Genomic DNA, 57,671 nt, shown 5'->3' with positions numbered 1-57,671 from the left:
TCATGCGAGCTTCCTCCTCGATGGAATTTCCGTTCTGGGCCGCGTTAATCCGTAACTGATCCATGAGCGGACCATCAATATTTCGAATTGTGATGCTGGCCATGATGACTCCTGCTATCAACTAAAAATCATTGATCGAGACTAACATCCATCCGCCCAAGAACAGCCAGCGCAATCACTTACCGCGTCCCACGCTGCCGCAACGCCGACGGCATAAAGTACGCATCCTCCGGCACCGGCTGCGCGAAATCCACCGTCTCCGCTTCTTCGTTATCAAGGTTCTGCACGTAGTAACGACGCGCCTGCAAATCGTGGAAAACATCCAGCGCACTCCACGTCGTCGGCAGGTCATAGAAGTTTTTCAGGTAGGCCATCGATACGCGCCACAACTCGCCTCGTCCATCGTACTGATCAACCAGCGCGGCGCCCCAGCTGTCTTCATCGAGAAACAGCACACGCTTGGAGTAGATGTGCCGCGAGCCCGGTTTCAGGTTGCCTTCCACCACCCACACGCGGTGCAGTTCATAGCGGGTGTATTGCGGGTTGAGGTGGCCCGGGGTGAGCAGTTGCGCGTATTTCACGTCGGGGCTGGCGACTTTGTAGTTGTTGTAGGGGATGTAGATTTCCTGTTTGCCCTTGAGCTTCCACTCGTAGCGATCAGGCGAGCCGTTGAACAGATCGGTGTCGTCGGCGGTGCGCAGGCCATCGGAGGATGCGATCGGCGTGTCGTAGGCGAGGTTCGGTGCGCGGCGCACGCGGCGTTGGCCGGCGTCGTAGATCCAGGCTTGGCGTGCGTCTTTGAGTTGGTCGAGGGTTTCGTGCACGAGGGCGGCGCCACCGGCCAGTCGCGCCGGGCTTTTCACGAAGGCGAGGTAATAGAACAGGATGTTCTTCAGGTCGGCGAACTGGCCGTTCGGGCGGTAATAGTTGAACAGCGCTTCCTGCTGCGAGGTCACCAGCGCGAAGCTGCCGTTGCGCTGGACCGGTGCTTCGGAGGCGCGGCGCACGACGTAGATGCCGCGATAACGGGTGATGTGGTTCCACAGCACTTCAACGCCATCCTTGGGCACCGGGAATGGCACGCCGCCGTAAGCATCGGAGAAGCCGCTGCCGCCTTCGAGCAGCTTGGCCGAGGTGGCGTTTTTCAGGGTGTTGTCGTACAGCCATTGCGGCGCTGAACCGGAGCGGCGGGACGGGTAGATCGGCATCTGGAAGGTGTCGGGGTAGCTGTTGAACAGGGCGATCTGGCCGGGGCTGAGGTGGGCTTTGTATTGGTCGAGATTGGCTTTGGTGATGGTGAACAGCGGTTTGTCTGCCGCGTAGGGATCGGGGTGGTGCTGGCCGGGTTTGTAGCCGGCCGGGGCTTGGGTGATGCCGCCGGTCCACGCGGGGATGGTGCCGGCGGCGTTGCCGGCACGCTCGGCGCCCATGGGGGTCAGGGTGGTTTTCAGTTGTTCGGCTTGTTGTGGGGTGATGGCGGCTAGAGCGGTGCTGGCAGCCAGGCTCAGAAACAGCGCTAGCGATGTTTTTGTCAGTCTTGAAGTGTGAATCATGACTTTCTCCAGAATGCGAAACCTGTGGGAGCGAGCTTGCTCGCGAAAGCGGTGGCTCAGTCGACATTGATGTTGAATGTGCCGGCCTCTTCGCGAGCAAGCTCGCTCCCACAGGGGCTGTGTGTAGCCTTTAAAGGAAATACTTGAGGTTGAACCCGACGTTATCGCGGTCGCGGATGCCGTTGTTCTGCCCGCCGCCGTAGAACTCGGTGTACTGCAACTCGGCTTCAAGCTTGTTCTGGTAATTGGCTTTTATCCCCAGCGTGTAAGCCTTGCGCCCTTCGATGGTGTTGCCGGCCTGATAGCTGTTGCCCTCGAAATCGTCCTTGTAGACGATGTACGGCGAGACGTTGACCCCGGCGTATACGTCGTTCCAGGTGCCGTTGAGCATCGCCGTGTAGCTGTAGGAATTGCGATTGACCTGATCGTCGCGATCACCGCCCGACACATAGGAATAGTTGCCCGTGCCGGCGTAGTAACGACGACTGCCGTCGTAAGCGGTGTATTGCAGACTGCTGCCGCGCAGGTGCTCGGAGGCCAGTTCGAAGATGCCGAACAGCGAGTCGAACGATGCCGTCGGGCCGAAGTTGTAGATGGTCCCCAGCGAGGTGTTGAACGCTTCCACACGCTCGGCATTATTGATCTGGCTGTCGAGGGTGACCATCTGCCCGCCGACGTTGATCGACTTGCCCGTCACTGCCGCCGCCGCGCCGTTGGCCAGATCACCGATCAGATCGTTAGTGGCCGCAACGCCAATCGGCAAGTTCGGCCGATAAGCAATTTCACCAAACACCGACGCCTCGCCCAATGTGGTGTTGAAACTGAAGCCGTACATGCGGATGTCTTCGGCATAACGCCGATGCGCCCGGATATTGCCCATCACGTCGGCAGTCGCCAACCCATTGGCCAGCGCCCCGGCCTGACTGCCCGCAACGCCGGACAACAGGTTGGTCAGCGCATCCATGTCGATGCCTTTGTAGCCGCCCAGATCCGCCGCGATGGTCGGCTCCTTGGCGTGGTAGTTGACCATGTACAAACCGAACTCGGTGCTGTTGAGTTGTTCAGCGATATAGCGAAAGGCAAAACCAAACTGGCCATCGTTGCGTGCGTTGTAGTCCTTGCCGACGCTTGCCACTTTCAGTGTGTTGCCGTAGGCCGGAGTGACGCCGTTGGCATACAGACCAGTGGTTTGCAGGGCGGAGTTGAGCAACGGGTTGTTGCCCAGCGCGCTGTACAAACCGATGACGTTGCCAAACCCCGGAACCGGCGTGTCGAGCGCCGTGCCGCTGAAGTTGTTGTAACCGGTGTTGCCGCCGTCGGCGAACAGGTCGGTCTGCGAGTAGAAGGTGCCGACCGGATCGATGCGGGTTTCCTTCCAGTTGGTCTGGTAGAAACTCTCCATGGTCAGCGAATCGGTCAGGCCGATGTTGAAACTCAGTGCCTCGACCGGCACCAGCACTTCCTTGACTTCGGCGCCGGGCAAGCGGTACTTGGCGGCGTCCACCGGGTTGGTGGTGTTGATCCCGCCGCGATAGAAAATCCCCTCACCCCAGTTGAACACCTGCCGACCGACGCGCGCTGTCACCGGCATCTGCGCGACGTCCCAGCTGCCGTGCACATAGGCGTCGAGCATCTCGATGCGGCTGCCGGCGATGTCGCGGGTCTGGCTGGTGAAATGGTTGTCCTGCGGGTAGCTCTGGCTCGGTTGCGAGGGGCTGTTGTTGTCGTAGTAGTCGTTGCGCTTGTCCATCAGTTGCGTGTCGTAGAACGCGGTACCGCGCACGAACACGCCGTAGTTCTGATAGTTGGCTTCAAGCTCGGAGGTGATCTTGTACACCTCGGAAACCAGCCCGGTATCGAAGTTGCGATTGCCGTCGTTGGTGTTGACGTCATCGTTAGTCTTGTCGCGGCCCTGCACCCGCCACAAACGGCCGTAAGACAAGGTCGTGTCGAGGGAGCCAGTGACCTGTTTGTCCATGAAGCTGAACTCCACCGCGTGCGCCGCATCGACTGCGCACAACTGCAGCAGCCCTGCCAGGCCGACACCGGGGAGCGCGGCGCCCGTCAGGCGCAATCGAGTGTTGATCATGTGTTCCTCCTTCCCTGTTTTTATTGTTGTGGTGTGCGTTGCTGCGTTACGGCGCCAATCCCGCGCTGACATAAATCCGGCTGTGAGCGCCGAAATGCCCCAGCAACTTCAATAGCTGCTGGTTGAGTGCCGGGTGGTCGAAGTCTTCGCGATGCAGCTGGTTGCCGCTGCTGAAATCACTGCTGACCGGCGCCGTTGCAAGCCACTGGCCGATGGCCTCGTCGAAGGCTGCGGAGTCGTTGACGGCTTCGGCGCTGACCACTTCGCGCAGGTAGTCGACCGAGTACGGCGGGTAGCTTTTGTCCTGAGCCACATCGGCGTAAGCCGCGAGCATCGGATGCGGCTGACCGGCACGCAACACGCGGCGCAGCCAGGTCGACTGATATTTCTCGACTTCCATGTGCCGTGTGGCGACGCGCTCGATGGAGGCTTGTTTGTCGGCGGCGAAACCGGCCAGCGCCTTGCCTTCCAGCAGCAGAAGACTGGCGAGGTCGACGCCCGGCAATGGCTTGGCGTGATACGGCTGGGTCAGGTCCTGAATGTGGTGCAGGCCCCAGCCGAGAAAGCGATACCCCCAATACCGATGACCGCTGGCAAACGCCAGTCGCGCCAGGCCCATGTACTGATACGCGCGCCAGTCCGGCCAACTGCGTTCAAGGAAACCGGCAGCGGCATACACCACCGCGCTTTCATGGAAGAAGCCCATGTGGAACGGCGCCTGTGAGCTGTACTGGAAACGAGCATCGCCGAACGGTTGCGGGCCGAAACCGTAGATCGCGCCGACGTTGCCGGGGTTGTCGCTGAACAGATTGATGTCGTGACCGTAATCCGGCTCATCAGCAGCGCTGGCGAGCACGGCCAGGGCTGCGACTTTTTCATGATCGGTGACCACGATGAAACGCTGGCGATTCCACGGTGACAGGGTTTGTTCGACCATGACCTGGTTAGCTTGCAGATGCTCGCGCTCGGGCAGGTCTTTGCCGGGTAATGGCTGGATGACCATTGCCAAGTGAATCTCGGGGTTGATGCGCAACGCGGTGAAGAAATCGTGGCGCAGATTGTCACTCGGCACCGCCGGCAATTTCAGGGTATCGGGGCGTGGCGGGTATTGACTGAAGTGTTCGCGGGCGAAGCTTTCCTGTTGTTCCAACAATGCCAGCACGGCCGGATATTGCTCGGTGAGAAACTGCTCCAGTGGCTCGACTGCAACCGCTGGCGCGTCGCGCAACGCTGGCAGGTCCTGCAACGCCAGATAGCTGCCGACCGTATGGTTCGACCAGCCCCAGGCGCTCGGGGCGGTTGCACAAAGCAGCAACAGGAGGAAGGTCAGCTTCATTGCTTTTCGTTCTTATTGGCGGTGCCGTGGGGGATGAGCCTAACAACCGACCCCGCCGCTGACACTGTCCGATCTCACCAGAAAAACTCTCCGATGGCGCCACATAAGAGGATCTGATTCCACCGCATAACCTTGTGGGAGCGAGCTTGCTCGCGAAAGCGGTGGGTCAGACAAGACAATAGTGACTGACACTCCGCATTCGCGAGCAAGCTCGCTCCCACAGGGATTGGCGGCGTTCTTTCAGGCGGGGTAACCGGTGATTTTGCGGATGCTCTGATACAGCGGTTTGAGTTGGCGATACATGCGCAGGTAGACCTCTTTGTACAGTTGCTCGTAGATTTTTTGCGCATCGGGTTGTGGGGTGAAGACAGCCCCTACTCTGGTCATTGAAGCGATCGCCGTAGGGAAATCCGCATGCAGCCCCAACCCCACCGCACAACAAATCGCCGCGCCCAGACCGGACGCCTCATACACATGCGGACGCTCCGCCGGCAGGCCGAAAATATTCGCCGTGAGCTGCATCGCCGCATCACTCTGCGAGCCGCCACCGGCCACGCGCAACCGCTTGACCGAGACCTTCGAACGCCGCTCGATATTCTCCATGCCCTGACGCAACGCATACGCCAGTCCCTCAAGAATCGCCCGATAAATATGCGCACGGGTGTGCACATCGCCGAAGCCGATCATCGCGCCTTTCGCCTCGACACCCGGCTCACGAATCCCCGGCGACCAATACGGTTGCAGCATCAGGCCCATCGAGCCCGGCGGCACCGCATCAACCAGTGCATCGAACAACTGCTCAGGCTCGATACCCTGCTCTTTGGCCTGCTGCATCTCGCGCAAACCGAACTCGTTCTTGAACCAGCTGACCATCCAGTAACCGCGATAAATCATCACCTCGCAGTTGTACTGATCCGGCACCGCCGATGGATATGGCGGGATCAACGGGACGATTTCCAGATAGCGCGAGCGGGTGCTGGTGATCGTCGCCGTGGTGCCGTAGGACAAGCACACCGTACTCGCATCGACCACGCCGGCACCGACCACTTCGCAAGCCTTGTCAGCCCCCGCAGCAATCAGCGGCAAGCCTTCGGGAATACCCGTATGGCGAGCGGCCTCGGCGCTAATGTGGCCGAGGGTTTCACCGGGTTTGTGCAGGGTCGGCAATTGCTCGGGGCGCACCGCCAGCGCCTGCCATTTCCAGTCACTCGGTGCGGCCCATTTCAGGCGTTTGAAGTCGAACGGCAGGTAGCCGACGCAGCAACCCACAGAGTCGACAAAACGCCCGCACAGGCGATGGGTGAGAAAACCGGACAGCAGCAAAAACTTGTCTGTTGCCGCCCAGACTTCCGGCTGATGCTGAGCGATCCAGTTCGCCTCAGCCTGGGCACGAAAATAATCCACGGTGGCCTGGGCGCCGACCAGTTTGAACAGCCAGCCCCACGGCCCTTTAATCCCGCCTTCGACTTCGCTCTGGCGTTGATCGAGCCACAGAATCGCCGGGCGCAATGGCTTGCCCTCGACATCGACGTTAATCACCGTGCCGCGCTGCGTGGTCAGGGAAACGCCGGCAATCTGCGCGCGATCAATCCCCGTTTGCTGCCAGACCTGCTGACACGCCTCACCGAGTTTCGCCCAGTAATACTCAGGATCCTGCTCGGCCCAGCCCGGTTGCGTCGAGTAATACGCCTGCAACTCGACCTTGCCTTTGCCAAGCAGATTGCCCTGCAAATCGAAGAGCAGCGCGCGCACGCTCTGGGTGCCGTTGTCGATGGCCAGCAGGTAACGCTTGTTCGGGTGGTTATCCATGGAGCTCTCTTCTGGGGGTATCAAGGCGTGGCATCCGGCAAACCGTGATGGCGTTGCCACAACGCCCGATAACGCTGTTCTTCCTGCTGCCAGTGTTCGTCGCTCCAGCCCAGTCGAGGCTGGCAGAGTTGGCGGATGGCGGCGAAATACTCTTCGCCACCGCGCGGCAACAGCAGGCCCAGACGCGTGCGGCGCAGGAGCAGATCGTCGAGGTGCAAGACCATTTCCGCTTCGCTGGCGAAGGCCAGTTCTGCCCACAACGTGTCCGTAGCACCGACCGTTTCGTGGCTGACTTCTTTGATCAGTTGCGCCAGCCTCGGCAGGTCGCGGCCATGCCGTCCGGCCAGGCGTCGCCACTGATGGTTGCTCAATTCAGGAATCGCCAGCGCAGGCACAGCGGCAAACACTGGCGCGGCGTCGTCAATGAAAGGACGCTCGAGCATCGCCGCGCAGGCCTTAAGCACTTCGATGGCTTGCGGGCGAAACGTGGTCAGTTTGCCGCCAGCCAGGGTCACGCAACCGGGCTCCTGCCACAGCACATGCTCGCGGGTTTCGTTCGACGGTTTGTCTTGATGATTGCCCGCCGCACTGCCGACTACCGGACGTACGCCCGACCATGTCGACAGCACGTCCGAAGCGTTCACTTGCGCTCCGGGAAACTGTTGCGTGCAAGCCGCCAGCAGATAGTCGAGTTCTTCGCCGCTGATGCTCGCGCTCTGATCCAGATCCTCGCGATGATCGAGGTCCGTGGTGCCGACCACCGTCGCGCCTTCCCACGGGAAAACGAACACCGGACGCCGGTCGCGCTCATGCATGAAAGTGAACGCCTGTGCGACCGGCAAACGCCAACCTGGCAGTAACAGATGACTACCGCGCAACGGCCGCAATTGCCGTGGCGCCTCTGCCGGGCGCAGGCGTTCAGCCCAGGCGCCAGTAGCCACCGCGAGCACGTCGCAGCGCAATCGCAGTGACGAACCGGATTCGCAATCCTCGACCTGAACGCCACACACTCGGCCGTTTTCCCGCAGCAGATGTTCGACGCGCACGCCATTGACCACGACCGCACCCTCGGCCCGCGCCTCGCTCAACACACGCATCACCAGCCGCGCATCATCGGTCAGCGCATCGACAAAACAGGTGCCACCGAGCAAGTCGTTTTCCCTCACGCCCGGCGCCAGATAACGCAGTTGTTGTGCATCATGAAAGCGATGGCTGCGCCGTCCCGCCAAGGCGTCGTACACGCTCAGCAAACCGCCCAGTACACGAGGCCCGGGAAAGCCGCCGCGATAGTGCGGCATCAGGAAACTCATCGGCTCGACCAGCCCCGGCGCTTCGTCGAGCAAGCGCTGACGTTCGCGTACCGAATCACGGGTCAGGCGCCATTGCCCTTTGGCGATGTAACGCAAACCGCCATGAACCATTTTCGAAGATCGACTGGACGTGCCCCAGGCGAAATCGCGCTGTTCCAGCAGCAGACAGCGCCAGCCTCGACGCGCCGCTTCACGCAGGATGCCGGCGCCGCTGATACCGCCGCCGATGACGATCAGATCCCAGCTTTCCTCGGCCAGCGTCGGCAGAATCTGCTGGCGCCACGCAGCGTTCCAGTCCTGACTCATGGCCGTCACTCCGGCAGCAGCGTGCCGGGGTTGAGGCGCCCGGCCGGATCGAAGTGTTTGCTCAGCGCCTGCAAGGTGTCCATCGCCAATGCGCCCTTCTCGCGCAGCAGGTACGGCGCGTGATCCTTGCCGACACCGTGCTGGTGGCTGATGGTGCCGTGGTTGTCGACGATGGCCTGGCTTGCCGCGTGTTTCAGCGCCTTCCAGCGTGCCAGCGTCGCGGGGTAATCCGCTGCTGGGCGAAACACGTAGGTGGTGTAGATGCTCGAACCTTCGCCGTAGACGTGGGACAGGTGGGTGAACACGTGCACGCGCTCGCCTTCGGCGGCCAAGGCCTCGCGCAGGCTGTTTTCAACGAGGTTGAGCAGGTGGTCGACATTGCTCCAGTCGGTGGCGGTTTCGAGCGTGTCGACCACGTAACCGGCGTTCCACAGGTTCTCGCGCAGATAGGGGAAACGGAAGCGGTTCTGCGCCCATTTCTTGCCGAGCAAGGTGCCGGTGAACACGCCGCCGAAGGCCTTGAGGTGTTGTCGCGCCTGTTTCAGCGACAGCGCGTTTTGTCGACGATTGCCGGTCACGCCGAAGGTCAGCAAGCACTTGCCCGCACCGGCGCCGCGCAGTTTCAGATACTTTTCCAGCCAGGCGATTTGTTGCGGATGACCGGCCAGCGCCAGTTGCGTTTCGGTTTCCACGGCGTTGGACAGGCGCAGCATCGACAGCGGTACGCGCGCTTGAGCCAATTGGCGGATCGCCCTTAGCGCTTGCGGCCAGTCGGGCAGAAATACACCGTAGAAACGCTCATCGGCGGGCAGCGCGCTGACCCGCACTTTAACCTCGGAAATGATCCCGAAACGGCCTTCGCAACCGAGCACCACTTCGCGCAGATCAGGACCGGCGGCAGAGGCCGGGAAGGTTGGAATCTCCAGCGGCCCGGCGAAGGTTTCCAGCGTTCCGCCAGCGAATAACTGCTCGATCCGGCCATAGCGCAGCGACTGCTGACCGCTGGAACGGCTGGCGACCCAACCGCCCAGCGTCGACAGCTCCCAGGACTGCGGAAAATGCCCCAGCGTGTAGCCTTTCGCACGCAACTGACTTTCGACCTGCGGCCCACTCGCGCCGGGGCCGAACGTCGCCAGCAGGCTCTGTTCATCGAGGTCGATCAGGCGGTTCATCCGCGCCAGCGACACCGTCACCACTGGCCGCGCCGAATCCGGTGGATTGATGTGGCCGGCCACCGATGTGCCGCCGCCATACGGGATCAGGCACACGTCTTGTTCATGGGTGAGCGCCAGCAACTGGCGGATGTGCTCAGCGGTCTCGGGAAACGCCACCGCATCGGGATAATGGCCCAGCGCACCTTCGCGCAACGCCAGCCAGTCCGGCAGACTTTGGCCCCGCGCATGCAGCAAACGATCATAGGCATCGACGCTGTACAAAGTGTGCGCCTGCAACCGCGAATTCGGCACACGCGCCAGCGCCGCCTCTAGCGTCGCATCGGGCAGCGCGCGCCCCTCGCCCAGTCGCTCATGAAGAAACTCCGCGCCCTGGGCCGGCAGTTCGACCACCGTGGTTGCATCTCCCCAGCCGTTCCAGCGTCGCATGCGTGTGTCCTTCTTACCGTCAGATCAGTGATATTTCAGGCCTCCATACTAGCCAGCGGCCGCCAAGTGTCACGGTCGCATCCGGCCAGTTCGTGTAGCCAATTGAGTCAAACGTCGCGCAAGCGTCAGCCATTTACTTTAGTCGGGGTTTCAAATTACCTTTCAGGCTATTTCGTCCGCCTCCGCTGCCGTTGATCAAAGGAATGGGATCATGCAATCGCTCGGCTACACCTCGGTTCCGCCCCTGCTCAAATACCTGCGCCACGCCGAACAACTGGGCATGGCCATCGAGCCGGCGTTGGCGGCGGCGGGTTTGCAGGCGCAGCAGTTGAGCGACAACACCCTGCGTTTGCCCGGTGAAGCGCATGAACGCTTGCTGGATTATTTCTGCGAGCACTCGGGCGATCCGTTGTTCGGGCTCAACGCGGCGAATTTCGTCCTGCCCAATTCGTGGAGCGTGCTCGGTTACATCACCATGAACTGCGCGACGTTGGGCGATGCGATGAGCCGGATCATGCCGTTCGAGAAACTGGTCGGCGACATGGGCGTCAGCCGTGCCGAGGTGCAGGACGGCCATGTACATTTGATCTGGACCTGCCGCTATCAGCGTCCAAGGATTCGTCGGCATCTGGTGGAAAACGTGCTCGGTTCGTGGCTGCACTATGCGCGCTGGATCGCCGACACGCAGATGTCGCCGGCCGGAGTTTGGCTCGAACATCCATGCCCGGCCGAGGCCACGCCAGCGCAGTACGAAGCGTTTTTCGATTGCCCGGTGTTGTTCGATCAGCCGTATTCGGCGCTGGTCGTGCCGCTGGCGTATTTGCAGCTGCCGTTGCGTCAAGCCGATGCGCAGTTGCTGCGAACGCTGGAAGAACATGCGCTGGGCTTGATGGCGACGCTGGAGGATGCGTCGCTTGAGCAGCAGGTGAAAAACATCCTGCGGCAGTTGCTCAAGGAGGGGTTGCCGCGCAAGGAACAGGTTGCCGAACAGTTGAGCGTTTCGGTGCGGACGTTGCAGCGGCAGTTGCACCAGGCGGGAACGTCGTATCAGCAGATTCTCGATGATTTGCGTCAGGAGCTGGCTGAGCATTATTTGCTCAATAGCACGCTGCCGATTCAGGACATTGCGCAGTATCTGGGGTTTACCGAACCCCGCTCGTTTCACCGCACGTTCAAGAGTCGGCGCGGGATGCCGCCGGGGGAGTTTCGGCAGATGCATCGCGGGTGATTGTTCGGGCCTCTTCGCGAGCAAGCTCGCTCCCACAGTAGATCTCGGCGGCTCACAAATTCGATGTTCACTGCAGATCCATTGTGGGAGCGAGCTTGCTCGCGAATGCGCCAACTGCAGCACCCAATTCCTACAGGCAAATCCTCGATACTTGAGCGCAATAAACATCCCGCATCACAGGTGTTTAAAGACACTCAGCGTTACGCGAAACAGCCCACAAATCCTTGCGCCGTAACCTACGCCTGCGCCAGAATCCGCCGGCTTGTGCGCCCTGAGCATGCTGCGTAACTTGATTGCGTCACTGATTCCCAGTGATCGGGTTTAGTAGCCCGGCGGTAATTCTGCTGGTCGTACATTCATCACAGGTACTCGCGTACCTGAGCTTGATGGTGGCTGTACGCAGGGCGCTTCGGCGCGCCGGCTTTTAGCTGAGTTCCCCGGTCTACTAACCTGCGTGCAGCTGCCACCCTTTCGTTTAGTAGCCAAAGGGTTGCCGCTTAACAAAGGGAACACAGCTATGTTCAAGATAACGCCAAACCCGCCGGTCACCGACCCGGCCTCCCCCTACGAATCCGCCGATTCAAAGAAATTCCACGAAGCCGCCGAGCGCGCGCTCGACCACTACCTCGGTCCGACGAACGCCGACCTCATGGCAACGCCCTACTCCCCCAACACGCTGTACATGGCCAACCCCGAGGCAGGCACCGAATCCCTGCTGGCCGACGCCAGCGAAACGCTTGGCTCGGCGACCGTCATGCTCAACAACCATGCCGCGCAGGTTGAAGGCACACACCGCAAGACGCTGCAGGGTATTGCGCAAGTGGTGATGGTGGCGGAAATGGCCGTCAATCGCGTGTTGGACAGGTTAGTGCCGACCGAGTAACAAAAAAGCCCGCTGCCCCAACTGTGATGGTTAGGTGGCGGGCTTCTTTTTGCGGTGTGCCATTTTCCCCTCACCCCAGCCCTCTCCCAAAAGGAGAGGGGGCCGACCGAGTTGTCTGGCGCTAGACATCGACCTGAATGACCGAGTCGATTATGGATTCGACCGAGCAGGTTCAGGTCGGTGCATCTCTCAAGCATCCCCGAATCGGTCCCCTCTCCCTCCGGGAGAGGGTTAGGGTGAGGGGCTTTTCAGCTCAGAGACAAATCGCGTTGGTAAACACCAGCCGATTACCAAACGGATCAACGATCGTCATGTCCTGACTCCCCCACGGCATCGCCTGAATGCCCGGATGCGAAAACTTGTAATCCTTGGCCTCCAACTGCTGCTGAAACGCCTCCAGCTCATCCGTCTCGATACGCAGCGCCGAACCCGGCGTCGCATCGCCATGATGTTCAGACAAATGCAACACACACTCGCCCCGCGACACCTGCAGATACAGCGGAAAATTCGCCTCGAAGCGATGCTGCCAGTCGATCTTGAAACCCAGAAAATCGACGTAGAACTCGACAGCTTTGGCTTCATCGAAGATCCGCAGGATCGGGGTGGTTTTGCCGAAGCTCATGGGGTGCTCCCTGACTGATTGGCCCGACAGTGTAGACGGGGTGGATGTCAGCAATTCGGCCTGTTGATGACTTTCTTTAATCTCAGAGTGCCACCATGAGACGTGGCGCCATCAGAATCAATGAAACCCTTGGCGCAAATCACCCTCGCGTGCCAGAAAACGCCCTTCTCTCCTGCCATTCGCCTGTCCATCGCGGTAACTCAACACGCCATTGATCCAAACCCCATCAATCCCCTGCGCAGCCCGCTGCGGATCACTGAAGTCCGCGACATCACGCACGGTCGCCGGATCGAACAGCACCAGATCCGCCCAATAGCCTTCACGAATCTCACCGCGTTCCTTCAAACCAAATCGCGCCGCCGACAATCCGGTCATCTTGTGCACGGCGGTGTGCAGCGGGAAAAGCCCGACGTCACGACTGAAATGTCCGAGCACCCGTGGGAAAGCGCCCCACAGGCGCGGATGCGGGAACGGATCTTCGGGCAGTCCGTCAGAACCCACCATCGACAACGGATGGGCGAGGATTCTTCGTACATCCGCCTCGTCCATGCCGTAATACACCGCGCCGGCCGGTTGCAGGCGTTTGGCGGCATCGAGCAGCGGCAGATTCCATTCGGCGGCGATGTCGATCAGGTCGCGGCCGCTGACTTCCGGGTGCGGCGTCGACCAGGTGATAGTGATGCGGTGGGCGTCGGTGACTTGTTTCAAGTCCAGCGTCGATGAACTCGCCGCATAGGGATAGCAATCGCACCCCACGTGCTGGGTTTTAGCGGCCTCTTCCAATGAGGCGAGCAATTGCGGACTGCGCCCCCAGTTGCCGACGCCGGCGCATTTGAGGTGGGAAATGATCACCGGTGAACGCGAGTGACGGCCAATGCTGAACGCTTCTTCCATCGCCTCCAGCACCGGTTCGAACTCGCTGCGCAGGTGCGTGGTGTACACCGCGCCGAACGCCGTCAGTTCTTCAGTCAGTTGCTTCACTTCATCGGTGGAGGCGTTGTAGGCGCTCGCATACGCCAGGCCTGTGGATAAACCCAACGCACCGTGCTCAAGGCTTTCTCGCAGTTGCTCACGCATCGCGGCGATTTCTTCCGGCGTCGCGGTGCGGAACAAGTCATCCAGATGATTGCTGCGCAGGGCCGTGTGGCCGACCAACGCGGCAACGTTCAACGTGGTATTGGCCGCTTCGACCGCCGCGCGGTAATCGCTGAACCGTGGATAAACGAACGCCGCCGCCGTGCCGAGCAGGTTCATCGGGTCTGGCGGATTGCCTTTGAGACTGACCGGCGAGGCGCTGATCCCGCAGTTGCCGACAATTACTGTGGTCACGCCTTGGCTGAGCTTGGGCAGCATCTCCGGCTGACGGATGACTACGGTGTCGTCGTGGGTGTGTACGTCGATAAAACCCGGTGCCAGCACGCGGCCGGCGGCGTCGATTTCTTCGGTTGCCGTGGCGTCGTGCAAGTCACCGATACGCTCGATGCGGCCCTCACGAATTGCCACGTCGGCGCGGTAACCGGGCATGTTGCTGCCATCGATGATCAGGGCGTTGCGAATCAGCGTGTCGTACAGCATGTCAGTCTCCCAGCGGCAGGTGATCGTCGCCGCCACGGTATTCGTCGAGGGCGAGTTTGATCCGCCGCAGACGTTCTTGATTGTCTTCAGGATTGGCCAGTGCCAGCTCGGTGGCGAGCACGTCGATGGCGAGCAGCATGCCGTAGCGCGCCGCCGTCGGTTTGTAGATGAACGAGGTTTCCGCGCCTTGCAGCGGCAGGACGATGTCGGCCAATTGCGCCAGTGGCGAGTCGGCGCGGGTGATCGCCAGAATGCGTGCGCCGTAGTTGCGCGCCAGTTCGACAGTCTCGAGCAATTCCGGGGTGATGCCAGTCAGCGAACAGACGATGAGTACTTGCTCGGCGTTGAGGCTGGCGGCGGTGACGCGCATCATTACCGCGTCATGGCACACGGCAATCGGGTAGCCGAGGCGCACCAGGCGTACCTGCAATTCGTCGCTGCACAGGGTCGAGCAACCGCCCATGCCGAAGGCGTGAATCATCCGTGCCTGACCGAGCATTTTCACCGCATCGGCAAAGCGCGATTCGTCGAATCCGGCCAGGTGCTGGCGCAGCGTGGATTCAATGTCGCCGACGATCTGCCCGTAAAACGCCGACTGCTCAGGCGTGCCCGCCGGGTCGAGAAAACGGCTGCCGACGCCGCTGGCCTGAGCCAGTTGCAGGCGCAGATCACGCAGGTCGCGGCAGCCCACGGTGCGGGCAAAACGCGACAGCGTGGCGGTGCTGACTTCGGCGCGTTGCGCGAGGTCTTCGAGGCTGGCGCTGGCGGCAAAACCGACGTCGTCGAGCATCAGCCGGGCGATGCGACCTTCGCCGGCGCTGAAGGAATCCTGGCGGGCGCGGATCTGGTAGAGGATGTCCATGGGCGGCGGGCTCCGGTTACAGCAGGTAAGAGAGGCCGACGGTCAGGCCGAACGCGACCAGCGAGATCAACGTCTCGAGCACGGTCCAGGTCTTGAACGTCTGCGCGACCGTCATGTTGAAGTATTCCTTGATCAACCAGAAGCCGCCGTCGTTGACGTGGGAAAAGATAACCGAGCCAGCGCCGGTCGCCAGCACCAACAGTTCAGGGTGTGGATAACCCAGACCAATGGCCACTGGCGCGACCACGCCGGACGCGGTGGTCATGGCCACGGTCGCGGAACCGGTGGCGACACGCATCAACGCCGCGAACAACCAGCCCATGATCAGCGGCGACAAGTGGAATTCGTGGGCGAGACCGACAATCTGATCGGTGACGCCAGCCTCCACCAGAATGCGGTTCAAGCCACCGCCAGCACCGACCAGCAGGGTGATACTGGCGGTAGGTGCCAGACATTCGTTGGTGAATTTCAGAATCGATTCACGGTTGAAACCCTGGGCGATACCCAGCGTCCAGAAGCTCAACAAAGTCGCCAGCAGCAGCGCAATCACCGAGTTGCCGATGAACAACAGAAACTGATTGAAACCGCTGCCCGGGGTAGAAATCAGGTTGGCCCAGCCGCCGATCAGCATCAGCACCACCGGCAACAGAATGGTCGCCATGGTGATGCCGAAACCCGGCAGTTTGTCGCGCGGTTCGCGGTCGAGAAATTGTTTTTCCAGCGGGTTATCTGCCGGCAGTTGAATGCGCGGCACGATGAATTTGGCGTACAGCGGACCGGCAATGATTGCGGTCGGAATGCCGATGGCAATCGCATACAGCAAGGTCTGCCCGACCGACGCCTGATAGGCCTGCACCGCGAGCATCGCCGCCGGGTGCGGCGGCACCAGCGCATGCACCACCGACAGGCCGGCGACCATCGGCAGGCCGACCATCAGAATCGACACGCCGACGCGCCGTGCCACGGTAAACGCAATCGGCACCAGCAAGACAAAACCGACTTCGAAGAACAGCGGCAGCCCGACCAAAAAGGCGATGCAGACCATCGCCCAGTGCGCGTTCTTCTCGCCAAACTTGTCGATCAGCGTGCGCGCCATCTGCTCGGCGCCACCAGACTCGGCCATCATCTTGCCGAGCATCGTCCCCAGCGCAACCACCAGCGCAATATGCCCCAGCGTCTTGCCCACCCCGGCCTCATACGCCCCCACTACACCCGACGGCGGCATCCCCGCGACCAGCGCAAGACCAATGGAAATCAGGGTGATTACGATGAACGGGTTGAGCCGGTAACGGGCGATCAACACGATCAGCGCAATGATGGCGACGGCGGCATAGACCAGCAGCCAATAGCCGAAGGAAGGCGTCATGCGGTACTCCTCGAAAGGGTCACGTTCGAATGGGTTGCGAAACTCATAAATCATTTCGAGATCGAGATTTCAAACCGCATGAAAGTAATTTTCGTGGAGAGGCAAGGCGTGTCGCTGATGGATATGTCTTGTCGTGATTAATGAAAATTTCGGGGTGGGATTTACATACTTTTACAGCCAACACAGCCCCCTGTAGGAGTGAGCCTGCTCGCGATTGCGTCGTAACAGTCAATATCATCATTGGCTGAATGACCGCTATCGCGAGCAGGCTCACTCCTACAGTTTGATCGCACTCTTCCAGACAGAATGCGCAAAACCTGTGGGACGTAGCGTACGGATCACACCATTTCGTTACGAATCCATTCAACCACCGACGTGCGTTTCGGTGCCCAGCCCAGCAGTTCGCGGGCGTGTTTGCCGCGTACGCGGCTGTTGGAGCCGAGGCCGTAGTTGGCCATTTCGTAGCCCCATTCGGCTTCGGCGTCTTGCAACGGCCAGTCTTGCGGTTGACCCAGGTTCAGGGCTTCGGCCATGGCGGTGGTCATGTCGATGAACGATGCTTCGCCGCTTTCGACGAAGTAGAAAGTACCCGGTACGTTCTTGGTCAGCGCCAGCAGGTACAGGGCGACGACGTCTTCGATGTGCACGTTGGACCAGATGTTCTGGCCAGTGCCAACGTGGCGCACCACACCGCTTTTACGCGCCTGTTTGAGCAGACGCGGCAATTGCACGCTGTCGCGGATAACGCCCAGGCTGTGGCCGTAGATCAGCGTGTTGCAGATCACCGCCGAGTTCACGCCGTCGTTCGCCGCTGCGAGGATCAGGTTATCGATTGCCACGCGCGCTGCTTTGTCGACAGTCGGCTCTGGCAAGTTGTCTTCGTAGTAGATGACATCGCTGGACTTGCCGCCGGATGCATCGCCGACGATGCTCGAACCGCTGGTGTGCAGGAACACTTTGCTGGAACCGCGCAACGCGTCGAGCAATGCTTCGACGGCGCCGCGATGGTCGCTGCTGGCGGCGTTGATTACTGCGTCGGCAGCACGGGCCTGTTCGGCGAGCAATGCTTTGTCGTCGAGGGTGCCGATGACCGGGGTCATGCCCAGCGCCTTGAGCTCAGCCGCTTGTTCAGGGTTGCGCACCAGACCGGTGACTTGATGCCCGGCCTTGACCAGACCGCTAGCGATGGAGCCGCCGATAAAACCGGCAGCGCCGGTGACGAATACGTTCATGGAGAAACTCCCTGCGTGAATAAGTGATGGGTCGAGTATCGGCCTGTCGGTCCGAGGGAAAAACCCGCCCTCGACCAATTCACTCTTGCGCAGAGGTCACGAATCAGCCCTTGAAATCGGCGCTGGCGTAAGCGGCGAGTTTGCTCTGGATAAAGTCGAGGAAACACTGAATGCGCAACGCCAGTTGCGAGTTCCGGTAGTACACGGCGTTGATCGGCTGGCGATAACCGCTGTTGAATTCAGCGAGCAAGACTTTCAGGCGCCCGGCCCGAATGTCATCGATGGTCATGAAGTGCGACAGGCAGGCGATGCCCTGCCCTTCCAGCGCCAGATGGCGCACGGTCTCGCCGCTGGAGGCGCCGATCGCCGGGTTGATCGGCCAGCGGTCACCGTGCACGTAGCGCAGCGGCCATTGGTTGAGGCCTTCGTTCTGAGTGAAGCCGAGCAAGGTGTGTTCGCTCAAGTCCGCGACTTGCTGCGGCGCGCCATGTTTTTTCAGGTAAGCGGGACTGGCGACGATCAGCAGCGGACTGCAACCGAGCGAGCGCGCATGCAGCGTCGAGTCAGCGAGGGTGCCGATACGGATGGCGATGTCGGTGCTTTGTTCCAGCAGGTCAATGATCAGGTCATTGCTGTTGAGTTCGAGCTGGATGTCCGGATAGAGACGGCGGAATTCGTCGATATACGGGACCACTGCGTGGAGCATGAACGGTGACGCGGCGTTGATCCGCAGGCGCCCGGACGGCGTTTGCTGGCGCGAGGACAGGCGTTCTTCAAGTTGATCCATCTGATCGAGAATCAGCTTGGCCTGCTCGAAGAAATACTTGCCCTCCTCGGTCAGGTCCATGCGCCGCGTGGTGCGGTTGATCAGCGTGGTGTCGAGCTTGGCTTCCAGCTTCGACAATGTGCGGCTGACCGCCGACGGCGTTTGCCCGACCTGTTCGGCGGCAGCGGAAATCGAACCGCATTCGATCACGCAGACGAAAATCTGCAACTCATCGGATCTGGCTTTCACGGGTGTCCTCAAATCGATTGGCCTGCTCCGCAGGCTCAGGCCTTCGATAGTAGCCGAGCATCAGCCCTTGAGGCCAAACACCTCGCTCAGATGCTGCTCATAACGCGCCACATCAGCCTCGATATTCGGCCGCTTCATCACGTCCACACAAAGGAACGTCGGCAACCCGGTCATACCGAGAAACTCGTTGGCCTTGTGGAATGGGAAGTACACCGCGTCGACGCCTTTAGCCTCAAAGAAATCCGTCGGGTCATCGAAGGCTTGCTGCGGTGCGTTCCAGGTCAGCGACAGCATGTATTGCTTGCCCTGAATCAGACCGCCGCTGCCGTACTTCTGCGACGCATCGGAACGGGTGCGGCCATCGCTGGCGTAGAGGCTGCCATGGCCCTCGGTGAAGACTTCGTCGAGGTACTTTTTCACCGTCCATGGCGCGCCCATCCACCAGCCCGGCATCTGATAAATGATCACGTCGGCCCAGAGAAATTTCGCCACTTCTTCGGCAATGTCGTAGCCCTCGTCGATGAAGGTGGTTTTCACATCGAAGCCGCCACGATCCAGCACGCTCAACGCGGCTTCATGCAGAGTGGCGTTGTAGCGACCGTCAGAGTGGGCGAATTTTTTACCGCCATTGAGCAACAGCACTTTTTTCATGAGAAAGCCTCGGCGCAGCCATTGGGCTGGATGGAGAAGGGAAACTGGAATGGCGGCAGATTAACGATCCGCCTCGCGCGGAATAAGGCCCGATCGCGCAAAATACATTTGATCAAAAAGCACGAATCCATCGCCGATTGTTGCAATAACATCCGCGGCATTCTGAATGTGAGGAGTCGTTGTGATGAGTGAACGTTTGGGTTTTATCCTGCACGCCAAGACCCGCCCGGAACAATCCGAGGCTTTCGAAGCGCTGTTTCGCGCCTACGTCGAACCGAGCCGCGCCGAGCCAGGTTGCGTCGAGTACCACATGCTGCGTGATAAGGAAGATCCGACGCTGTTTATCTTCTACGAGATCTGGGCGTCGCAGGCGCATCTGGATGTGCACTCGAACCTGCCGCATATGAAGGCTTTCTTTGAGCGGCGCATGGATTATCTGGAACGTGATTTTGATATCCGCCAGATTGAAATGCTCAGCGAAGCTTCGGCTAACCGCTGATCAATAAATGGGCGCCAAGCGCGCCCATACCGATAAAGAACACCCGCTTGAACAGCACGGCGCTGATGCGTTCGCGCAGCCATTGGCCCAGCAACATACCGAGAATGGCCGGGATCAGCGCCAGCAGCGAAGCACTCAGTTCGCCGCCACCGAGGGCGCCACGCCAGAGCAATCCTGCGGCCAATGCCAGCGTCGAAACGGTGAATGACAGGCCCAGTGCCTGCACCAGTTGATCGCGGTTCAAGCCCAGCGCTTGCAGGTACGGCACCGCCGGAATCACGAAGACGCCGGTGGCCGAGGTGATTACGCCAGTGATCAAACCGCACGCCGGACCCAGCCAGCCTTCATGGCGCGGATTGACACTCAGCGTTGGCAGAAACAAACCACTCAACGCATAGAGCAATAACGCCGCGCCCAACCCGCGCACCACCCAATGCCCGCCCGCCATGCCGATCGATAACGTGCCTATTCCGGTGCCGAGGAAAATCATCAGCAGCATCGGCCAGAGGCGTTTGCTCAGTCCTTTCAAGTGCCCGCCGAATGCCAGTTGCCAGACATTGGTCAGGGTTGCCGGGATGATCAGCAAAGCGGCTGCCTGCGACGGTGCCATAGCCAGACCGAGCAAGCCCATGGCAACAGTGGGCAGGCCGAGGCCGATCACGCCTTTGATCAGGCCGGCGAGGATGAACGTCAGGATGACCAGTAAGGACAGGGCCAGACCGAGGTTTTGATAGAAGTCCGCGAGTGTGTTCATGGCGCTACTGTGCGCCAGTCGGGGTTGGCTGAAAATCTGCCATATACTGATGGTGCCTCTCTTTTAGCAAGAGGCTGATTATTCCATTGAGGCTTCTGGCCCATTCGCGAGCAGGCTCGCTCCCACATTGGATGTGTGTCGTACGCAACTCCCTGTGGGAGCGAGCTTGCTCGCGAAGGGGCCAGCCCGAACACCCTAAAACCAGAGGCCACCCTCATGCACTTCGACCTCACCGACCTGCGCCTCTACCTGCACATCCTCGACACCGGCAACATCACCGCTGGCGCCGTCCGCAGCCATTTATCGCTGGCCGCCGCCAGCGCCAGAATCCGCGCAATGGAAGCCTCGCTCGGCATCGATTTCCTCGAACGCGGCCGTCGTGGCGTCACCCCGACGCCGGCCGGTAAAGCGTTGGCCCAGCACGCGCGCATCCTCCTGCAACAGGCCGAACGCCTGCAGCAGGATCTGGCCGACTATGCCCAAGGCGTCAAAGGTCAGGTGCGTTTGCTGTGCAACACCACGGCGATCACCGAATACCTGCCGGAAGTACTCGCGGACTTCCTGCGCGATCATCCCAATCTCGACATCGACTTGCAGGAGTTGCCCAGCGCGCGCATCACCCATGCCTTGCGCCAAGGCGCGGCGGACCTCGGGATCGTCTCCGATGCGGTCGACACCCACGGTCTGCAGACCCGGCCCTTTCGCGACGATCCATTGGTGCTGATCCTGCCCCCTGAGCATGTTTTGGCGAGTCAGGCGTCGCTGACGTTTGGTGAAACCCTGGCGCACGACTACGTAGCGCTTGGCAGCCACAGCGCGTTGGCGATTCACCTGGAGGAACAGGCGCTGCACATCGGCCAGCGCATGTCGATCCGGATCCGTGCCGATGGCTTCGAGGGCGTCATGCGCATGGTGGCGCGAGGTGCGGGGCTGGCTATCGTGCCCAAGGTGGCCATCGAGCGCTGGGCGGCGGTGCACTCGGTAACGTGCCGGCCGCTGGACGAAGTCTGGGCGCATCGCACCTTGCAACTGTGCGCACGGGACTTCGACCACCTGCCCGGTTACGCCCGGGCCTTGTTTGATGCGCTGGTGCCTTGACTCTACCGCTAGGGGCAGACTCTATCCTGTGAGCTTCATTTCAGGAGTACACACAATGAGCAAACGAATGCTCGTGATACTGGGTCACCCCTCCACCGACAGCTTTTGCGGGGCATTGAGTGAGACTTACGTTCAGGCCGCCAAGGACGCCGGGCATGAAGTGCGGCTGCTGCGTCTGGATGCGCTGGAGTTCGACCCGGTCCTGCACGAAGGCTACAACAAGGTGCAACCACTGGAGCCGGACCTGCTGCAAGCCCAGGCCGATATCACCTGGGCTGAACATCTGACATTCGTCTATCCGATCTGGTGGGGCGGGATTCCGGCACTGTTGAAAGGCTTCGTCGACCGGATTTTCCTGCCGGGTTTCGCCTTCAAATACCGCGAAGGCAAAGCCTTCCCCGACAAGCTGCTCAAAGGCCGCACCGCGCATTTGCTGGTGACCATGGACACGCCGTACTGGTACTACAAATGGATTTACGGCATGCCGGGGCTGAATCAGATGCGCAAGACCACGCTGGAATTCTGCGGCATCAAGCCACTGAAGACCCTGACCTTCGGGCCGATCCTTGGCTCCAAGCCAAACCAGCGCGATGCCTGGCTGGAACAGGCGCGCGTGACCGCCGCCGTCTAAGGCTTTCCAGCCGCCTCAACTGACGGCGCACAAGTCGCCGTCAGTGCCTCTTCGGGCTTCCTCCACGAGCCCGTCCGTCGCCTGTGCACGTCATTTACGCGCAGTTGCCATTTTCAGATGGTATTGGACATATAATCGCCGCCGATCCGGCATGACGCCCGATCGCGCTACGCTATGTTTGACCATCGAGACGGACCTTATGTATATCGGCAAAGCCGCCCAGCTGTCGGGCACCACAGTCAAAAGCATTCGCCATTACGAAGAAATCGGCCTGTTGCCCGAGCCCAAGCGTGAAGGCAAATACCGTATCTACAGCCAGCAAAGTGTCGAAGTGTTGACGTTCATCAAGTGCGCCCAGCAACTGGGCTTCAAGCTCAAAGAGCTGCAGGTGATCCTCAACAACTACCGCGGCGACGAATTCCCGTGGGACATGGCGCAACGAGCCATTGCCGAAAAAAAAGCCGAACTGGTGACCCAGATCGGCGATTTGCAGCAATTGCATGATGGCCTTGAGGCGTTTGAACACAACCTCAACGACGCCCGCCAGGAATGTCAGTTCGAGCGCATCGCCCGCTATGGCGAAAAAAACCCGGTCAATACACTGAACTGAAAACCCTGCTGCGCCGCATGAGCAGACTCGCCTGCCGTCTCAGGGCAGGCGCGCACGCACGTTGGCGAATCAGCCCGGCACCGGCTCCCCCTCTGTGCGCAGTGCTGGGGCCGGCGCATGCACCGGCGCAATCGCCGCAAAGAACCACGGCGATACCAGTGTTACCAGGACAATGGTCATGACCCCGCTGGAAAACAGCGCCATCGCCACCAGTGCGCCGAGATCGACAATCGGCTTGAAGTCGGAAAACAGCAGCGCCATGAAGCCTACGGAGAAGATCACCACGTTGATCACCGTCGAGCGGCCAACGCTGTGCATCGCCTGCAAAATAGCCGCGTCGATCTCAATGCCCTGCTGCACCAGCAACTTGATGCGCGACAGCAGGTGCACCGCGTAATCCACCACGCCGACCACCAGGAACGTCACCAGCGTCGTGCCGATGTTCAGCTCAATGCCGAACAGGAACATGAAGCCATAGACCGTCACCGACGTGGTCAGCAAGGTCAGCATGCCGAGCACACCGAGGCGCACCGATTTGAGCCAGTACATCATCATCAGCGTGACGACCAGCAAGGCCAGGGAAAAACTCAGCACCTGGCCCTGAGTGATTTCCTGCAACACCCCGGTCCAGATCAACGGCGTGCCGGCGTGGGTCACTTCCAGGTTGGCCGGTTTATTCACCAGCAACCAGGCATCGAGGCGATCGAGCATGCCCTGATAGTCGCTGGCGACGGACGAGGTCATGGTGTACAGGGTCAAGGCCTTGGAGAAATCGGCGTTGAGCACGTTGTTCAGGTCCGAACCGCCACCGTTTTCGAACAGCATCACGTGCTGTTCGATCAGCGAATTGCCCGGCACTTCAAACTGCTCGACCTGCCCGTCGTCATTGACCGAGGTGACCTTCTCCACGGCATTCGGCACCCGCAGATACTCCGGGTTCATGTCGTTGAGCACCAGGTTCATGCGCTTGACGTACGTGGCCAGCGAGTAGCCGTAACTGACGTTCGGTTGCTGCTTGATGAAGTGGTCGAGCTTGTCGATGAACTGCACCACTTCGGTGGTCAGCACGCCGCGCGGCTCTTTGCTGTCGATCGCGATCCAGCCCGGCGCCGTGCCCGCTACTTTGGCGTGGTTGATGAACTGATCGGACACGCGAATGTGGCTCTCAGGCTTGAAGTAAGCAATGCCGGAGTCTTCGATATCGACGCGGAAGGTGAACACGGTAGCCAGTGCCAGCAGCGGCAGAATGACCATCAGGATCGGTTTGCGAAAGCGGATCATCCAGGCACAGAACGCCACCAGATACCGCGAGATGATCGATTCCTTGTGTACTTCAGCCTTGGCCTGCTGCGGCTGATCCTTGCCCCAGATCGCGATCCACGCCGGAATCAGCAGCAGCGAAATGATTAACGCTGCCGTCAGACCGATCGACATGAACACGCCGAAATTGCGGATGCTGACAATGTTGTTGGTGGTGGAAATCATGAACGTGGCGATGGTCGTCACGGTCGTCAACACCACCGGCACCACCATCAGACGCTGGGTTTCACGGTTGGCCTCACGATTGCTCTTGCCCGCGTTTTTCTGCTCGTAATATTCAGCCATCACGTGGATCGCATCGGAGCAGCAAATGGTGAAGAGGAACACCGGCAGCACACTGGTCAACAGGTCGAACGGCACCCGCAACAGCGCCATCAGGCCCAAGGTCCAGATGGTGCAGAACAGAATGTTGAACAGCGGCAGCAGCACGCCCAGTGGTTTGCGGAAGAAGAAAATCAGCAGCAAGGTAATCAGCAAAAACACGATCGGAAACAGCACGGCCAGGTCATGATCGATGATCTCCTGCTGCGCGGCGATGAAGATCGGCATGCCGGCAATGAAGATTTCGTCCTTGTACTCCGGGTGTTCGGCCTGATATTGCGCGACGATGCCGCGCACGATCTGATAGGCGCGCAATTGCGCCTGAGCGTCGTCCTGCTTGGTGCCAAGTTCGGCCACCAGCATCGCGACTTTCTTGTCCTTGGACACCACCCCGTCGACCATCAATTCGTTGCCCATGATCTGCGACTCGACCAGCGCCGGGTCCATGTCATAGGCATTCAGGGTTTTGTGGATCAACAGCTCGCCGTCGTCGGTCAGGACGATGTTTTCCAGGTCGCCCATCGAGGCCATTTCGCGGATCGGGTTGATCCGCTCGGCGAGAAATGTCAGGAACAGCTGATCATGGGAATCCCAGTTTTGACTCTGGGCATGATCACGCAAGGCCTTGGCGTTAGCGTAATCGTTCTGCGAAAAGCCACCCTCGAGAATGTCCCGGGTCAACAACTGCGCACGGCTGTCGTCTGCATGCCGGGCGACGATCTGTGCCAACTGCTCCTTGTCGGCATCGTTGGCCAGAATCATCTTGCGCACTGATTGCGACATCGAAAACAGTGCGTTGAGCGTCGATTTGTTGAACACCGTTTGCGGGTTGTTCAGCGCCACCATGACCGAGTCGAACGTGCCGGTGAATTCACCCTGCAAATCGATGATGGTCTTGCGCGCCGGGTGGCTTTCCTTGAGCAGATAAGGGTTGGTGTCGGACACCAGCGCGCCCAGCGTATAAGTGAAATACGCCGTAATCGCCACCAGCAGGAAAACAATCGCCCGCGCATAGCGCTCGACGAAATTCAGATATCTTTCCATGATCATGCGGTTCCAGGTCGTCGGGGTCGGCGCTTAGCGGGCAGACACGGCAAATTCCGGCAGGTCACCGGTTTTCAGCCCGCGTTTGATGGCGGTCTGGGTGAAGAGGCGATCTTCCAGAGAAACGTTGTACTGCAACTGGTTGAAGCGCATTTCCGAACGCGTACCGTCGATGAAGTGCTCGGTTTCACTGAGCACGATGCTGTCGATCGAATCGATGGTCGCGACTTTCTGCGTGCGCATCTGCTTGATCAATACACCTTTTACGTCGAAGAAATCCTGACGCATGACCAGGAAATTCTGCTTGTCGATCCACACCTTCAGCTTGTTGTAACCGGTCTTGGCCAGCACTTCGGGGGACGCCGGTTCGCGCTCGATCACGTAGCAGTCGCGGCCCTTGATCTGTTCTTCGCCGACGAGTTTCTGCGAATAGTCTTTGACGCGGATCTTGTCCAGATCGGCGTACGAGTACTCACTGCCCATGAACGAGCCACGCTTGTCGGTGGTGGAGATGCGGCGGGTCTGGCGGCTGACTGGCAGGTACATCCACTGGCTGTCTTCCAGGCCAAGGGTTTCGTGCGGGTTTTCGATGTGGAAGGCCACGTCACGGACGTCAGTCGGCGCGGAAAAGTACATGCTGAACTTGTCGCTGTCCGGGTAATCCTTTTGCAGATAGGTGAACTCGCGAACCCGGGTATTACCTTTCTTGTCATGCAGGATCAGCGAAACCTGGGACATGAAGCTGTTCCCGTCATTGCGATCGCGTACCTGACGGATGATCTCATCGGCATTGCCAGCCTCGGCGGCACTGGCGCAGGCGCTACCGAGGATCAATGCGGCGGTGGTCAGACTTTTCAAAAACGGCAACATAACAACTTCCTTTTCGTTGGATGAGTGCACCTGCGCGAGCGCGGCAGGCGTGATGGGTCAGAACAGATAACCGGCCGACAGCCGCACTTGATCGCGCTTGCTGTACTCGCCAAAAGACCTGTCGGGTTTGCCGAAGAACACATCCACTTCCAGGCCGAGCTTGATGTAGTCCACCGGCTTGTAGGTGAAGATGCCTTGCAGCAATGCGTTGTCCTGAAACGGTGGTGAGGCAGCAGCGACCAGACGACTCTTGAGACGGTCCTGCCAATGGGTGCCTTCGGCCGACAGGGTGAACAGCGGTTCGCGTTTGTCCTGCAACATGCCGTCCTGCCAGTCGAGCAACACCTGCTCCTGCCATTGCGCGGAGATCAGCCAGTCGCGCAACAGGTAGTCGACACCCAGCAGCGACTTGACCATGGGCGTGCTGTCGGCATCGTAGGCACGCGTCGGATTGGTCACGCGCCAGTTGTCGAAGTACGCGACCTCACTGCGCACCACGATGCTGTGCCCGGCGTCGATCGCCAGCCCGGCACCGCCCATGGTGTAACGGGGAAACTGCCGTTCCAGCCGAGTGCGACCGTCGTCGGCGAGGCCTTCGACCGCGTACACCGGGTCCTGCTGACGCGCGCTCAAGGCGACAAAACTGGTGTCCACCGCGCCGATCCGGCCGTTGGCGCTCAGGCCATAGGAATAGCCTTTGTCGCCGTCATAGCCGGGCTTGGAATCGAGCAGGAAATACTGCGGGTCCGGCGCGGCAAACAGTGGTGCGGCAAATTCACTGCCCTCAACCGGCGCCTGGTTTTTCACGAAGTCAGTGATCCACAGCGCCTCCAGTTCCCACTCGCCCACCGGTTGCGCAAAACGAACCATCGGCACAGCGATGCGGCTGTCTTCGAGCAACGGCGTCAGACCGTCGCGATAGTCCAGCGGGTTGATCTGATCGAGCACGCGCAATTCATCCGCGCGGCCCCAGACCACTTGCTGCCAGCCCACCGTCACTTCGCCGTCACCCAGCGAATGACCAACGTAGAGGTGCCGCCAATCGGCGTCGAAACGGTACTTGTCTCGCGCCCGTTCGCTGTACGGATTGTTGCCGTCATAGCGCGCGTCGTAACGCACGCGACCCTTGGCCTTGTAGTAACCGCCCTCCCAGTTGTCTTCCAGGTTGGCTTTGAAATACACGGCTTTTTGCGTGACCTGATCGTCGCCGTGCAGACGCATGGCCGTGGCCACGCCGACTTCTCCGTCGGCGTAATCGGGCTTCAGATCAGCGACGGTAAATTCGGCCATCGCGGCGGGCGCAGCCATGCACGCCCACACCGCACCCACAATGTGACTGTTGTGAAATCGAAGCATCGCTACATTCCCAACCCGACACCGCCATCGATCACCAGACTCTGCGCGGTCACCCCGCCAGCCTCGGGGCTGGCCAGGTAACGCACCATCGCCGCGACTTCTTCGCTCTGGATGAAACGGCGCATCGGCAGTTTCTTCTTCGCGTTACGCACGATCTGCTCCTGGGTCAAACCGGCAATTGCCGCTTGCGTCGCCAGTTCACCCTGCAACATCGGCGTATCGATCCACGCTGGCAGAATCGCGTTGACGGTGATCTGCCGCGAAGCGAGATCCAGCGCCAGCGCCTTGGTCATGCCGACGATGCCGTGTTTGGACGCGCAGTACGCGGTGTTGCGCACCTTGCCGGCACGACCGAGGATCGACGACATGTTGATGATCCGCCCACGGTCGGGCATCAGCGCCAGACACAACGAGGTCACGTAGAACGTGCCATTGAGGTTGACCGAAATCACCTTGTGCCAGTTGTGCAGATCTTCCGGTTCGTTCTCGTTGCAGATGCCGGCGCTGTTGACCAGCACATCGACGTATTCGACTTGCGAACCGAGGGTTTTAAAGAACGCTTGCATGGCCGGCAGGTCGGCAATGTTCGCCGCGTGGGTTTCGACCCGCGCCTTGATTTGCTCCTGTTGCTCATCGACCCAGCGCTGCAGTTCGGCCAGATCGAGATCCAGCAGGATCAGGCGATTGTCGGCGTCGGCGGCAAAGTTCTCGGCAACCGCGCGGCCGATGCCTTTGGCCGCACCGGTGATCAGAATGGTCCGGCTCATGGCATTTTCAACCCGCCGTTGACCGACAGGACCTCCCCGGTCAGGTACAAACCGCGATCGGCGAGGTACAGCACCGCTTCGGCGATTTCTTCCGGTTCGGCGTAGCGTTTGATCAACAGACGCGACTGGATTTCTTCTTCCTGACTGCCGATCAGCGCCGTACTCATCTCGGTCTTGACGATGCCCGGGGCGACCGCGTTGACGCGAATGTTGCGCGGCGCCAGCTCCACCGCCAAGGCACGGGTCAGCGATTCGACCCCGCCCTTGGCGGCGGCATAGTTGCTTTGGCCTTTGCCGGGCTTCTGCGCCGCCACCGAACTGATGTTGACGATGCAACCGCTGCGCTGGCGCAACATGCCCGGCACCACCTGCTGACAGCAGAGCATCGTGCCGATCAGGTTGGTCTGGATCACCTCGACCAGGTCGCGCGCCGACATCGTCGCGAGCAAGCCGTCACGGGTGATGCCGGCGTTGTTGACCAGCAGATCGATACGCTGAAAATGCTGATCGACCCGTTCGAAAAACGCCTTGATGCTGTCGCCGCTGCTGACATCGCACTGCAATGCCAGACAATCGATGCCCAACGCCTGTACCTCATCGCGCAAGGCCATCGCCGCGACTTCATCGCGCACGTAACTGAACGCGATCTGATAACCCGCCCCGGCCAGGGTCTGGACAATCGCCCGACCGATGCCGCGACTGCCACCGGTCACCACTGCTACTTTATTCGGCATGACCGTTCCTTAAAGCGAGTTGTCGGTTTTGAACTGCGCGAGGCTGAAGCCATGAGTCGCCGCCAGTGCACGAATCTGCTGCACTTGCTCGCGGCTGATGTCGCCGTAGGAGTAGTGCTGTTTCATCCCGGACAGGCCCATCAGCACCGACTCGGCCATGCACGCGTACAACTGACCCTGTTTGAGATAGGCGCGAACGTTTTTCACCAGGCCATCGCCCAGCGGCGTCTGCACGATGCCGCCGTGCATGTAGAGCACGTCGGAGCGTTGGCTAGCGAGGTTCTGGTCAACGTTCAGCGGCACGGCGATGTCGCAGATCACGCTGTTTTCGGCGAAGTGTTCGGCAAAGAGAAACGGCTGCGGTGCGTTCGCTGCGCAGAGCACGATGCGTGCCTGTTTCAGCACATCAAGATCGTTGCTGACGGTGATGAAGGCATTCGCGCCCAGGCGTTCTTCGACCAGTTTCGCCACGCGCAGGCCTAGATCGGCACTGCTGCCGTGGGCCTGCAACAGCGCATCGATTCCATCAATTTGCTGCAGGCGACGGGCGAGGCGATCGTGTTCGGCGACACCCTTGAGAATCGCGCGGGCGGCTTCGGCGTAAATCTGTTGCGCGGTTTTTTCCAGACGACGCAGGGAACCGTCGCGGCCGCTACCGATGAGGATCAGGTGCTCGACGCTGGTCGACAGCAGCGAGGCGTAGGTCGAGGCGATGTTGCCGGCGGCACCGACCACTGCAGCGGTCTGCTCGCCCAGCTCAAGGCCTTGCTGCTTGCAGCCCTGTTCGATAGCTTCCAGGCCCATGCCGATGGTCAGCGCGTTGCCGGAAGTCAGCGCCATGTCGGGAATCTGCAGCGCCTGGCAATTGTTGGTGACGATCGAGGTGTACATGCCCAGCCCGGCGACGCTGTAGCCGTCGGCGCGGGCATCCTTGATACGGTTGCCGACTTCTTCGCGGATGGTTTGCAGATCGCCGCTGGCGATGTACGCCGCCATCGCATCGGAATCCATGCACAGCGGGTACAGGGTGAACTCCACGGCGGTGCCGAGTTTCGAGCGAATCTGCACCGGGCCGATTGGCGCGGCACGGCGCTCGGGGGCCATGCGTTTGATGAACTCGCGTTTCTGTTCAGCGCTCAGGGTCGACAGTGAAGGATCGACGTCGCTGAGCATGTCTGAATCAATCAGATGGTTGATGAACGCCACGCGGGCCACCACGCGTACGTTCTCATCAGACTTTGGGCGGGTTTCGGCCTCCTTGAAGCTGACCTCACGCGCCGGTACATCAGCGATGCTGTCGGCACACACCCCGGCGGCCAGCGGGAAGGCATCGCGGCGGCGCAACATGTCGCAGACTTTCTGCAAGGAGCCAATCAAGCCGTCGATTTCTTCGAAGGTGATGCACACCGGCGGTTCCAGACGGATCACATTGGCATTGCTGCCCGACGGCGCCACGCGCAGGGATTCGAATTGCAGCAGGTAGCCGGCGATGATGTAGCCCAGCGCATCGTTGTACTGCGCCGAGGCCTGAACCAGTGAACTGGTGCCGGTCAGGTCGTGCAGTTCGAAGCCCAGCAGCAAGCCGCGCCCACGCACGTCGGCGATGACGTCCGGGTACGCTGCTTTGAGTTCCAGCAGCGAAGCCTTGAGGTACTCGCCCTTCTTGTTCACGTCCTTGAGCATCGCGCTGTCGTTCTCGAACAGACGGCGCAAGGCCGACAGGGCGATATGGCAGGACGCGTCATCTTCGGCAAAGGTCGAACTGTGGATGTAGCTGAAATCGTTTTCGTAGTGGCTGGCGCGAATCACCGTCGCGGCGATTTTCATCAGGCCACCGCCCAGCGCTTTCGACAGGCAGTAGTAATCACCCTGCAAGTTGAAATGGCTGGCGCCAAGCAAGGTGCCGGTGCGGCCGAAACCCGATTGCACTTCGTCGATGATCAGCGGGCATTGCTGCTCGTTGCACAGACGCCGCAGGCCCAGATAAAACTCATTGGCAAACTCGTTGATGCCGCCCTCGCCCTGAATCGGCTCAAGTAATACGGCGGTGATCGCACTGAACGCCTCACGGCGAACCTGCAGGGTTTCGCCGCTCCATTCCAGGCTCAGCCAGTGACGCACGTGGCGGGCCGGCAGCTCTTGCAATTGCTGGGGTTGCTGCGGGTCGATGAACTCGACGTTGAGGCCGAAACGGGCGAACGGCTTGCGGTACTGCTTGCCATAGGTCAACTGAACGGTGTTCACCAGTTTGCCGTGGAAGCTGCCGCGTACAGCGAGGAACACCGGCTCGACATGCAGTTGCGCCAGGTTGTGCTGACGCACCGCTTCGGCCACTTGGCGCACGGTGACGCAGGATAGATTCTGCGGCAGCAGACCGGCGGGCAAATCGAGATCGTCGATGTCCAGTTCGACGTAAGCCTTGTCGCTGGCAACCAGATTGGCGAGGGCGAAATCACGCTCGTCGAATTGCTTCTGCAGGTTTTTCTGACGACGGTATTCGGCGTGCTTGACGGCGATTTCCACCGACTCTGCGCCACTGTTGGAGAAGGTCGAAATGTAGCGTTCGCTGTTGTTCAGCTCACGGTTGAACGCTTCACTGAGCTCTCGCCCTAATTGACCGGCCGCACCGCGCACCGACATCTGCGCATTGAACGGCACATCGGCACGCAGCAGGTCGACGAGTTGATCGACAAATTGCGGATCGTTGTGGCCATACAGCGCGGCGCCGTAACCGCCGAGGAAGTCGGTGACGGTCACTTCATCGCCCTGGCGGTCGCGGTAAAACAGTTTGCTGCCCAGCGCTCTGTGGAACTGGCATTCGAGGCCCAGAGCCTGCATCAATTCAACGAATTTCGGCCGTACGTAATCGCGGTAATCCATGACAGTTCTATCCCTTGAGTAAAAAATCAGCTGCGTTTCGTTGCGTGCCGACGGTCAGTCAGCCGCGTGAAATTCGAGTTGGTAACCGGCGCTAAAACCGTTGTCGTCGCGGTTGATGACCAGGCAATCGTGGAGCACGGCATCGCGCGGCCCGCCGATAACGAACGGCAGATGCGCATCCAGCGGTTGCTCCAGGCCACTGACCGGCGGGATGCTCTGCGCCTGCAAAGCCAGCCGGGCAAAGATCAGGTCAACCAGGCTCGGTGCACCACTGAGCATGCCGGTCAGCGGCGTGCTGCTGGTGATGTGCGCGGCGCCGGTTCGCGCCAGCGTGCGGGCCAGATCGGCATCCTTGTGCGGATCGCCAGTGGCGCTGCTGATCAGCAGATCCACCTGTTTGTCCGGCAAGCTCAGCGAGTCCAGACGCGGATGGGCGAACAGTGCTGTCAGGCAGGTTTGCGGCCCTGCCGGCAGGTCATCGGCGCGGCGCAGTACCAGCGCCGCCGCACCTTCGCCGGCAATGCCGCCACGGCCCCGGCGATCAAAGGCACGCAGGCTTGGCGAACCGTCGGTGCTGATCACCCCCACCTCGGCCAATGCGGCGAGGGCCAGCGGATCCAGTTCACTACCCGCGCCCACCACAATGGCCGCATCGATCCGACCGCTCTGCAACGCCGCGCAGGCTTCGCGCAGCGCCGCCAGATTGCCGGCCACGCCTTGCATGTAGGCGTTGCATTCGCACTCAAGCTTCAAGGCCAGACTGACGACGCCGAGCAAACCGTTGCTCAGGCTCTTGAGCACCAGAAACGGATCGAGCGCGCGCTCCTGCAACACACGTTTGGCCAGACGCTGCATGTCGGCACCGCTCTCGGTCTGACATTCGTGCAGCAGTTCACCGTAAGACGCGAGCGAGGGATGGGTGTAACCGCCCTGGCAGCAATAGAGACCAAAACGCACGTTGTCGCGGCCCGGTTCAAGCCCGGCCTCGGCCAACGCCTGGCGCACCGCACTGACGCCCCAGATCACCGCCGGCGGGCAGTAACGCTGGAGGTTTTGCGCAACGTCCTGACGGCTACGTTGATGATCTCGATCAGCGATGTGCCCGAACGCAGTCACCCGCTCGCTGCGGAACAGCGACGAGTTCAGGGGCGAGATTGCGCTGCGCCCTTCGCGGGCCGCCGCCCAGAAACCCTCAACGCCCCAGCCGGTGGGCAATACACAACCGCTGCCGGCGATCGCGACACGTACAGTGGCGTCAGTCATTTTCCATGCTCCCGATATTTGCCAAGGGCCAGCGAGGTATTGAGGCCACCGAAACCAAAGGAATTGCTCAACGCGTAATCCACTCGGCGGCTGACGGCTTGCCCGGCGCAGTAATCCAGATCGCACTGTTCGTCGGCGTCATGCAGGTTCACCGTTGGCGTGACCAGATCGTTGAGGCAGGCCAACGCGGTGACGATGCATTCAGGGGCGCCAGCGGCCGCGATCAGGTGACCGAACTGTGATTTGTTGGCGCTGACGGCCAGGGTTCGATAATGCTTGTGCTCGGCGAACACGCTTTTGATCGCCAGGGTCTCGGCCACGTCATTGAGCGGTGTCGAAGTGCCGTGGGCGTTGATCAGATCAATCTGCTGCGCGCGCAAACCGGCGTCATCCAGCGCGGCCTGCATCGCCAGTGCCGCACCGCGTCCTTCCGGTTGCGGTGCGGTGACTTTGTAGGCATCCAGACTGCTGCCGAAACCCAACACCTCGGCATACGGCGTGGCGCCACGGGCCAAGGCATGTTCGAGGCTTTCCAGCACGACAAAACCACCGCCCTCGCCGGCAATCAGACCGCTGCGGTCACGATCGAACGGACGGCACAGATCCGCGCCCCAGCGCTGCTCACCCGACGCGGCACCGAGTAAATACAACGCGGCCATGGTGTCGAGGTTGAGCACCGAGTCGGCGCCACCCGCCAGCGCTACGCTGACTTCTCCGCGACGAATCATCTGGAAGGCATTGCCAATGGCTTGTGAAGCACCGGCACAGGCACTGCTGATATTGATCACCGGTCCTTCACAGCCCAGGTCGTCGGCGATTACCCGCGCCAGACGATCGCTGCTCTGGCGCAGTGAGCCATCGGCATTCACTTGCCCGGCCCGCGGCATCAGGTACGACCAACTCGGGATGCCGCCATTCGGGGCTTCAGTCAGCAGCATGTCGGCGAGCATGTGCTGCGGTGCTCCCGAAGCACACAGCACCGCCGCGCCCCGCAACTGTTCTGGCTGCAAGCCGCTGTCACCGACTGCCTGCGTGGCAGCCACCCAGCCAAACCGACTGCGCTTTTCCAGCGGCATCGTCCAGGCCGGATGGCTGTGCAGTTTTTCCGGCAACAGGCGCATGTCGACAGGCGCGGCATAACGCACCGCGAACGACGCCTCTTGCAAGTCGTCCGGCTGCCATGCCCGCACGCAATGTTCGGCGCCGAGCATTTTTTCCCAGAGGGTCTGCCATTCGAAACCGAAACCGGTGACGGCACCCATGCCGGTGATCACAATCCGTGTCGCACTCATGCGTGCTTCTCCATGGTTTCACTGGCCAACAGCAATGCGCCCCAGTGACCGGCGCGAGTGTGGCTGACGAGCAGCGTGTAACCCGGTGCCGCCGCCGTATCACCGCTGAGATGCAAAGTCAGTGCGGCCTCTGTCAGCAAGCCGCTGGCGCCCAGTTCGCCGGTCATGGCGCGAGTGCTGCGAATCTCGCGCGGGAAAGCTTCGAGCAACTTCATCACTTGCCCGTCAGCGCAATTGCCGACGATATGCTCGACGTCGCCGACCCGCAGTTTTTCGACGCTCAGGACCTGATCGATGACGCGCCGACCCACCGCCACAGAGCGTTGCGGATCGTTGCTGTAACCGCGGGCAAATCCGGCAATGCGCACGGCGTGTGCCGCACCCGGCGGCGGTGTCGACGCCAGCAACAGCGCGGCGGCGCCCTCACCGAAAATCGCTTCGTTCGCCTGATCGGGCTCGCGCAGATACAGGGCCGGGGTCAGGTTCGGGCTGCTGCTGACCACCAACACGGCGTCGGCATGTCGCTCGCCAATCTGCTGGCACGCTTCGATCAGCGCATCCAGCCCGGCGTTGTCCTGAGAACAAAATCCACCCATTGGCCCATGGCAATTCAATGCTTCAGCCACATAGGCCATGACGCTGCTGTTGAGCAGGGTCAGCGCATGCAGGGGCGGTGTGTTGGCCAATAACTGCGCCAGGTGTTTTTGCGGCTGTTCGATGATCGCCTGCACCGCATCCCAGCAAGGACTCGGCGCGTCGACTTCAGGAATGGCCGCTGTCAGGGCAATGCGTGACGCGGGCAATTGCAGCGCCGCCAGCGCTGGCGCCAGCCGTGCGGCGCAATGCAACAGGCGCAAGCCCTGCGGTTCGACGCTGCGCTGGATCTTGCGATCAAACAGATCACTGGCCAGTCGCGGCGTCGGCAAGGCAAACGCCTGACGCTGTGCGTCAAAGGCCAGCGGTTGCGCCGCGCAGGGTGTGCCGAGCAAGTCAGCGCATTCACTGCCCGCCACATTCAGCACCGCAGCGGCATTCAGGTAGATGGCTCGGTTCATGTCATGCCCTCCCCAGAACCAGCGAGCTGTTGATGCCGCCAAAGCCGAACGAGTTGGACATCACCACGCTGATCGGCTGTCGCACCGGCTCGCTCAAGAACTTCAGCGAAGGGTATTCGGCACGCTCGGGGTCGTAATTCAGGGTGGGCAACAGCACACCGTCACGCAGGCTCATCAGCGACAGCACCGCTTCGATCGCGCCACTGCCTGCCAGGGAATGCCCGATGGCGGACTTGTTGGCGGTGAAGGTCATGAAGTCCTGGCAGCCGCCGAACAGACGCTGCAGCGCCAACGCTTCACAACTGTCATTGGCCTGCGTGGAGGTCCCGTGGGTGTTGACGTGTTGCACGGCGCTGCGCAGCAGCCCGGCATCTTCGACTGCTGCTTCCATGCATTCCTCGTATTTACTGCCATCGCGGCTGCTGGAGGTCATTTTCTGTGCCTCGCAGACATTCGCGTACCCCAACACCCGGCCCAGTGGCGCAGCCTTGCGCCGTTGGGCGTGTTCAGCGGATTCGAGAATGACCATCGCCGAGCCTTCGCTGAGGACAAAACCGCTACGGTCAGGCATAAACGGGCGGCTTTGTTCGCTCGCCGGCAAGTCGGCCTGACAGAGCGCGCCGAGGCTGTTGAACATGTAATAAGGCAGTTCGTTGGCCATCAGTTCGACGGCGCCGCAGATAGCCAGATCGATCTCTCCGCGCTCGATCGCCCGGTAAGCACTGCCGATGGCCATAGTGCCGGCGGCACAGGCATCGGAATGGGTCGAGATGTGATCGCGGATGCCGAGCCGATCGGCCAGGTGCTGCGTCTGTTGATCGACCCGCCGGGTGAAAGTCGCGCTGGACGGTGCCGGACTGTCCAGCAGACGGTCGAGGTCGACGCGTCCGGCCTCATCCATGCACCGGCTGAGCCGCTGCAGGTCGTGGCTGTCGGCACAGTACTTGTTGGCCCCCAGAAACAGACCGCTGCGACTGTGAGCAAAGTCTGCCGGTGTCAGACCGGCATGCTCCAGCGCCTGCCGGGCAACGTATTCGGTCAGCACACTTTGCCGTGGGTGCAGCGCCGCGTTGCCGCCGAAACCGGCCCCGATGCGCTGCCACTGCGTATCGTCGATAAAACCGGCGGCGCTGTTGTTGAATCCCAGCGCCTTGAACCGAGGATGTTCGCGGACACAGGATTGCTTCCGGCAAATCCGCTCGAACAACGTGGCAGCGTCCAGCGCCATGGGCGCCACCAGACCGAACCCGCTCACATAGACTTCTCGTGCCCGCATGAGAACTCCTACACCACTTCTTTGGTGTGAGTGGTGACAAACTGCTCAACCAATTGACGGGACACTTCATCGCCATCCGCCGGCACCAGACGTGCACTGCACGCGCCGCAGACCACTTGTTGGCGCTCGTTCAGAACCGCTTGGTGAGCGTTGCAATCCGGGCACGCTGCCGGCAGGTAGTTAAAGAGATTGCGGCACTGGTTGGCCCAGTTACGCACGGTGGTCGCAGCGAAGACCTGAGCCGGCTGCATGCCCGCTTTCAGTTGATCCGGGGTGTAGGCGCTGAGGCTTTGCTCAAGCAGGTGCTTGCCACTTTCGGTAATGCGACCGCTGGCGAGAAACTCGCTGGCATCCCCGCAAACCGCCACCGCATGGTCAAGCACGCTGGTTTTCGGCAGTGTGCAGCCATATTGGCGGCCCAGCTGGAAGCTCAGGTCGACGATGTCCAGCGAGTCGGCACCGAGGTCTTCGACGATGCTGCTGTTTTCTTCGATGTCATTCGCATCCATCACCAACAGCTGTGCGAGGATTTCGCGAGTGCTGGCAACGACATGTTCCAAGTCCAATGGATTGTTCATTTCTATCTCCCTATATGTCGTGACTACTTCATGAATTCGACTTATGAAAAGTAACTTTTCCCACAGCAACTTCTCACGCGGCGGGAATCTAAACTCTGCCCTTAAGGGGAGAGTCAACGAACTATTCAAGGTTTTTTTACAACTCGAAAAAAGTCTGCAACCCCCCACTGAAACCGCACCTCCTTGTTGCGGTGAGCGACTTATTTACTTAACAAAGACGGGGTATGGTGGGGCGCCCGCGGTATCAGGCAGGTTGACTATCGAAAGCAACTAAGGACGCAACGGAACAGACGTACTAAAAGTAAAAACCAGACAAGTAAAATAGTTATAACTTCATAGCCTTTGTTTTAGATCAATACTGCCGTTAATTGATTTTGCTGGAAGGTTTACGTCTCCATTCGTAAAACCTGGCAGCGTTTCTGGATATCTGCATGTCGAGCACAGACATCTGGGCCAAGGCACGGCGCTATAGGGTGCAGCTTCCGTTTGATCGCCTTGTCTGGAGCCGACACATGACCGCCCCTATCACCGTTCTACGCGACACTCATCCGCTGCCGGTACTCGATGCCTGCAAATGGGAAAAACTCGAAGGCGACCCGCACACCGTCAACCTCAACGCCTACACCAGCGAAGACGGCAGCAAGATCATGGGTACGTGGATCTGCACACCGGGCAAATGGCGCGTCGATTATGTGAAGTGGGAGTACTGCCATTTCCAGGAAGGCTACTGCGTGATTACTCCGGACGGCATGGCGCCGATTCATCTGCGCGCCGGCGATATTTTCGTGGTTGAGCCGGGGATGAAAGGCACGTGGGAAGTGGTCGAGACCGTGCGTAAATATTTCGTGTTTGCCTGATGCAAAAAAGCCGGGAGATCACCCGACGTGATTTCCCGGCAAACAATGTCTGATATACGCAAATCCCCTGTGGGAGCGAGCCTGCTCGCGAAAGCGGACCGTCAGTCACTTCCTTGTTGAAGCAACCGCCGTCATCGCGAGCAGGCTCGCTCCCGCAGTTTGTTCAGCGCTGCCCTTCAATTGCAGGCTTGCGATAGCTGTTGATGATCGCCGAGAAGTCTTTCCCGCCGTCACCGCGCTGGCTCATCGCCTGATACAACTGCTGCGCCACCGCGCCGAGCACCACCGGTTGGTGCGCCTGACGCGCTGCTTCGGTCGCCAACCCCAGATCCTTGAGCATCAGTTCCGCACCGAACCCACCGGTATAACCACGCGAGGCCGGCGCCGTTTCGACGATGCCCGGCCACGGGTTGTACATCTCCGAACTCCAGCAACGCCCGGTCGAGCTGTTGATGATCCCGGCCAGCACCGAGGTGTCGATGCCCAACGCATCGCCCAGCGCCATCGCTTCGCTGACACCGACCATCGAGATCGCCAGTAGCAGGTTGTTGCAGATCTTGGCGATCTGCCCGGTGCCGACTTCGCCGCAATGCACAATGTTGCGGCCCATTTGCGCCAGCACCGGTTGCAGGGTGGCGAACAGTTGCGGGGTGGCGCCGACCATGAAGGTCAGCGTCCCCGCCGTCGCGCCACCGGTGCCACCGGACACCGGCGCGTCGGCCATGGCCACGCCTTGTTTCGCCGCAGCGGCAGCCACATCGCGAGCGGTCTGCGGATCGATGGTGCTGCAATCCACCGCTGGCACACCTTGGCGGATGCCAGCCAGCACACCGTCCTCACCGAGCCAGACACTGCGCACATGCACCGCCGCCGGCAGCATGGTGATCACCAGTTCGGCATCTTCAGCAGCTTCACGGGCCGAAGCACGAATGCTGCCGCCCAGTTGCTCCAGTTCCGCCAGCACGGTTTTGTTCAGGTCGACCAGACTCAGCGAGTGGCCGGCCTTGATCAGGTTGCGTGCCATTGGCGCGCCCATATTGCCCAGACCGATAAATGCGATTTTCATGGTCGATTCCTCAGCGCAGGTTAATGGTGGTGTTTACGCCGTCGTTGACGCTGTCGTCATCGAACCAGCGCGCCGTGACCGTCTTGGTCTGCGTGTAGAACTGCACCACTTGTTTGCCGTACGGACCGAGGTCGCCGAGTTTCGAACCGCGCGAACCGGTGAAGCTGAAGAACGGTACCGGCACGGGGATAGGGATGTTGATGCCGACCTGGCCGACGTCGATTTCCGTCTGGAATTTACGCGCCGCCGCACCGCTCTGGGTGAACAGGCCAGTGCCATTGCCGAACGGGTTGGCGTTGACCAGCGCAATCGCCTGATCAAGGGTGTCGACTTCCAGCACCACCAGTACCGGGCCGAAGATTTCCTGGGTGTAGATCTGCATGTCGGTGGTCACGCCCGAGAACAGGGTCGGGCCGACAAAGTTGCCTTGCTCGTAGCCCGGCACCTTGATGTCGCGGCCGTCCAGTTCCAGCTTGGCGCCTTCCTTGATGCCGCTTTCGATCAGGTCGAGAATTCGCGCCTTGGCTTTCTTCGAGATCACCGGGCCGACGTCGGTGCCCGGCTCATTGCCGGCGTTGACGGTGAGTTTCTGCGCCAGCGCTTTCAAATCTGGCAGCCATTGTTTCGCCGCGCCGACCAGCACCACTACCGAGGTGGCCATGCAACGTTGCCCGGCGGCACCGAAACCGGCGCCGACCAGTGCATTCAGCGCCTGCTCGCGATTGGCATCGGCCAGCACCACGGCGTGGTTCTTCGCGCCCATCATCGATTGCACGCGTTTGCCGTGCTTGCCGGCCAGGTCATAAACGTGGGTGCCGACGGCCGTCGAACCGACGAAGGACACCGCTTTAATGTCCTTGTGCGTGCACAGGCCATCGACCACATCTTTACCACCATGAACCACGTTCAACACGCCCGCCGGAACGCCGGCCTCAATGGCCAACTCCACCAGCAACATGGTCGACAGCGGATCCTGCTCCGAAGGCTTCAAAACGAAAGTGTTGCCGCAAGCGATGGCCATCGGGAACATCCACAGCGGAATCATTGCCGGGAAGTTGAACGGGGTGATGCCGGCACACACGCCGATTGGCTGACGCAGGGTGTAGGTATCAACGCCGCCGGCGACGTTTTCAGCGAACTCGCCCATTTGCAGGCTGCCGATAGAGCACGCGTGCTCGACCACTTCCAGACCACGGAAAATATCGCCCTCGGCGTCGGCAATGGTTTTGCCCTGCTCGGCACTCAGGACGACGGCGATGCGTTTGGAGTGCTCGCGGATCAGCGCTTGCAGCTTGAGCATGATGCGCATGCGCGCGCCGATCGGAGTCAGTTTCCAGGTCTGGAAAGCACGCTGGGCGGCGCTGACGGCGGCATCGACTTCAGCGGCGGTGGCAAACGGCACTTTGGCCAGCACTTGTTGGGTGGCCGGGTTGACGATGTCGTGCCATTCGGTGGTCTGCGACTCGACCCACTCGCCGTCGATCAGTAGTTTGACCTTCTGCAGCGTGGTGTCGTTGGGCGTAAGCGATGCGTTCATGCTGGTCTCCGAAACTTGTTTTTATCGTAGGAGCCAAGGCGAAGGGTTCGCCTTGAGATGAGGCGTGTGTCACGAATTGGTTGTCGGACTGTTTTTGGAGTATAGATGTGCAAACTTCTAATAAGAACGCACATATAAGCCCGTCCATCATGCAAAAAAACATCACCTCCCTCGGTTCGCTGAACTGGGACGACCTCAAGTTTTTCCTCGAAGTCGCCCGCACCCGCAAGGCCAGCACTGCTGCCAAACGGCTGGCTGTCGACTACACCACGGTGTCGCGGCGGATCAGTTCGCTGGAAGCGGCACTCGGCACGCTGTTGTTTGAAAAGTCGCGGACCAGCGGCTTCGTCCTGACCAGCGAAGGCCAGCGCTTGCTCGGTTATGCCGAGTCGATTGAAAGCACATTGCACATGGCCTGCGAGCAGGTATCCGGCTCTGGCGTGGCACTCTCCGGGCACGTGCGCATGGGTTGTACCGAAGGCTTCGGCAGTTTTTTCATCACCCCGCAGTTGAGCCATTTCGTCGACGCCTACCCGGCGATCTCGGTGGACATCCTGCCACTGCCGCACTTCATCAGCCTGTCCAAGCGCGAGGCCGATATCGTCATTGCCCTGGAACGCCCGGAGCATGGACCGTACGTCTGCTGCAAATTATGCGACTACCGTTTGCAGCTCTACGCAACCCAGGACTATCTGGACAAACACCCACCAATCCGCCGCCCGGCCGATTTGAGCAAGCATCAATTCATCAGTTATGTGGATGACCTGGCGTTCAGCTCGGAGCTGCTGTACCTGGCGAACGTGTTGCCGGGCGCCAGCGCGCATTTGCGCAGCACCAGCGTGATCGCGCAGTTCGTCGCCGCACAGCAGGGGCGTTCTCTGGCGATTCTGCCGTGCTTCCTCGCCGCACAGGATCCGCGCCTGCTACCGGTATTGCCGGAGGACATCGACATCACCCGGCAGTTCTGGATGTACTGCCGGGAGGATCTGCGCAAGTTGAAACGGATCACCCTGTTGTGGGATTACATCCGTGAGGTGACTGAGCGAAATCAGGATCTGTTGATGGGCAAGACGCGCGAAATGCAGTTCGCCGATTAGTCGGCGCTGACCACAATCGAGACCCGGCGGTTTTCCGTACGACCGGCTGCCGTATCGTTGGACGCCACCGGCTCTTTGCTGCCCAGGCCCTGCAGCTGGATGTTCTCGTCCTTCATGCCGACTGTGCGCAGGACGTTGGCGACACTTTTCGCACGGCGCAGGGACAGTTGCTGGTTGTAGGTTTCCTTGCCCGATGCGTCAGTGTGGCCATCGACCCGCACGCGCTCGATACCGACGCCCAGCAATGCCTTGCCGATGCGTTCAACGATCTCGGTGCTTTGCGTGTTCAGGCTTTCGACGTCGCTGCCAAACAGCACTTTGCCGGACAGGCCAAACTCCCAGCCCTCGTCGGTCAGTTCAAAGCCCTGTTGTTTGAGCACGGCGACTTGCGCCGGGGTCAGGCCTTTTTGCGGGGCGGTCTGGCAACCGGTCAGGGCCAGTACGGCCATCAACAGCACAGCGTAAAAAGATCGAATGGTCAGTGTGGACACGAGAGTCAGCTCCTGGTTTGCACGGAATCGACCGGGTGCTCCGCCCCGGCCGTGAATTGGGCGCCGCGCGACAGGCGCTTGGCTTGATACATCGCCGCATCGGCGGCATCGAGCAAGGCCCCCGGCGTAGCACCATGATCGGGAAAAACCGCAATGCCGATACTGAGCGAGGTCACCACACTGGTGTCGCCCGGCAACGCGATGGGCATGTCCATGCTGGCGAGGATCTTGTCGGCAATCCGCTCGGCATCTTCGACCTTGTGCAGCGGCGTGAGCAGCACAGCGAACTCGTCACCGCCCAGCCGCGCCACCAGATCCTCTTCGCGCAATTGCGCACGGACGCGGTTGGCCACGGCCACCAACACCGCATCACCGGCGGCGTGGCCGAAGTTGTCGTTGATGCCTTTGAAACGGTCACTGTCGAGAAACAACACGGCCACGCGCTCATCGTGTTTGCCGGCATTGCGCAACGCGCGGATCAACCGCCCTTCGAAAAAGGCGCGGTTTGGCAAACCGGTCAGGCTGTCGTGACTGGCTTGGTGAGCGAGGGTTTCATTTTCGTTTTGCAGATGGGTTTGCCACGACTCCAGTTCGTCGAGCAAGGCGTTGAAGTCATTGCCGAGGTTGTCGAGTTCGGCGATCTTCGCCGGCGGCACGCGGCGGTCCAGCGCGCGTTCACTGCGTGCGGCGTGGGCGACGGCGGCCAGGCTGCGCAGGGGGCCGGTGATGCCGCGTAACTGGCGCCGCGCCAGGTAGAGCGCGACCCAGGCGCTGATCGCGGTACAGAGGATGATCCCCGCCAGACCACTGAGCAGAAAGCGCATCAGGCTACCGCCATGACCCGTGAGCAATACGCGACCGATTTCACGGTCCTGATGCTCGATCGGCAGGCTGATGGGTTTCTCCAGGACGGCGCGGGTGATCTGCATTTCCAGCTCAGAGAACAAGCCGTTTTCCGGTCGCTGCCAATGCGCGAGCAGTTGTCCCTGGCTGTCCAGCACCTGGGCATCAGCGACCTCTTCGGCGGAAGCAATCAGCGCCAGCGATTCGTTGGCGGCCGTCTTGTCGTTGAACACCACCGCAGCTTCCACGGTGTAGCTGATCGAACGGGCGATCAAGTGCAGGTTATGGTCGGCGTAAACCCGTAACGCCAATACACCGAGCAATGTCAGCGAAACACTGGCCATCGCCACGCCCACCAGCGCAACAATCAAATGCCCTCGGCCGATGACCGACCCCAACGTCGGGCGTTTTTCCGCTCGGAACAGTTTCATGGCGCCGCCGGTTTGCGACGCGACAATTGCAGCACGCTTGGATGAATACGCACGCCGCTGCGGGCAACAGAGTCGAGGTTGACCTCGAAAGACACCTGTTCATCGCCAACGCGTAGACAGAACAGACTGCCGACCGTGCACTGATCGCCGCCTTCGCTGATGCTCAGCACCGGATGACCGATCAGCGAAGCGAACAAGCGAGCGCGTTCATCCACCGTGAGTTTGCCGATGTACACCGCATCGCAGTCGCTGACGATGGCCGGGTTGTCGGCCAGCAGGCGACGTACGGTCACCGGCCGGCCGGTGGCTTGAGTGGTGCCTTTGACCAGATCATCGGTGTATTCGGTGGGGCCGACGATGCACAAGCGCAATTGCGCCGGTTCCACCGGCCAGCGCGCGTAGCTGAGAATGCCAAGAACAACCTGAGTCACAGATTTGGCCCGTTGTTCGGCCATGCCCGTCGGCGCTTGAGACTGTGCGACAGCCGCACCCGTCAACAACCAGAGCAGACCGACAAGCAACGCGTGCTTGCAGACAACTACGCGCTCTGTCGCCCAGACAGACACCTTCATGCAGGGATTCTCTTGGATCGTAGCGAAATGATGCCGCAACGATAGCACAGCACTGGAACGCCAGCGAGACAGCGACCCCTGACCGGTCGGTCAGTAATCGCCGTCAATCGTCTGGATTTTCACCCCCAAGGCACGGCGCCCTCTTCCAGTTCCAGCATCAGCCCACTCAGGCGTTTGACCTTGCGCTGCACTGCCTCCTCGAACACCCCCGGGCGGGATTCGATCAGGGTGAACCAGTGCTTGGCGCGGGTGATGCCGGTGTAGATCAATTCTTTGGTCAGCACCGGGTTCAAGGCATCCGGCAGGATCAGCGCCGTGTGGGCAAACTCCGAGCCCCGGGACTTGTGTACCGTCATGGCGTAGACGGTTTCAACGTCGTTCAGGCGGCTGGGCAGTACAAAGCGCACGCCGCCCTGGCCGTCGTTGCGCGGGAACGCCACGCGCAATACCGGTTTCCCCGCGTCCGGCCCTTCGCGCTCGGGCAGCTTGAGAGCGATCCCGATGTCGCCGTTCATCAAGCCCAGACCGTAATCGTTGCGAGTCATCAGAACCGGACGGCCTTCGTACCATTGCTGATCGTTTTCAATCAGACGTGCTTTGAGCAATGCGGCGGTGATGCGTTGATTCAGGCCTTCGACACCCCATGGCCCTTTGCGCACGGCGCACAGCAACTGGAAAGTGTCGAAAGCTTGCAAGACTTCGCGGGCCCAAACGACCCAGTCCGGATGTTCGAGGGGCCGAGCCGAGGGTGGGCGCTGGTCACGCAGCACACTCAGATAATGGCGGTAACCCTGCGGGCCGTCGCCGTGCCCTTCCAGCAGCAGGCGCTCCAGCTTGTGATCCTGTTCGCCCTTGAGCGGCAACGAATACACGTCGTCATAGTGTCCGGCGGTGAGCAACTGACGCGCTTCATCCGGCAACTGTTGATTGACCCGACGCGCGAGCTGACCGATCCCGCTGCCCTCGCCGAAGCGCCGGGAGTGGCGCAGCATGACCACCTGCTGGGCCAGCGGGTGGGCGCCTTCGACGTCTTCATGCAAGCCGCTGCCCTGCAACGACTCACCGCTGACCGACTCCAGCCACTGTCGGGTCTGCGGGCTGTACCAGCCACCCTCGGCGTCACGGCACAAATCCCCCAGCACAGCGCCCGCCTCCACAGAGGCCAGTTGGTCCTTGTCGCCCAACAGAACCAGGCGTGCATGGGGTGGCAAGGCATCGAGCAGATTGGCCATCATTTCCAGGTCGATCATCGAGGCTTCGTCGACCACCAGCACATCCAGTGGCAAGCGATTGCCGGCGTGGTGGCGGAAATGGCGGGTGCCGGGACGGCTGCCCAGCAGGCGATGCACGGTGGTGACGTCACAAGGAATCTTCGCCCGCACCTCTTCGGTAACTTTCAGCGACTGCACCTGCTGGCTGATGGACTCGGTCAACCGCGCCGCGGCCTTGCCTGTCGGTGCCGCCAGACGAATCCGCAGCGGATGACCGGTAGCGACTGCGGGTGCTTGCAGCAGGGCCAGCAAACGCACGACCGTAGTGGTTTTGCCGGTCCCCGGCCCCCCGGTGACGATGCTGAAGGCACCACGAGTCGCAATGGCGCAGGCGAGTTTCTGCCAGTCGATCACCTCACCCGTTCTCGCTGATCCGAACAGTTCGTTCAAGCGCTGCGGCAGATCGTCCGGTGTTGGTTCGACTTGCTGCAGGCGCTCGCGCAATGCCGTATCAATGCGCCGTTCGTAGGTCCAGTAGCGTCGCAGATACAGACGTTTGCCCGACAAGACCAGCGGGCGTTGCTGTGCGAAATCGCTGGTATCCGCCGCCAGCGCGACCAAAGAGCTGCCGGCCAAAACCTTGCACCAGTGAGCACCGTCGAGCGCCTCAAGCAATTGCGACGGCAGCAACAGCACACCGCCTTGCACGTCGCCTTCGGGGGGCAGCGACAGCGCGAAGTCAGGAGCCTTCAGGGTTTCGTACAGATCAAGACAGACATGACCGTGGCCCAGTTGATGGCTGGTCAGGGCGGCAGCCAGCAGCACCAGCGGATCGGTGTCGCGCTCAAGTTCGTGCAGGAACGCGACGAACGCTTTGTCCAGCGCACGCAGCCAGCCACGCTCGACCCAACGAGTCAGCAATATCAACAGGTCATCGGCGCGAGTCAGCGGCGAAAGCCTCGACAGGCTGTCGGCTGCCAACGGCGTGGGGAGCAAATCGGCAAAGGTGCGGCTCATAGCAGGACTCCCTGTTCCCAGGCGGGTTCGGACTTGGGTTCAGGTTTTCCTTGAAACATACGGTCGAGACGCTCGATCAGTTCACGGGGTGGACGGGCGAAATACACACCACGACTGTCAGCACGCGTGCCACGCAGGAACAGATACAACGCGCCGCCGACATGTCGGTCGTAATCGTAATCAGGCAGCCGCGCCTTGAGCTGGCGATGCAACGCCAGCAGGTACAACACGTATTGCAGGTCATAGCGGTTGTCGAGGATTGACTGTTCCATGGCCTGCTCGGTGTAGGCCTGATCATCCACACCTAGCCAGTTGGATTTGTAGTCCGCCACGTAATAACGGCCATCGTGTTCAAAGGTCAGGTCGATGAAGCCTTTGAACATGCCGTTGAGTTGCACCGGTTCGGCTGCCACGCGGGCCACGCCCCGATGCGTATGCTGACGCACCAGTTCGTCGAGTTTGACTACATCGACTTTATGGCTGGCGAACCAGAACTCCATCTCGACCCGATACTGCTTCAGTTGTTCGAGTACAACCGGTGGCTGCCCGCCGGCAATCGGCAGTGGCGATTTGAGCAAATGCTGCAACCAGTCACTCAAGGTGGTGATCCAACCCTCCCAACCGCGCAGGTTGCAGCGTCGGGCAATCGCATCCTCCAGCGCCTCGCGGGAAACGGCAAAGCCGTCATCTCCGGCCCATTCCAGCAAACCGTGGAGAAACGTTCCGGGATTGGGGCCGCGCGGAAAGCGGTGAATATCGGCACCGCCGGCAATGATTTCCCGTGGAGCATCGGGGTCGAGGCGTTCGTCATCAAACAGCTTTTGCGCTTGCGGGCTGTCCGGTGCTTCATCGCTGCCGCCACTCAACACGTCGCTGATGCGCAGAGCGCTGTAGGAGGCGATCCACCAGTTTTCGCTGGCCTTGCGCTTGGGCAACAGTGTGGCACTCAGCACGGCGTCATTGCGTGGCGGCTGGTAATGCTCGTCAGTGGGTTGGGGCATTTCATCGATATGGATAGCCGGGCAATCCTGTTGCAGATCTTGCAGCCAGCGTTTCAGTTCGCTGGACTCACCAAGCGATGCGCCACCACCAAGCAGATAACCCAGCGCCGAGAGGTGCAGCACCGAGCTGTTGTTATTGCCCCGTTTGAGATCCGTCACGCCCAACCAGCAGGCATGTTGTGCGCGAGTCAACGCAACGTAGAGCAAGCGCAAGTCTTCGGCCAACCGCTCATCGTCCGCTTGCGCTACCAACTCGGCAGTTGATTTCAAACTCATCTGAGCCTTGCCCTCTGCATCGTGGTAATGCAGTGGCAGGCGACTGCCATCCACGGGTTTTGCCGAACAAATGAACGGCAAGAACACCAATGGATATTCCAGGCCTTTGGACTTGTGGATGGTCACGACCTTGACCAATTGCTCATCACTTTCCAGACGCAGAATCTGCTCTTCGCCGGCCTGGCCAGACACTGCCAGCAGTTCAGCCAGATGGCGAATCAGCGCTTGTTCACCGTCCAGCTCCGCTGCTGCTTGCTGCATCAATTCCGACAGGTGCAAAAGGTTGGTCAGGACACGCTCGCCATCGGTGCGCGTCATCAAGGTTTGCGGCAGATGGAAGTCGTGCAGCAGGCGGCGCAACATCGGCAGCACGCCTTGCTTGCGCCATAGCTCGCGATAGCCACGGAACTGCATGACCCGGGTTTCCCAGACCAGTTCGTCCTGGTTCAGACGTTCCAGTTCGGCCAATGGCAGGTTCAGGGTGATGCAGGCCAATGCCGCTTTCAGGGAGCGTTCGACATCCGGCTCGGCACAGGCCTTGAGCCAGGACAACAGGTCGTGGGCTTCTTGTGCCGCGAATACCGAATCCTTGTCCGACAGGTAAACGCTGCGAACGCCACGGGCGGCGAGTTCTCCGCGCACGGCCTGGGCTTCTTTGCCGTCGCGCACGAGAATCGCGATGTCGGACGGCCTCAGGCCTCTGAAATCTTTGCCGTCCTGAATGAACCCTGCGCTAGCGTTTTGCCCACCATTGAGCAGCGAGGTGATTTCGCTGGCGCACGCTGCCGCCAACTGCTGACGATAGACCGCACCTGACAGTGGCTGGTCGGTGGACAAGTGCCAGACATTCAACGCCGCGACAGCTTGCCCGGCAACTTGCAGCTGTTCCTTGCGACCTTGAGATTCGACGGGGAGGAACGGCACCGGGTTGTCGCCGTTTTTCTCGCGGAACAAAAACGCCCCGCGGCCCTGCTCTCGGGACTCGGCGTGTGCGAAAACATGATTGACCGCGTTGACCATGCCGTGGCTGGAACGGAAGTTGGTGCCCAGCGTATGCAGCCGGCCAGTGGTGGCCTGACGCGCGCGCAGGTAGGTATAGATGTCTGCACCACGGAAAGCGTAGATCGCCTGCTTCGGATCACCAATCAGGAACAGGCCGGTCTCAGGACTGTTGTCTTCGATGCGATAGATACTTTCGAAGATTCGGTACTGCACCGGGTCGGTGTCCTGAAACTCATCGATCAGCGCGACCGGGAACTGCTCGCGAATCAACGTCGCAAGACGTTCGCCTCCGTCGGATTGCAGAGCGGCATCCAGGCGCAACAACATGTCGTCGAAGCCCATCTCGGCGCGACGCCGCTTCTCTTCTTCAAAGCGCGCGCCTACCCATTTGGCGGCATGTTGCAGCACTGCGGCATCAGGGGTTGGCAATGCATCGAGACTCGACTTGAGCTTCGGCATCGCGTCCAGGCCGGGGTGACTGGGAGCATGGCCTTTCCACGCTTCGGCCATCCCGTCGGGAGTCAGTCGGGTGAAACCAGTGCCGATATCCAGTTGTTCCAGGGACTCATCTTCGGCCCATGCCTTGAGCTTTTCGAACCACGGTTCGAAGTAACGCGCCTGCATCTTGCGACCGTCGACAGTTTTGCTCGCAACACCTTGATGACAGATGGCGAGCAATTCGTCTGCCCACTGACGCCATGGCATTTTCAGCTCGATCAGCGCGGCACGGCGTTCTTGCAGACATTCATCGATCAGCTCCGCAGGCGCCTTGCCCTCGTCGCTGTCACGCTCGCTGGCGAACAGGCCGCGCACGCGAGGCAACAACGCCGCCGGCCCACCCCAATTGCTGCGAACCCAATTCAAGGCATCGCCCTGCATCGGGTAACAGAACAGCCGCCAGTAATCGCGCAGCACTTCGCCGAGCAACTCGCTGTGATCGGTTTCCAGGGATTGGGTGAACAAGCTGCCGCTGTCGAACGCATGCTCACGCAGCATGCGCTGACACCAACTGTGGATCGTCGAGACAGCTGCCTCGTCCATCCATTGCGCGGCGACATCGAGGCGGTTGGCGCAACCGGGCCATTGTGGGGAGTCGAATTGATCACGCAATTCGGCGATCAGCGCGTCGGGCGCAGGCGTTTCGTCACGAAAGAATCGCGCGGCCTCAGCCAGACGCGTGCGTATGCGCTCACGCAGTTCCTTGGTCGCGGCATCGGTGAAGGTCACCACGAGAATCTGTGGTGGCAACAATTCTCGGCCGAATCCACTCGCCTCGTCACCATGCCCGAGGATAAGCCGCAGATACAAAGCCGAAATGGTAAAGGTTTTACCGGTACCGGCACTGGCTTCGATCAACTGGCTGCCCTGTAGCGGGAATGCCAGTGCGAGGGGTGTCTTGGTAATCATGCGCGAGCCCCTTCGGTGGACAGCGAACGCCAGGGCGCTTCAAACAACGGGCGATACAAGGCGTCACACCAACCGGAGAACGTCTCTTCGGCAAGCAATGCGTCAAAATCGGCAAATTGCCGTGACAACGCAGGGCTCTCGCGGCGCTCGCCTTCGCTGGTCTGCCCGTCACCTTCATAGGCTTTACGCGCGGCCGCTTCGGCCTTCAGCGGGTCGCTCTGAGCGAGCCACGCGAAGGCAGTTTTTACCGCGATCGGCAGTGGCTGACGCATCCCGGCCTGCCAGGCGAGGAGCAAATCGCCGAGGAAACGTACCGCTCGATCCGGCTCCATCGGTTCAAGCAGCAGCGTGTCATCGCTGGCCACCAATGCGGTGCTCAGGGAAAGTCCACTGGCGCAGGCCACCAGATGATTGACCCAGGGTTTGATCAGACGATGCCATTTACGGCTTTTTATCGAGCCAATGCTGTTGGGAATGGTCGTGACCGACAACAGGCCTCCGTCAGCACGCTGATGCAAACCGGCGAGCCAGCCTTCGAGTCGCAAGCCCTGTAATTCAAGGTTGACCGGCGTGGCACTGCTCAACGGGGTCGGCCACAGTGTCAGCAGTTGCTGATAACGCTGCAGTAGATCCGGCAGAGGTTCGATCAGCTCTCGCTGCAGGCACTCGCCAAACCCTGCCATTGGCAACAGACCGCTGTTTTGCAGACGTCGTGCCTGGGCAGTCAGCGCCTGTTCGACATTGTCCGGTTGCCTGAGAGCAGCTTCGAGCAGGCTGTCGCTGAGCGTGTAACGCTGCAATGCGTCCAGCACGAAGGGCTCTTCATCGGCCAGGGGGGCTTCGGCCGCTTCGAAATACACCTTGAGACGTTGGGTAAAAAAGTGCCGGACCGGGTTGCGCAAAAAGTCCTGCAACAACGCCAGGCTCAGCGGCTCATCTTGTACATAAGGCGTCAGCACCTGCGCTTCGTTTTGAGACTCATGCTGTTGATGCAGAACCTGCCATTCGCTGGCATAGCTGAAGAGTTGATCGCCCTCATGAAAATAGCGCGCACTGAACGGCTGCAGCGGGTGCTCTTGCGTCATGGCACTCAGCAGATCGCGGTTTTCATCGAGCAATCGCCAACCGCTGGCGAGGTGATCGCGCAGTTGGCCAATCAACACGGAGGCTGGTCGCTCACTGTTGTCGCGGATGCTGCGTCCCACCCAACTGATGTACAGCTGATTGCGCGCCGACAAAAGCGCCTCAAGCAAAAGATAACGGTCATCTTCACGTCGTGAGCGATCTCCCGGACGGTAGTCGCTGCCCATGAGGTCGAAGTCCAGCGGCGGCTGTGCGCGTGGATAGTCGCCGTCGTTCATTCCCAGCAGGCAGACCAGTTTGAACGGTATGGCACGCATGGGCATCAGCGTACAAAAATTCACGGCACCGGCCAGAAAACGCTGAGACAAACGCCCTTGGTCCAGGCCGGCGAGCCATGCTTCACGAACCACGGTCAGTGGTAGCTCATCCGCCAGACCTACGGCGTCACAGGTTTCCAGCCAGGTTTCGCGCAGCTCTTCGAGTTGGGTCAACAAGTAGTCGTCATGCTCGTTACTGGCCTTGAAGAACAGTTGCATCAGGGCCTGCAAACGGTATCCCCACTCCTTGGGTTGAGCGGGTTGGGTGAGCTGTTGATGGGCGAGTTCCAGCGCATCGAGCAGAGCCACCAACGGCCCGATCAGTGCGGCGTCGAGTCCGCCAATCTCATCGTAGGGTTCAATCCCTTCACATGCATTGGCACTGCCGACGGCGTAGCCTAGAAGCATGCGACGCAGGCCGAAATGCCAACTGTTTTGCTCAAGCTCGTCGGGTAAACCCAGACCCGCTCGCTGCTCGGCACTCATGCCCCAACGCACGCCCGCGCCTTCGATCCAGCGATGCAGTGTCGGCAGGTCGCGCTCTTCTACACCAAAGCGAGCGCGGAGTGCGGGAACGTCGAGCAGGTCGAGAATTTCACTGACCGGGAAACGACTGTCGGGAAGCTTGAGCAGGTGTTCGACCGCGATCAGCAGTGGATCACGGCCACGTTGTCCCTGGTCCGCCAATGTGAAGGGGATAAACCGCGAATCATGCCGGTCAAGCTGACCAAAAACCGCGCGGATATGCGGGGCATAGCTATCGACGTCAGGCACCATGACGATCACATCGCGCGGACGCAGATCCGGATTGGCACTGAAGCGTGCCAGGAGCTGGTCATGCAGTATTTCGACTTCACGTTGAGCGCTGTGGGCAATATGAAAGCGGATCGACTCGTCCTGTGCCAGATCGACAGCAGGCCAGTGCTCACGGGTTTCATTGAGTGGGCGCAACTCCAGGATATCGTCCTGTAGTTGATTGAGCAGATTGTGCGGCTGAGTTTCGCTGAACAGGTCTATGCGGCCGTCGCGAAAAGCCGCCCGATAGCTATTGGGATCGTCATAACTGTCGAGCAGGTTGATGTAGTCCCGGCCCTGTTTGCCCCACGCAGCCAACAATGGATGGGCGTGTTGATGCAGTGTTTCAGGATCCAGCACTGCTGGCATTCCGGTCTTGCGCGATTGCCGTTTGTATTGATGCCGCAGCAGATCCTTGTCGGCGACGATATCGGCCCAATGGTGGCGGCACGGGTTGTGTACACACAGCAGAACCTGACTGAAACGTGCGAGCCCGGCCAGCGCTTCAAGCACTTGGGCTGGCAGCGAAGAAATCCCGAAAACGATCACTCGCGAAGGCAATCCCGCAGGTGCTTCGTTGAGGTTATTGATGCGTTCGAGAAACCGTTGATGGACGCCAGCACGACTCTGCGCCATGCCCTGTTCGCCTACGTCATCCAGCAGCGCGCGCCACAGTTCTGCCTGCCAGCAACTGGTCGGGGGCAGTGGTTTTACTTCACCTCTGACCGTGCGCAATTGATGCCGGCCTTCGGCCCAGTCTTCCAGCCAGTCGGCCCGGTACACCTGATATTGGTCGAACAGATCCGCCAAGCGTTCGGACAATTGATAGCGCTTGCGCAGGTCGGTGTCATGGGTAAGGAAGCGTTGCAACGGCTCGAAATGCGGGCGATCAATCACCTGTGGCAGCAGACGCATAAGGCGCCAGGTCAGCGGGGCCTTATCGAGCAGGGATTTGGGAGGAATTTCATCTCGACCCAATACCATGCGGTAAAGCTGCCACATGAAACTGCCCGGCAGTTGCACATCTATCGCGGCAGCAATACCGCAACCTCCGAGATCGTCGTCCTCTGGATCTTCAGCCAAGGCCAATTTGAGCCACTGGGCAATACCGTTGCTCTGCACCAGAGCGATTTCGTTTTCCAGCGGGGCCAGTGGATAGCGCCGCATTATGCTGATCACAAGGCTGCGCAGTTCGTCCAGACTATTGCTCTGGACCACCATGAATGCAGCGTTGAGGGACTGGGCGTCCGGCATAAGGGTTTCCTTGGAGAAGTACAAAAGCCAGGGCAGAACCTTAGCATTGTCGACAGGGTATGACAGCCGGACGACATCCTTGAATGCTGTACGAACTTTCCTGCGGGCAAAACAAAACCCCAACTGCTTTCGCAATTGGGGTTTCGGAATTTAATCTTGACGATGACCTACTCTCACATGGGGAAACCCCACACTACCATCGGCGATGCATCGTTTCACTGCTGAGTTCGGGATGGGATCAGGTGGTTCCAACGCTCTATGGTCGTCAAGAAATTCGGGTACTGACTCGTGACCAGATGGCCTCGCTTCAGCAAATTGGGTATGTGACAGCTTTCGGTGTTTTGTGAACATCGAACTTTCGGTTCGTTTCGTCTTCACACACCGCAATCTGGTCTCTTCGACGCAAATTGCTTGGGTGTTATATGGTCAAGCCTCACGGGCAATTAGTATTGGTTAGCTCAACGCCTCACAGCGCTTACACACCCAACCTATCAACGTCGTAGTCTTCGACGGCCCTTCAGGGAACTCAAGGTTCCAGTGAGATCTCATCTTGAGGCAAGTTTCCCGCTTAGATGCTTTCAGCGGTTATCTTTCCCGAACATAGCTACCCGGCAATGCCACTGGCGTGACAACCGGAACACCAGAGGTTCGTCCACTCCGGTCCTCTCGTACTAGGAGCAGCCCCTCTCAAATCTCAAACGTCCACGGCAGATAGGGACCGAACTGTCTCACGACGTTCTAAACCCAGCTCGCGTACCACTTTAAATGGCGAACAGCCATACCCTTGGGACCGGCTTCAGCCCCAGGATGTGATGAGCCGACATCGAGGTGCCAAACACCGCCGTCGATATGAACTCTTGGGCGGTATCAGCCTGTTATCCCCGGAGTACCTTTTATCCGTTGAGCGATGGCCCTTCCATACAGAACCACCGGATCACTAAGACCTACTTTCGTACCTGCTCGACGTGTCTGTCTCGCAGTCAAGCGCGCTTTTGCCTTTATACTCTACGACCGATTTCCGACCGGTCTGAGCGCACCTTCGTACTCCTCCGTTACTCTTTAGGAGGAGACCGCCCCAGTCAAACTACCCACCATACACTGTCCTCGATCCGGATAACGGACCTGAGTTAGAACCTCAAAGTTGCCAGGGTGGTATTTCAAGGATGGCTCCACGCGAACTGGCGTCCACGCTTCAAAGCCTCCCACCTATCCTACACAAGCAAATTCAAAGTCCAGTGCAAAGCTATAGTAAAGGTTCACGGGGTCTTTCCGTCTAGCCGCGGATACACTGCATCTTCACAGCGATTTCAATTTCACTGAGTCTCGGGTGGAGACAGCGCCGCCATCGTTACGCCATTCGTGCAGGTCGGAACTTACCCGACAAGGAATTTCGCTACCTTAGGACCGTTATAGTTACGGCCGCCGTTTACCGGGGCTTCGATCAAGAGCTTCGCGTTAGCTAACCCCATCAATTAACCTTCCGGCACCGGGCAGGCGTCACACCCTATACGTCCACTTTCGTGTTTGCAGAGTGCTGTGTTTTTAATAAACAGTCGCAGCGGCCTGGTATCTTCGACCGGCATGAGCTTACGGAGCAAGTCCTTCACCCTCACCGGCGCACCTTCTCCCGAAGTTACGGTGCCATTTTGCCTAGTTCCTTCACCCGAGTTCTCTCAAGCGCCTTGGTATTCTCTACCCAACCACCTGTGTCGGTTTGGGGTACGGTTCCTGGTTACCTGAAGCTTAGAAGCTTTTCTTGGAAGCATGGCATCAACCACTTCGTGTTCTAAAAGAACACTCGTCATCAGCTCTCGGCCTTAAGATCCCGGATTTACCTAAGATCTCAGCCTACCACCTTAAACTTGGACAACCAACGCCAAGCTGGCCTAGCCTTCTCCGTCCCTCCATCGCAATAACCAGAAGTACAGGAATATTAACCTGTTTTCCATCGACTACGCTTTTCAGCCTCGCCTTAGGGACCGACTAACCCTGCGTCGATTAACGTTGCGCAGGAAACCTTGGTCTTTCGGCGTGGGTGTTTTTCACACCCATTGTCGTTACTCATGTCAGCATTCGCACTTCTGATACCTCCAGCAAGCTTCTCAACTCACCTTCACAGGCTTACAGAACGCTCCTCTACCGCATCACCCGAAGGTGATACCCGTAGCTTCGGTGTATGGTTTGAGCCCCGTTACATCTTCCGCGCAGGCCGACTCGACTAGTGAGCTATTACGCTTTCTTTAAAGGGTGGCTGCTTCTAAGCCAACCTCCTAGCTGTCTAAGCCTTCCCACATCGTTTCCCACTTAACCATAACTTTGGGACCTTAGCTGACGGTCTGGGTTGTTTCCCTTTTCACGACGGACGTTAGCACCCGCCGTGTGTCTCCCATGCTCGGCACTTGTAGGTATTCGGAGTTTGCATCGGTTTGGTAAGTCGGGATGACCCCCTAGCCGAAACAGTGCTCTACCCCCTACAGTGATACATGAGGCGCTACCTAAATAGCTTTCGAGGAGAACCAGCTATCTCCGAGCTTGATTAGCCTTTCACTCCGATCCACAGGTCATCCGCTAACTTTTCAACGGTAGTCGGTTCGGTCCTCCAGTTAGTGTTACCCAACCTTCAACCTGCCCATGGATAGATCGCCCGGTTTCGGGTCTATTCCCAGCGACTAGACGCCCTATTAAGACTCGCTTTCGCTACGCCTCCCCTATTCGGTTAAGCTCGCCACTGAAAATAAGTCGCTGACCCATTATACAAAAGGTACGCAGTCACAGAACAAAGTCTGCTCCCACTGCTTGTACGCATACGGTTTCAGGATCTATTTCACTCCCCTCTCCGGGGTTCTTTTCGCCTTTCCCTCACGGTACTAGTTCACTATCGGTCAGTCAGTAGTATTTAGCCTTGGAGGATGGTCCCCCCATATTCAGACAAAGTTTCTCGTGCTCCGTCCTACTCGATTTCATGACTAAGAGATTTTCGCGTACAGGGCTATCACCCACTATGGCCGCACTTTCCAGAGCGTTCCGCTAATCTCAAAGCCACTTAAGGGCTAGTCCCCGTTCGCTCGCCACTACTAAGGGAATCTCGGTTGATTTCTTTTCCTCAGGGTACTTAGATGTTTCAGTTCCCCTGGTTCGCCTCTTGCACCTATGTATTCAGTACAAGATAACCATCTTATGATGGCTGGGTTCCCCCCATTCAGACATCTCCGGATCAAAGTCTGTTTGCCGACTCCCCGAAGCTTTTCGCAGGCTACCACGTCTTTCATCGCCTCTGACTGCCAAGGCATCCACCGTATGCGCTTCTTCACTTGACCATATAACCCCAAGCAATCTGGTTATACTGTGAAGACGACATTCGCCGAAAATTCGAATTTCTCAATTAAGAGAACTCACAAATTTTACCTTAGCCTGATCCGTTACCAGTGAAAGTAACGTTCAGTCTATCTTTCTATCACATACCCAAATTTTTAAAGAACGAACTAGTCAAAGACTAGAAATCAACATTCATCATCATCTTGATGGAATGCTCATTTCTAAGCTTTATACAAGAGAAGCAGTAGTGGTGGAGCCAAACGGGATCGAACCGTTGACCTCCTGCGTGCAAGGCAGGCGCTCTCCCAGCTGA

The 57,671-nt window shown here is 59.9% G+C and carries 42 protein-coding genes, 1 tRNA gene and 2 rRNA genes (2 of these 45 running past the window's edge); 8 read left to right on the top strand and 37 right to left on the bottom strand.

Annotated features, from left to right (window positions below; all coding sequences use genetic code 11):
- From AB4O11_RS12260 to AB4O11_RS12230, 7 genes are all read right to left on the bottom strand, one after another.
- Positions 1-103, bottom strand: partial view of a FitA-like ribbon-helix-helix domain-containing protein gene (locus AB4O11_RS12260; protein WP_093435583.1) — the 5' portion only. Its footprint begins 146 nt before the window's first position; the window shows 103 of its 249 coding nt (coding positions 1-103); the start codon lies at positions 101-103; the stop codon falls past the left edge of the window.
- 76 nt (positions 104-179) lie between these two features.
- Positions 180-1,553: a DUF1329 domain-containing protein gene (locus AB4O11_RS12255; RefSeq protein WP_320335837.1), complete on the bottom strand. Its 1,374-nt coding sequence runs from the start codon at positions 1,551-1,553 to the stop codon at positions 180-182.
- 130 nt (positions 1,554-1,683) lie between these two features.
- Positions 1,684-3,642 carry a DUF1302 domain-containing protein gene (locus tag AB4O11_RS12250; RefSeq protein ID WP_460130758.1) on the bottom strand — a complete coding sequence of 653 codons (1,959 nt, stop codon included), beginning with the start codon at positions 3,640-3,642 and terminating at the stop codon, positions 1,684-1,686.
- Positions 3,643-3,688: 46 nt separating this feature from the next.
- The gene (locus AB4O11_RS12245) at positions 3,689-4,978 is read right to left on the bottom strand and encodes a phospholipase (RefSeq protein ID WP_460130757.1); all 1,290 of its coding nucleotides are present in this window, start codon (positions 4,976-4,978) and stop codon (positions 3,689-3,691) included.
- A 240-nt stretch (positions 4,979-5,218) separates the two neighbouring features.
- Entirely contained in the window at positions 5,219-6,787 is a 1,569-nt protein-coding gene (locus AB4O11_RS12240; RefSeq protein WP_460130755.1) for an FGGY-family carbohydrate kinase, read from the bottom strand.
- Between the two features lie 20 nt (positions 6,788-6,807).
- Positions 6,808-8,403 carry a glycerol-3-phosphate dehydrogenase/oxidase gene (locus AB4O11_RS12235; protein ID WP_460130753.1) on the bottom strand — a complete coding sequence of 532 codons (1,596 nt, stop codon included), beginning with the start codon at positions 8,401-8,403 and terminating at the stop codon, positions 6,808-6,810.
- A gap of 5 nt (positions 8,404-8,408) precedes the next feature.
- Positions 8,409-10,004, bottom strand: coding sequence for an FAD-binding oxidoreductase (locus AB4O11_RS12230; protein ID WP_460130751.1), 1,596 nt, complete (start codon positions 10,002-10,004; stop codon positions 8,409-8,411).
- Positions 10,005-10,215: 211 nt separating this feature from the next.
- Here AB4O11_RS12230 and gliR point away from each other — a divergent pair, with 211 nt between their 5' ends.
- A complete protein-coding gene (gene gliR, locus AB4O11_RS12225; protein ID WP_460130750.1) occupies positions 10,216-11,232 on the top strand; it encodes an AraC family transcriptional regulator GliR in 1,017 nt (338 codons plus the stop codon).
- Positions 11,233-11,749: 517 nt separating this feature from the next.
- Entirely contained in the window at positions 11,750-12,115 is a 366-nt protein-coding gene (locus AB4O11_RS12220) for a DUF6124 family protein (RefSeq protein WP_099757938.1), read from the top strand.
- A gap of 253 nt (positions 12,116-12,368) precedes the next feature.
- Here AB4O11_RS12220 and AB4O11_RS12215 read toward each other — a convergent pair whose 3' ends face one another.
- The 7 genes from AB4O11_RS12215 to AB4O11_RS12185 all read right to left on the bottom strand — a co-directional run bounded on the left by AB4O11_RS12215 (position 12,369) and on the right by AB4O11_RS12185 (position 19,438).
- Positions 12,369-12,737 (bottom strand): glyoxalase superfamily protein, encoded by a 369-nt coding sequence (locus AB4O11_RS12215; protein WP_460130749.1) that lies wholly within the window; start codon positions 12,735-12,737, stop codon positions 12,369-12,371.
- Positions 12,738-12,854: 117 nt separating this feature from the next.
- Complete coding sequence (locus tag AB4O11_RS12210) at positions 12,855-14,312, bottom strand: N-acyl-D-amino-acid deacylase family protein (RefSeq protein WP_460130748.1); 1,458 nt, start codon at positions 14,310-14,312, stop codon at positions 12,855-12,857.
- A 1-nt stretch (position 14,313) separates the two neighbouring features.
- Positions 14,314-15,174, bottom strand: coding sequence for a MurR/RpiR family transcriptional regulator (locus AB4O11_RS12205; protein ID WP_186623020.1), 861 nt, complete (start codon positions 15,172-15,174; stop codon positions 14,314-14,316).
- Positions 15,175-15,190: 16 nt separating this feature from the next.
- Positions 15,191-16,540 (bottom strand): GntP family permease, encoded by a 1,350-nt coding sequence (locus AB4O11_RS12200; RefSeq protein WP_116256499.1) that lies wholly within the window; start codon positions 16,538-16,540, stop codon positions 15,191-15,193.
- A 338-nt stretch (positions 16,541-16,878) separates the two neighbouring features.
- Positions 16,879-17,772, bottom strand: coding sequence for an NAD-dependent epimerase/dehydratase family protein (locus tag AB4O11_RS12195; protein ID WP_099757936.1), 894 nt, complete (start codon positions 17,770-17,772; stop codon positions 16,879-16,881).
- Positions 17,773-17,875: 103 nt separating this feature from the next.
- Complete coding sequence (locus AB4O11_RS12190) at positions 17,876-18,787, bottom strand: LysR family transcriptional regulator (RefSeq protein ID WP_116256485.1); 912 nt, start codon at positions 18,785-18,787, stop codon at positions 17,876-17,878.
- A gap of 60 nt (positions 18,788-18,847) precedes the next feature.
- The gene (locus tag AB4O11_RS12185; protein ID WP_460130747.1) at positions 18,848-19,438 is read right to left on the bottom strand and encodes an NAD(P)H-dependent oxidoreductase; all 591 of its coding nucleotides are present in this window, start codon (positions 19,436-19,438) and stop codon (positions 18,848-18,850) included.
- Positions 19,439-19,622: 184 nt separating this feature from the next.
- On the opposite strand from AB4O11_RS12185, the gene AB4O11_RS12180 reads away from it, so the two are divergent.
- The gene (locus AB4O11_RS12180; RefSeq protein WP_460089814.1) at positions 19,623-19,937 is read left to right on the top strand and encodes a putative quinol monooxygenase; all 315 of its coding nucleotides are present in this window, start codon (positions 19,623-19,625) and stop codon (positions 19,935-19,937) included.
- Here AB4O11_RS12180 and AB4O11_RS12175 read toward each other — a convergent pair.
- Positions 19,927-20,691: a sulfite exporter TauE/SafE family protein gene (locus AB4O11_RS12175; RefSeq protein WP_460130745.1), complete on the bottom strand. Its 765-nt coding sequence runs from the start codon at positions 20,689-20,691 to the stop codon at positions 19,927-19,929. The genes AB4O11_RS12180 and AB4O11_RS12175 overlap by 11 nt on opposite strands.
- A 216-nt stretch (positions 20,692-20,907) precedes the next feature.
- Between AB4O11_RS12175 and AB4O11_RS12170 the strand changes: the two genes are divergently transcribed.
- The 3 genes from AB4O11_RS12170 to AB4O11_RS12160 all read left to right on the top strand — a co-directional run bounded on the left by AB4O11_RS12170 (position 20,908) and on the right by AB4O11_RS12160 (position 23,030).
- Complete coding sequence (locus AB4O11_RS12170) at positions 20,908-21,789, top strand: LysR substrate-binding domain-containing protein (protein WP_093442329.1); 882 nt, start codon at positions 20,908-20,910, stop codon at positions 21,787-21,789.
- Between the two features lie 55 nt (positions 21,790-21,844).
- Complete coding sequence (locus AB4O11_RS12165) at positions 21,845-22,420, top strand: NAD(P)H-dependent oxidoreductase (protein ID WP_137218889.1); 576 nt, start codon at positions 21,845-21,847, stop codon at positions 22,418-22,420.
- Between the two features lie 199 nt (positions 22,421-22,619).
- Positions 22,620-23,030, top strand: coding sequence for a MerR family transcriptional regulator (locus tag AB4O11_RS12160; protein ID WP_034154373.1), 411 nt, complete (start codon positions 22,620-22,622; stop codon positions 23,028-23,030).
- A 69-nt stretch (positions 23,031-23,099) separates the two neighbouring features.
- On the opposite strand, the gene AB4O11_RS12155 is transcribed toward AB4O11_RS12160, so the two are convergent.
- The 11 genes from AB4O11_RS12155 to AB4O11_RS12105 are packed head-to-tail and all read right to left on the bottom strand — an operon-like array spanning position 23,100 to position 37,786.
- Positions 23,100-25,715 (bottom strand): efflux RND transporter permease subunit, encoded by a 2,616-nt coding sequence (locus AB4O11_RS12155; protein ID WP_460130744.1) that lies wholly within the window; start codon positions 25,713-25,715, stop codon positions 23,100-23,102.
- Positions 25,716-25,748: 33 nt separating this feature from the next.
- A complete protein-coding gene (locus tag AB4O11_RS12150) occupies positions 25,749-26,585 on the bottom strand; it encodes an outer membrane lipoprotein-sorting protein (protein WP_095119577.1) in 837 nt (278 codons plus the stop codon).
- 57 nt (positions 26,586-26,642) lie between these two features.
- Positions 26,643-27,941: a DUF1302 domain-containing protein gene (locus tag AB4O11_RS12145; RefSeq protein ID WP_460130742.1), complete on the bottom strand. Its 1,299-nt coding sequence runs from the start codon at positions 27,939-27,941 to the stop codon at positions 26,643-26,645.
- 2 nt (positions 27,942-27,943) lie between these two features.
- Positions 27,944-28,708, bottom strand: a complete 765-nt coding sequence (locus AB4O11_RS12140; RefSeq protein WP_454565773.1) for an SDR family NAD(P)-dependent oxidoreductase — start codon at positions 28,706-28,708, stop codon at positions 27,944-27,946.
- Entirely contained in the window at positions 28,705-29,442 is a 738-nt protein-coding gene (locus AB4O11_RS12135; RefSeq protein ID WP_093442345.1) for a 3-oxoacyl-ACP reductase family protein, read from the bottom strand. Before AB4O11_RS12135 ends, AB4O11_RS12140 begins: the two co-directional genes overlap by 4 nt.
- A gap of 9 nt (positions 29,443-29,451) precedes the next feature.
- Positions 29,452-32,322, bottom strand: coding sequence for an aminotransferase class III-fold pyridoxal phosphate-dependent enzyme (locus AB4O11_RS12130; protein ID WP_460130740.1), 2,871 nt, complete (start codon positions 32,320-32,322; stop codon positions 29,452-29,454).
- A gap of 54 nt (positions 32,323-32,376) precedes the next feature.
- Positions 32,377-33,585, bottom strand: coding sequence for a beta-ketoacyl synthase N-terminal-like domain-containing protein (locus AB4O11_RS12125; RefSeq protein WP_460130739.1), 1,209 nt, complete (start codon positions 33,583-33,585; stop codon positions 32,377-32,379).
- A complete protein-coding gene (locus AB4O11_RS12120; RefSeq protein WP_460130738.1) occupies positions 33,582-34,877 on the bottom strand; it encodes a beta-ketoacyl-[acyl-carrier-protein] synthase family protein in 1,296 nt (431 codons plus the stop codon). The genes AB4O11_RS12125 and AB4O11_RS12120 overlap by 4 nt, the downstream gene beginning before the upstream one ends.
- On the bottom strand, positions 34,874-35,932 hold the full coding sequence (locus tag AB4O11_RS12115; protein ID WP_460130737.1) for a beta-ketoacyl synthase: 1,059 nt from the start codon (positions 35,930-35,932) through the stop codon (positions 34,874-34,876). Before AB4O11_RS12115 ends, AB4O11_RS12120 begins: the two co-directional genes overlap by 4 nt.
- Position 35,933: 1 nt before the next feature.
- Positions 35,934-37,208 carry a beta-ketoacyl-[acyl-carrier-protein] synthase family protein gene (locus AB4O11_RS12110; protein ID WP_460130736.1) on the bottom strand — a complete coding sequence of 425 codons (1,275 nt, stop codon included), beginning with the start codon at positions 37,206-37,208 and terminating at the stop codon, positions 35,934-35,936.
- Positions 37,209-37,216: 8 nt separating this feature from the next.
- The gene (locus AB4O11_RS12105) at positions 37,217-37,786 is read right to left on the bottom strand and encodes an acyl carrier protein (protein WP_460089797.1); all 570 of its coding nucleotides are present in this window, start codon (positions 37,784-37,786) and stop codon (positions 37,217-37,219) included.
- 512 nt (positions 37,787-38,298) lie between these two features.
- Between AB4O11_RS12105 and AB4O11_RS12100 the strand changes: the two genes are divergently transcribed.
- Entirely contained in the window at positions 38,299-38,643 is a 345-nt protein-coding gene (locus AB4O11_RS12100) for a cupin domain-containing protein (protein WP_003177747.1), read from the top strand.
- 163 nt (positions 38,644-38,806) lie between these two features.
- Here the strand turns inward: AB4O11_RS12100 and mmsB are convergent, their stop codons facing one another.
- Both mmsB and AB4O11_RS12090 read right to left on the bottom strand, forming a co-directional pair.
- A complete protein-coding gene (mmsB, locus tag AB4O11_RS12095) occupies positions 38,807-39,709 on the bottom strand; it encodes a 3-hydroxyisobutyrate dehydrogenase (RefSeq protein ID WP_093442369.1) in 903 nt (300 codons plus the stop codon).
- Positions 39,710-39,719: 10 nt separating this feature from the next.
- Entirely contained in the window at positions 39,720-41,246 is a 1,527-nt protein-coding gene (locus AB4O11_RS12090) for a CoA-acylating methylmalonate-semialdehyde dehydrogenase (protein WP_038357437.1), read from the bottom strand.
- Positions 41,247-41,395: 149 nt separating this feature from the next.
- On the opposite strand from AB4O11_RS12090, the gene AB4O11_RS12085 reads away from it, so the two are divergent.
- Entirely contained in the window at positions 41,396-42,343 is a 948-nt protein-coding gene (locus AB4O11_RS12085) for a LysR family transcriptional regulator (RefSeq protein WP_460130734.1), read from the top strand.
- On the opposite strand, the gene AB4O11_RS12080 is transcribed toward AB4O11_RS12085, so the two are convergent.
- From AB4O11_RS12080 to AB4O11_RS12040, 9 genes are all read right to left on the bottom strand, one after another.
- The gene (locus AB4O11_RS12080) at positions 42,340-42,792 is read right to left on the bottom strand and encodes an OmpA family protein (protein WP_095051054.1); all 453 of its coding nucleotides are present in this window, start codon (positions 42,790-42,792) and stop codon (positions 42,340-42,342) included. The genes AB4O11_RS12085 and AB4O11_RS12080 overlap by 4 nt on opposite strands.
- 47 nt (positions 42,793-42,839) lie before the next feature.
- Positions 42,840-44,108, bottom strand: a complete 1,269-nt coding sequence (locus tag AB4O11_RS12075) for a diguanylate cyclase domain-containing protein (RefSeq protein WP_095051047.1) — start codon at positions 44,106-44,108, stop codon at positions 42,840-42,842.
- Positions 44,105-44,680: a YfiR family protein gene (locus tag AB4O11_RS12070; RefSeq protein ID WP_093442386.1), complete on the bottom strand. Its 576-nt coding sequence runs from the start codon at positions 44,678-44,680 to the stop codon at positions 44,105-44,107. Before AB4O11_RS12070 ends, AB4O11_RS12075 begins: the two co-directional genes overlap by 4 nt.
- A gap of 119 nt (positions 44,681-44,799) precedes the next feature.
- The gene (recD, locus tag AB4O11_RS12065) at positions 44,800-46,908 is read right to left on the bottom strand and encodes an exodeoxyribonuclease V subunit alpha (protein WP_460130732.1); all 2,109 of its coding nucleotides are present in this window, start codon (positions 46,906-46,908) and stop codon (positions 44,800-44,802) included.
- Positions 46,905-50,594: an exodeoxyribonuclease V subunit beta gene (recB, locus tag AB4O11_RS12060; RefSeq protein ID WP_460130730.1), complete on the bottom strand. Its 3,690-nt coding sequence runs from the start codon at positions 50,592-50,594 to the stop codon at positions 46,905-46,907. Before recB ends, recD begins: the two co-directional genes overlap by 4 nt.
- Positions 50,591-54,043: an exodeoxyribonuclease V subunit gamma gene (recC, locus tag AB4O11_RS12055; protein WP_093442400.1), complete on the bottom strand. Its 3,453-nt coding sequence runs from the start codon at positions 54,041-54,043 to the stop codon at positions 50,591-50,593. The genes recB and recC overlap by 4 nt, the downstream gene beginning before the upstream one ends.
- 154 nt (positions 54,044-54,197) lie before the next feature.
- A 5S ribosomal RNA gene (gene rrf / locus AB4O11_RS12050) occupies positions 54,198-54,313 on the bottom strand.
- A gap of 152 nt (positions 54,314-54,465) precedes the next feature.
- Positions 54,466-57,360, bottom strand: a 23S ribosomal RNA gene (locus AB4O11_RS12045).
- Between the two features lie 246 nt (positions 57,361-57,606).
- Positions 57,607-57,671: transfer RNA gene (locus AB4O11_RS12040), tRNA-Ala, on the bottom strand (it continues 11 nt past the right edge of the window).

Source organism: Pseudomonas sp. H1_D05, from assembly GCF_054682705.1.
The sequence above is the reverse complement of the archived record's forward strand: the minus strand, read 5'-3'. Positions and strand labels throughout refer to the sequence as shown.

Bases quoted from the DNA above. Each gene is read 5' to 3' on its own strand.
- recD (WP_460130732.1), bottom strand. From the start codon at position 46,908: ATGAGCCGCACCTTTGCCGATTTGCTCCCCACGCCGTTGGCAGCCGAC.
- AB4O11_RS12200 (WP_116256499.1), bottom strand. From the start codon at position 16,540: ATGACGCCTTCCTTCGGCTATTGGCTGCTGGTCTATGCCGCCGTCGCC.
- AB4O11_RS12070 (WP_093442386.1), bottom strand. From the start codon at position 44,680: ATGAAGGTGTCTGTCTGGGCGACAGAGCGCGTAGTTGTCTGCAAGCAC.
- AB4O11_RS12135 (WP_093442345.1), bottom strand. From the start codon at position 29,442: ATGCCGAATAAAGTAGCAGTGGTGACCGGTGGCAGTCGCGGCATCGGT.
- mmsB (WP_093442369.1), bottom strand. From the start codon at position 39,709: ATGAAAATCGCATTTATCGGTCTGGGCAATATGGGCGCGCCAATGGCA.
- AB4O11_RS12085 (WP_460130734.1), top strand. From the start codon at position 41,396: ATGCAAAAAAACATCACCTCCCTCGGTTCGCTGAACTGGGACGACCTC.
- AB4O11_RS12080 (WP_095051054.1), bottom strand. From the start codon at position 42,792: ATGGCCGTACTGGCCCTGACCGGTTGCCAGACCGCCCCGCAAAAAGGC.
- AB4O11_RS12240 (WP_460130755.1), bottom strand. From the start codon at position 6,787: ATGGATAACCACCCGAACAAGCGTTACCTGCTGGCCATCGACAACGGC.
- AB4O11_RS12255 (WP_320335837.1), bottom strand. From the start codon at position 1,553: ATGATTCACACTTCAAGACTGACAAAAACATCGCTAGCGCTGTTTCTG.
- AB4O11_RS12150 (WP_095119577.1), bottom strand. From the start codon at position 26,585: ATGTTGCCGTTTTTGAAAAGTCTGACCACCGCCGCATTGATCCTCGGT.
- recB (WP_460130730.1), bottom strand. From the start codon at position 50,594: ATGATTACCAAGACACCCCTCGCACTGGCATTCCCGCTACAGGGCAGC.
- AB4O11_RS12180 (WP_460089814.1), top strand. From the start codon at position 19,623: ATGAGTGAACGTTTGGGTTTTATCCTGCACGCCAAGACCCGCCCGGAA.
- AB4O11_RS12110 (WP_460130736.1), bottom strand. From the start codon at position 37,208: ATGCGGGCACGAGAAGTCTATGTGAGCGGGTTCGGTCTGGTGGCGCCC.
- AB4O11_RS12170 (WP_093442329.1), top strand. From the start codon at position 20,908: ATGCACTTCGACCTCACCGACCTGCGCCTCTACCTGCACATCCTCGAC.
- AB4O11_RS12160 (WP_034154373.1), top strand. From the start codon at position 22,620: ATGTATATCGGCAAAGCCGCCCAGCTGTCGGGCACCACAGTCAAAAGC.
- recC (WP_093442400.1), bottom strand. From the start codon at position 54,043: ATGCCGGACGCCCAGTCCCTCAACGCTGCATTCATGGTGGTCCAGAGC.
- AB4O11_RS12215 (WP_460130749.1), bottom strand. From the start codon at position 12,737: ATGAGCTTCGGCAAAACCACCCCGATCCTGCGGATCTTCGATGAAGCC.
- AB4O11_RS12130 (WP_460130740.1), bottom strand. From the start codon at position 32,322: ATGGATTACCGCGATTACGTACGGCCGAAATTCGTTGAATTGATGCAG.
- gliR (WP_460130750.1), top strand. From the start codon at position 10,216: ATGCAATCGCTCGGCTACACCTCGGTTCCGCCCCTGCTCAAATACCTG.
- AB4O11_RS12195 (WP_099757936.1), bottom strand. From the start codon at position 17,772: ATGAACGTATTCGTCACCGGCGCTGCCGGTTTTATCGGCGGCTCCATC.
- AB4O11_RS12210 (WP_460130748.1), bottom strand. From the start codon at position 14,312: ATGCTGTACGACACGCTGATTCGCAACGCCCTGATCATCGATGGCAGC.
- AB4O11_RS12235 (WP_460130753.1), bottom strand. From the start codon at position 8,403: ATGAGTCAGGACTGGAACGCTGCGTGGCGCCAGCAGATTCTGCCGACG.
- AB4O11_RS12075 (WP_095051047.1), bottom strand. From the start codon at position 44,108: ATGAAACTGTTCCGAGCGGAAAAACGCCCGACGTTGGGGTCGGTCATC.
- AB4O11_RS12125 (WP_460130739.1), bottom strand. From the start codon at position 33,585: ATGACTGACGCCACTGTACGTGTCGCGATCGCCGGCAGCGGTTGTGTA.
- AB4O11_RS12140 (WP_454565773.1), bottom strand. From the start codon at position 28,708: ATGAGCCGGACCATTCTGATCACCGGTGCGGCCAAAGGCATCGGCCGC.
- AB4O11_RS12145 (WP_460130742.1), bottom strand. From the start codon at position 27,941: ATGCTTCGATTTCACAACAGTCACATTGTGGGTGCGGTGTGGGCGTGC.
- AB4O11_RS12245 (WP_460130757.1), bottom strand. From the start codon at position 4,978: ATGAAGCTGACCTTCCTCCTGTTGCTGCTTTGTGCAACCGCCCCGAGC.
- AB4O11_RS12105 (WP_460089797.1), bottom strand. From the start codon at position 37,786: ATGAACAATCCATTGGACTTGGAACATGTCGTTGCCAGCACTCGCGAA.
- AB4O11_RS12175 (WP_460130745.1), bottom strand. From the start codon at position 20,691: ATGAACACACTCGCGGACTTCTATCAAAACCTCGGTCTGGCCCTGTCC.
- AB4O11_RS12100 (WP_003177747.1), top strand. From the start codon at position 38,299: ATGACCGCCCCTATCACCGTTCTACGCGACACTCATCCGCTGCCGGTA.
- AB4O11_RS12165 (WP_137218889.1), top strand. From the start codon at position 21,845: ATGAGCAAACGAATGCTCGTGATACTGGGTCACCCCTCCACCGACAGC.
- AB4O11_RS12230 (WP_460130751.1), bottom strand. From the start codon at position 10,004: ATGCGACGCTGGAACGGCTGGGGAGATGCAACCACGGTGGTCGAACTG.
- AB4O11_RS12250 (WP_460130758.1), bottom strand. From the start codon at position 3,642: ATGATCAACACTCGATTGCGCCTGACGGGCGCCGCGCTCCCCGGTGTC.
- AB4O11_RS12120 (WP_460130738.1), bottom strand. From the start codon at position 34,877: ATGAGTGCGACACGGATTGTGATCACCGGCATGGGTGCCGTCACCGGT.
- AB4O11_RS12220 (WP_099757938.1), top strand. From the start codon at position 11,750: ATGTTCAAGATAACGCCAAACCCGCCGGTCACCGACCCGGCCTCCCCC.
- AB4O11_RS12155 (WP_460130744.1), bottom strand. From the start codon at position 25,715: ATGGAAAGATATCTGAATTTCGTCGAGCGCTATGCGCGGGCGATTGTT.
- AB4O11_RS12115 (WP_460130737.1), bottom strand. From the start codon at position 35,932: ATGAACCGAGCCATCTACCTGAATGCCGCTGCGGTGCTGAATGTGGCG.
- AB4O11_RS12185 (WP_460130747.1), bottom strand. From the start codon at position 19,438: ATGAAAAAAGTGCTGTTGCTCAATGGCGGTAAAAAATTCGCCCACTCT.
- AB4O11_RS12205 (WP_186623020.1), bottom strand. From the start codon at position 15,174: ATGGACATCCTCTACCAGATCCGCGCCCGCCAGGATTCCTTCAGCGCC.
- AB4O11_RS12090 (WP_038357437.1), bottom strand. From the start codon at position 41,246: ATGAACGCATCGCTTACGCCCAACGACACCACGCTGCAGAAGGTCAAA.